Source organism: Chloroflexaceae bacterium (assembly GCA_025057155.1).
Lineage (GTDB): Bacteria > Chloroflexota > Chloroflexia > Chloroflexales > Chloroflexaceae > JACAEO01.
This window is the reverse complement of sequence record JANWYD010000014.1, coordinates 1-57,671: the sequence shown is the minus strand read 5'-3', so window position 1 is coordinate 57,671 and position 57,671 is coordinate 1. Positions and strand designations below refer to the sequence as shown.

The 57,671-nt window shown below is 65.8% G+C and carries 45 protein-coding genes (1 of these 45 running past the window's edge); 31 read left to right on the top strand and 14 right to left on the bottom strand.

Annotated elements, in window-relative coordinates; all coding sequences use genetic code 11:
- Positions 1-2,439: the start of a GAF domain-containing protein gene (locus NZU74_13825; protein MCS6882407.1), read on the bottom strand. 2,529 nt of this gene lie to the left of the window's left edge; 2,439 of the gene's 4,968 nt are visible here — the first part of the coding sequence; it begins with the start codon at positions 2,437-2,439; its stop codon lies off the left edge, out of view.
- 282 nt (positions 2,440-2,721) lie between these two features.
- On the opposite strand from NZU74_13825, the gene NZU74_13820 reads away from it, so the two are divergent.
- Positions 2,722-3,654 carry a cation diffusion facilitator family transporter gene (locus NZU74_13820; GenBank protein MCS6882406.1) on the top strand — a complete coding sequence of 311 codons (933 nt, stop codon included), beginning with the start codon at positions 2,722-2,724 and terminating at the stop codon, positions 3,652-3,654.
- A 52-nt stretch (positions 3,655-3,706) separates the two neighbouring features.
- Here NZU74_13820 and NZU74_13815 read toward each other — a convergent pair whose 3' ends face one another.
- A complete protein-coding gene (locus NZU74_13815) occupies positions 3,707-5,407 on the bottom strand; it encodes a M3 family oligoendopeptidase (protein ID MCS6882405.1) in 1,701 nt (566 codons plus the stop codon).
- A gap of 540 nt (positions 5,408-5,947) precedes the next feature.
- Between NZU74_13815 and NZU74_13810 the strand changes: the two genes are divergently transcribed.
- The 12 genes from NZU74_13810 (at position 5,948) to NZU74_13755 (ending at position 17,521) form a co-directional block, all read left to right on the top strand.
- A complete protein-coding gene (locus NZU74_13810) occupies positions 5,948-6,556 on the top strand; it encodes a hypothetical protein (GenBank protein ID MCS6882404.1) in 609 nt (202 codons plus the stop codon).
- Positions 6,553-7,518: a hypothetical protein gene (locus NZU74_13805; protein ID MCS6882403.1), complete on the top strand. Its 966-nt coding sequence runs from the start codon at positions 6,553-6,555 to the stop codon at positions 7,516-7,518. Before NZU74_13810 ends, NZU74_13805 begins: the two co-directional genes overlap by 4 nt.
- A 393-nt stretch (positions 7,519-7,911) precedes the next feature.
- Positions 7,912-8,355 (top strand): peptide-methionine (R)-S-oxide reductase MsrB, encoded by a 444-nt coding sequence (msrB, locus tag NZU74_13800; protein MCS6882402.1) that lies wholly within the window; start codon positions 7,912-7,914, stop codon positions 8,353-8,355.
- 141 nt (positions 8,356-8,496) lie between these two features.
- Positions 8,497-9,612 (top strand): hypothetical protein, encoded by a 1,116-nt coding sequence (locus NZU74_13795; protein ID MCS6882401.1) that lies wholly within the window; start codon positions 8,497-8,499, stop codon positions 9,610-9,612.
- Between the two features lie 191 nt (positions 9,613-9,803).
- On the top strand, positions 9,804-10,487 hold the full coding sequence (locus NZU74_13790) for an MBL fold metallo-hydrolase (GenBank protein ID MCS6882400.1): 684 nt from the start codon (positions 9,804-9,806) through the stop codon (positions 10,485-10,487).
- Between the two features lie 89 nt (positions 10,488-10,576).
- Positions 10,577-12,130 carry a cryptochrome/photolyase family protein gene (locus tag NZU74_13785; protein ID MCS6882399.1) on the top strand — a complete coding sequence of 518 codons (1,554 nt, stop codon included), beginning with the start codon at positions 10,577-10,579 and terminating at the stop codon, positions 12,128-12,130.
- The gene (locus NZU74_13780; GenBank protein MCS6882398.1) at positions 12,118-12,285 is read left to right on the top strand and encodes a DUF2256 domain-containing protein; all 168 of its coding nucleotides are present in this window, start codon (positions 12,118-12,120) and stop codon (positions 12,283-12,285) included. Before NZU74_13785 ends, NZU74_13780 begins: the two co-directional genes overlap by 13 nt.
- Before the next feature lie 3 nt (positions 12,286-12,288).
- Complete coding sequence (locus NZU74_13775; GenBank protein ID MCS6882397.1) at positions 12,289-13,116, top strand: deoxyribodipyrimidine photo-lyase; 828 nt, start codon at positions 12,289-12,291, stop codon at positions 13,114-13,116.
- The gene (locus tag NZU74_13770) at positions 13,116-13,559 is read left to right on the top strand and encodes a hypothetical protein (GenBank protein ID MCS6882396.1); all 444 of its coding nucleotides are present in this window, start codon (positions 13,116-13,118) and stop codon (positions 13,557-13,559) included. The genes NZU74_13775 and NZU74_13770 overlap by 1 nt, the downstream gene beginning before the upstream one ends.
- Positions 13,560-13,996: 437 nt before the next feature.
- Entirely contained in the window at positions 13,997-15,154 is a 1,158-nt protein-coding gene (locus NZU74_13765) for an ATP-dependent 6-phosphofructokinase (protein MCS6882395.1), read from the top strand.
- 18 nt (positions 15,155-15,172) lie between these two features.
- Positions 15,173-16,234, top strand: coding sequence for a tagatose 1,6-diphosphate aldolase (locus NZU74_13760; GenBank protein MCS6882394.1), 1,062 nt, complete (start codon positions 15,173-15,175; stop codon positions 16,232-16,234).
- A 288-nt stretch (positions 16,235-16,522) separates the two neighbouring features.
- The gene (locus NZU74_13755) at positions 16,523-17,521 is read left to right on the top strand and encodes an aldehyde dehydrogenase (protein ID MCS6882393.1); all 999 of its coding nucleotides are present in this window, start codon (positions 16,523-16,525) and stop codon (positions 17,519-17,521) included.
- Between the two features lie 81 nt (positions 17,522-17,602).
- On the opposite strand, the gene NZU74_13750 is transcribed toward NZU74_13755, so the two are convergent.
- Positions 17,603-18,721 carry an ATP-dependent 6-phosphofructokinase gene (locus tag NZU74_13750; protein ID MCS6882392.1) on the bottom strand — a complete coding sequence of 373 codons (1,119 nt, stop codon included), beginning with the start codon at positions 18,719-18,721 and terminating at the stop codon, positions 17,603-17,605.
- Between the two features lie 275 nt (positions 18,722-18,996).
- Positions 18,997-19,746: a class F sortase gene (locus NZU74_13745; protein ID MCS6882391.1), complete on the bottom strand. Its 750-nt coding sequence runs from the start codon at positions 19,744-19,746 to the stop codon at positions 18,997-18,999.
- 205 nt (positions 19,747-19,951) lie between these two features.
- Here NZU74_13745 and NZU74_13740 point away from each other — a divergent pair, with 205 nt between their 5' ends.
- A complete protein-coding gene (locus NZU74_13740; GenBank protein ID MCS6882390.1) occupies positions 19,952-20,671 on the top strand; it encodes an SDR family oxidoreductase in 720 nt (239 codons plus the stop codon).
- Positions 20,672-20,679: 8 nt separating this feature from the next.
- A complete protein-coding gene (locus NZU74_13735) occupies positions 20,680-20,985 on the top strand; it encodes a hypothetical protein (protein ID MCS6882389.1) in 306 nt (101 codons plus the stop codon).
- 230 nt (positions 20,986-21,215) lie between these two features.
- On the opposite strand, the gene NZU74_13730 is transcribed toward NZU74_13735, so the two are convergent.
- A complete protein-coding gene (locus tag NZU74_13730; GenBank protein ID MCS6882388.1) occupies positions 21,216-22,163 on the bottom strand; it encodes a hexose kinase in 948 nt (315 codons plus the stop codon).
- A gap of 304 nt (positions 22,164-22,467) precedes the next feature.
- On the opposite strand from NZU74_13730, the gene NZU74_13725 reads away from it, so the two are divergent.
- Positions 22,468-24,396, top strand: coding sequence for a PhoX family phosphatase (locus NZU74_13725; protein ID MCS6882387.1), 1,929 nt, complete (start codon positions 22,468-22,470; stop codon positions 24,394-24,396).
- Positions 24,397-24,499: 103 nt separating this feature from the next.
- Here NZU74_13725 and NZU74_13720 read toward each other — a convergent pair whose 3' ends face one another.
- Positions 24,500-25,906, bottom strand: a complete 1,407-nt coding sequence (locus NZU74_13720) for a DUF4397 domain-containing protein (GenBank protein ID MCS6882386.1) — start codon at positions 25,904-25,906, stop codon at positions 24,500-24,502.
- Between the two features lie 443 nt (positions 25,907-26,349).
- Here NZU74_13720 and NZU74_13715 point away from each other — a divergent pair, with 443 nt between their 5' ends.
- Positions 26,350-27,105 (top strand): DsbA family protein, encoded by a 756-nt coding sequence (locus tag NZU74_13715; protein ID MCS6882385.1) that lies wholly within the window; start codon positions 26,350-26,352, stop codon positions 27,103-27,105.
- A 270-nt stretch (positions 27,106-27,375) separates the two neighbouring features.
- On the opposite strand, the gene NZU74_13710 is transcribed toward NZU74_13715, so the two are convergent.
- On the bottom strand, positions 27,376-27,747 hold the full coding sequence (locus NZU74_13710; GenBank protein ID MCS6882384.1) for a (2Fe-2S)-binding protein: 372 nt from the start codon (positions 27,745-27,747) through the stop codon (positions 27,376-27,378).
- Between the two features lie 930 nt (positions 27,748-28,677).
- Between NZU74_13710 and NZU74_13705 the strand changes: the two genes are divergently transcribed.
- Positions 28,678-29,643, top strand: a complete 966-nt coding sequence (locus tag NZU74_13705; protein MCS6882383.1) for a tyrosine-type recombinase/integrase — start codon at positions 28,678-28,680, stop codon at positions 29,641-29,643.
- Between the two features lie 114 nt (positions 29,644-29,757).
- Here the strand turns inward: NZU74_13705 and NZU74_13700 are convergent, their stop codons facing one another.
- From NZU74_13700 to tatA, 4 genes are all read right to left on the bottom strand, one after another.
- The gene (locus NZU74_13700) at positions 29,758-30,576 is read right to left on the bottom strand and encodes an alpha/beta hydrolase (GenBank protein MCS6882382.1); all 819 of its coding nucleotides are present in this window, start codon (positions 30,574-30,576) and stop codon (positions 29,758-29,760) included.
- Positions 30,577-30,934: 358 nt separating this feature from the next.
- On the bottom strand, positions 30,935-32,653 hold the full coding sequence (locus tag NZU74_13695) for a DUF87 domain-containing protein (GenBank protein MCS6882381.1): 1,719 nt from the start codon (positions 32,651-32,653) through the stop codon (positions 30,935-30,937).
- Between the two features lie 451 nt (positions 32,654-33,104).
- Complete coding sequence (obgE, locus tag NZU74_13690; protein MCS6882380.1) at positions 33,105-34,415, bottom strand: GTPase ObgE; 1,311 nt, start codon at positions 34,413-34,415, stop codon at positions 33,105-33,107.
- Positions 34,416-34,795: 380 nt separating this feature from the next.
- On the bottom strand, positions 34,796-34,987 hold the full coding sequence (gene tatA / locus NZU74_13685) for a twin-arginine translocase TatA/TatE family subunit (GenBank protein MCS6882379.1): 192 nt from the start codon (positions 34,985-34,987) through the stop codon (positions 34,796-34,798).
- A gap of 455 nt (positions 34,988-35,442) precedes the next feature.
- Here tatA and NZU74_13680 point away from each other — a divergent pair, with 455 nt between their 5' ends.
- The 10 genes from NZU74_13680 (at position 35,443) to NZU74_13635 (ending at position 49,465) form a co-directional block, all read left to right on the top strand.
- Complete coding sequence (locus tag NZU74_13680; protein ID MCS6882378.1) at positions 35,443-36,378, top strand: aspartyl protease family protein; 936 nt, start codon at positions 35,443-35,445, stop codon at positions 36,376-36,378.
- A 126-nt stretch (positions 36,379-36,504) separates the two neighbouring features.
- Positions 36,505-38,196 (top strand): collagenase, encoded by a 1,692-nt coding sequence (locus tag NZU74_13675; protein MCS6882377.1) that lies wholly within the window; start codon positions 36,505-36,507, stop codon positions 38,194-38,196.
- A 62-nt stretch (positions 38,197-38,258) separates the two neighbouring features.
- On the top strand, positions 38,259-39,611 hold the full coding sequence (locus NZU74_13670) for an SAF domain-containing protein (GenBank protein ID MCS6882376.1): 1,353 nt from the start codon (positions 38,259-38,261) through the stop codon (positions 39,609-39,611).
- Positions 39,608-40,519 (top strand): NAD(P)-dependent oxidoreductase, encoded by a 912-nt coding sequence (locus tag NZU74_13665; GenBank protein ID MCS6882375.1) that lies wholly within the window; start codon positions 39,608-39,610, stop codon positions 40,517-40,519. Before NZU74_13670 ends, NZU74_13665 begins: the two co-directional genes overlap by 4 nt.
- Positions 40,516-41,586 (top strand): homoserine dehydrogenase, encoded by a 1,071-nt coding sequence (locus NZU74_13660; protein ID MCS6882374.1) that lies wholly within the window; start codon positions 40,516-40,518, stop codon positions 41,584-41,586. Before NZU74_13665 ends, NZU74_13660 begins: the two co-directional genes overlap by 4 nt.
- Before the next feature lie 168 nt (positions 41,587-41,754).
- Positions 41,755-42,966, top strand: a complete 1,212-nt coding sequence (locus tag NZU74_13655) for a DUF5010 domain-containing protein (protein ID MCS6882373.1) — start codon at positions 41,755-41,757, stop codon at positions 42,964-42,966.
- A 273-nt stretch (positions 42,967-43,239) separates the two neighbouring features.
- Positions 43,240-44,790, top strand: a complete 1,551-nt coding sequence (locus NZU74_13650; protein MCS6882372.1) for an aldehyde dehydrogenase family protein — start codon at positions 43,240-43,242, stop codon at positions 44,788-44,790.
- 425 nt (positions 44,791-45,215) lie between these two features.
- A complete protein-coding gene (locus NZU74_13645; GenBank protein MCS6882371.1) occupies positions 45,216-46,922 on the top strand; it encodes an AMP-binding protein in 1,707 nt (568 codons plus the stop codon).
- A 175-nt stretch (positions 46,923-47,097) separates the two neighbouring features.
- Positions 47,098-48,024 carry a TerB family tellurite resistance protein gene (locus NZU74_13640; protein ID MCS6882370.1) on the top strand — a complete coding sequence of 309 codons (927 nt, stop codon included), beginning with the start codon at positions 47,098-47,100 and terminating at the stop codon, positions 48,022-48,024.
- Positions 48,025-48,082: 58 nt separating this feature from the next.
- Positions 48,083-49,465, top strand: coding sequence for a M14 family metallopeptidase (locus tag NZU74_13635; protein ID MCS6882369.1), 1,383 nt, complete (start codon positions 48,083-48,085; stop codon positions 49,463-49,465).
- 146 nt (positions 49,466-49,611) lie between these two features.
- Here the strand turns inward: NZU74_13635 and NZU74_13630 are convergent, their stop codons facing one another.
- The 3 genes from NZU74_13630 to NZU74_13620 form a co-directional block, all read right to left on the bottom strand.
- Positions 49,612-51,246, bottom strand: a complete 1,635-nt coding sequence (locus NZU74_13630) for a VWA domain-containing protein (protein MCS6882368.1) — start codon at positions 51,244-51,246, stop codon at positions 49,612-49,614.
- 258 nt (positions 51,247-51,504) lie between these two features.
- Complete coding sequence (locus NZU74_13625; GenBank protein ID MCS6882367.1) at positions 51,505-52,833, bottom strand: nucleotide sugar dehydrogenase; 1,329 nt, start codon at positions 52,831-52,833, stop codon at positions 51,505-51,507.
- Positions 52,834-53,258: 425 nt separating this feature from the next.
- Complete coding sequence (locus NZU74_13620) at positions 53,259-53,906, bottom strand: CBS and ACT domain-containing protein (protein MCS6882366.1); 648 nt, start codon at positions 53,904-53,906, stop codon at positions 53,259-53,261.
- A gap of 271 nt (positions 53,907-54,177) precedes the next feature.
- On the opposite strand from NZU74_13620, the gene NZU74_13615 reads away from it, so the two are divergent.
- From NZU74_13615 to NZU74_13605, 3 genes are all read left to right on the top strand, one after another.
- Entirely contained in the window at positions 54,178-55,359 is a 1,182-nt protein-coding gene (locus NZU74_13615; protein MCS6882365.1) for an acetyl-CoA C-acetyltransferase, read from the top strand.
- A gap of 74 nt (positions 55,360-55,433) precedes the next feature.
- Positions 55,434-56,300: a biotin--[acetyl-CoA-carboxylase] ligase gene (locus NZU74_13610; GenBank protein MCS6882364.1), complete on the top strand. Its 867-nt coding sequence runs from the start codon at positions 55,434-55,436 to the stop codon at positions 56,298-56,300.
- Positions 56,301-56,400: 100 nt separating this feature from the next.
- On the top strand, positions 56,401-57,516 hold the full coding sequence (locus NZU74_13605; protein ID MCS6882363.1) for an LCP family protein: 1,116 nt from the start codon (positions 56,401-56,403) through the stop codon (positions 57,514-57,516).
- The last annotated feature ends 155 nt before the right edge of the window (positions 57,517-57,671 follow it).

Sequence of the window (57,671 nt, the reverse complement as noted above, 5' to 3'; positions counted from 1 at the left end):
GGCCACGAAACCCGGTTCGGGATCATCGGGAGCGCTCCAGGGCGGTTCGCCAGCGTTTTCGACAGCAAGCAAGTCGGAGGCTTCGAGGATCTGGACGATCAGCGGCTCCGGACCGGGAGACCAGGGGGAGCGCAGCAAGGCTGGCTCGCGGAGGCCGTCACCGGCGGCATGCCTGGCGGCGAAGCGCGGCCGGCGGAGGGACGATCCCGGCTCCAGAGGGAGGATCGCCGCGCAACTGGCGCTCATCAATACCCGCGCCGAACGGCTCAGTTCCTCTAACGTCTCGTGCAACGGGCGATCCGCCGCGCGCGCCAGGACGGCGCGGCTGACTGCGGCCAGTTGTTCGCCAGCGCGCCGCTGACGCCGCGTCTCGACGATCAGCGCCACCTGGGCCAGCCAGGTGGTCAACAGATCGCGGGGCATTTCATCGAGGGGGCGGCGCAGATGGGGATTGGCGACGATCACGACGCCAAAGCGCCGGCGCCCGATCGCCACAGGCGCCACCTCGTAGTCCGCCGGGGGCAGGCAGGCGGCGAGCCGGGGCGGAAAGCGCTGCGCCAGTTCGCTCTGAGGCACGCGCACGCAGGCCAGGTTGAGCACCGCCTCGCCGAGGGCCCCGGTCGCATCGTGAAGGGGAATCTCCAGATCGCGCAGCAGGCCATGGAGCACGGTGGGCGGGATGGCGTCCTGACGCAACTGCTCCAGATAACGCTCAAAGGTGAGGCCGCGCTCCTCGTCGGCGGCCCAGGCCCGCCGGGCCTGGGTCAGGGTGACCTGCCCGATCGCCAGGCGCCCGCGCAGCAGGGTGCGTCCCCGGTGGAGCGAAAAGTAGGCCGCCAGGTTGTAGCACAGGCCGTAGCCGGCGGTAATTACGGTCAGCGCGGCGTGCCAGAGCCGATCGTCATCCTGGGGATCGTCGCCCATGACCATCAACTCCGCCGCGGCCTTTTGCATCAGAATCAACCGGCGGTTGGTCAACTCCGCGGCCTCGCGCAGGCGCCGGTTGTGCAACGGCCCGGCGATCTGCGCCGCCACTGCCTCCAGGAAACGCTGGTCGCTCTCACCGAACCATTCGGCATGCCGGGTGCTGAAGACCACCAGCGCCCCGACCGCGCGCCCGGCGACAAGCAGGGGCACTCCCAGCCAGCTCTGCGCGGCCATGCGCCGTTCCAGCCGCACTACGCCGTGCTGCCGGCGAAAGGCGCGGATCTCCTGCGGCGTTCGCAGGAGCACGGGCCGGCCCTGTACCAGATGCTGGTGGATCATGCCCCGCCCCGGCGGCAGGGAGCGGCGCTCGCCATGCGTCCCTTCGCTCACATCCAGCAGCAACTCGATCCAGCCCGAAGTTTCGCTGCGCATGGCCACGATGAAGTTCTCGACGTCGATCCGCGGGCTGAGGGCCTGACGCACCGCTTCGAGCAAGGCTTCGTCGCTGCGCTCGGCCGGATCGGCCCCCGCCAGGCGCCCGATCTGGCTGAGGATCTCGGTTTCGGTCTGCAGCGCAGTGCGCTCAAGCGCGGCGCCAACCTGCCGGGCGAAGAGGATCAACGCCTGTTGCAGCAATTGATCCTGCCGCAGCGGGGTCGCCCGGCGCCGGTCAAGCATCAAAGCTCCCCGAAACACCTCGCCGGCCCAGAGAGGCAGGCCAACCCACTCGCCCACCGGAGGCGCGTATCCCCGGCCCGGGCGCTGCTGCATGAACCAGGTCTTGCCGTGCTCCAGCTCGTGGAAGATCACCGGCGCGCGGCTGCGTGTTACTCGCATCAGGTAGGGCGACTCAGACGCGCGCAGGCGCAGGCCGCGAAACCGCTCCGGTGCTTCGCGCCCGGCGCAGGCGGCGGCGACGAGCGTCTGTCCGCCATCAGAACTGACCCACAACCGCGCCCGGTCGAAGCCCAGTTCCAGCCCGCGCTGCACAATCACTCGCTCAAGAGCCTCGGCGGCGTAGAGGTGTTGCGCGTCCTCGGCGAAGCGGTTAATCACCTCGAACCACGTTAACTGATCGCGCGTCTGACGCCAGGCGCTCAGATTGACGAGCAGGTGCAGGAGCGCCTCGGCGCTGAAGGGTCGGGAAAGGCAGCCATAGGCGCCGGCCGCCCGCGCGCGTCGCTCAGCCTCATCGTCACCCGCGTTGGTAAAGACAACCGCGCTGCTCCCGGGGCTGAGACGCAATAGTTGCGGCAGAATGGCAATGCCATCGGTAGCGGGCGCCAGGTGCTGATCAATCAGCAGCACATCCACTGGCGCGAGCGCCTGCTCGAGCGCGACTACGGCCTCATCCACCGCGGCGCATAATGTCCACCGGAAAACCTGTCCCTCGCCCCGTCCCAGGCTCGCCGCCAGACGCACCCGCCGCTCAGAATCAGCATCGAGGATCAATACATGCAGGGGACGCCGCAAAACCGGCGTCCCTGGCTGGTCAGTGGCGTGATCGATCATAGGCCGCCCTTTCGCGTGATGCGCCCCAGGGCATTGTATGTCATGGCCGGCCCGCCATGCAGGCATCTGAATGGCGCGAGGCAGGCAACAGCTCCGCAAGAAGCTGGCGTTTCTGGTGGGTACGGGGAAACCGGGTTTCCCCATCCTCTTGCCGAGGAGAGCACTGGCGTGCAACCCTCAGGGCAGCAACCTGTGGAGGCGATCCTCCGAGTTGACCCTGGCAAGCCCTGGCAATCTATGGTAGGATCAGCGCCAATCACGAGCGATAGCAGGAGCGCCTCCATGCCCCGCCAGCACCACCACCACCACCACGATCATCACGGGCGCCATCATCACCACCTGCCCGCCCGCTTTGATCGCGCCTTCGCCATCGGCATCGGTCTGAACTTTGGCTTCGTGATAGTCGAGTTTACCATCGGGGTGCTGGCTGGCTCCCTGGCCCTGGTGGCCGATGCCGGCCACAACCTGAGCGACGTGCTGGGCCTGCTGATGGCCTGGGGAGCCACCCTGCTCGCGCGGCGTCCCTCGACCGCGCGCCGCACCTACGGGATGCGCCGCGCCACGATCCTGGCGGCCCTGGCTAACGCCGCGCTACTCTTCATCGCCATCGGCGGCATTGCATGGGAAGCCGGGCAACGCCTCTTCACTCCCATCGAGGTGCCCGGCCTGACCCTGATCGCCGTGGCCGGCGTGGGCGTGGCGATCAACGCCTTCACCGCCTGGCTCTTCGCCAGGGGCCGGGCGGATGACCTTAACATCCGCGGCGCCTTTCTGCACATGGCCGCTGACGCGGTTATCTCCCTGGGGGTGATTGTCGCCGGCGCGATCATCCTGCTCACCGGCTGGGGCTGGATTGACCCGCTCCTCAGTCTGGTGATCGTTGCCGTGATCGGCTGGGGCGCCTGGGACCTGGCGCGCGAGTCGATTGACCTGGCCCTCGATGCCGTGCCTGCCGCGGTTGATCCGCTGGCCGTGCGAGCCTACCTGAGCGACCTGCCGAGCGTGCGCGAGGTTCACGATCTGCACATCTGGGCGCTCAGCACCACCGAGCCGGCCCTGACCACCCATCTGGTGCTGGCCACCCTGGAAGGATGCGACGCGCTGCTGGCCCAGGTGCGCGCCGAATTGCACCAGCGCTTCGGGATCGAACACGTGACCGTGCAACTCGAACAGGGTGACCCCCGCTACCCCTGCGGCGGCTGCCGGGAAAGGTAACCCGCAGACGTCCCGGGTTAGATCGCAGTGCATTACCCGCCAGGTCCAGGGGTCATACGTGCTGCGCCAACCTCGCAATCTCCTCTTCGATCAACTCCACGGCCTCCCGCAGCGCATCGGAGTCGAAGACAAAGCGCGCCCCTGCCGTCTCGAAGAGATCGGGCAACGTGGCGACGCCGCCACGGGCCAGGGCGCGGCGATAGGCCGCCACTGCACCGGCCTGATCGCTCAGGGCGTTGCGCCACACCTGCACCGCCCCTAGCTGGGCCAGCCCGTACTCCACATAGTAGAATGGGTAGCGATAGATGTGCTGCTTGCGATGCCAGCCGGTTATTCGTTCGGCGTCGAGACCGCTCCAGTCCACTCCGTCCATGAACCGCGCCCAGAGCTGATCCCAGGCCGCGTCGCAGGCGGCGGGGTTATCGGCGGCTTCGGGATTGGTGTAGGCCCAGTGCTGGAAACCATCTACCACGGCCATGTAGGGCCAGAACGTGAGTATGCCCTCGAGATGCTCGATCCGCGCGCGGGCGTATTCGGCTTGATCATAATACCCGCCATCGGCGCGGCGGAGATAGGGCGCGGCAAGCAACTCCATGGCCATCGAGGCGACCTCGGCGAACTCGATGGGAACCTCGCGCTGCTGGTGGTAAGGCAGATGGGCCATCTCGAAGTCGTGGAAGGCATGCCCGGCTTCGTGCAGCAGCGTTCGCACATCACCGGGCATACCCACGGCGTTCATAAAAATGAAGGGCCGACGCGCGACGGGGAAGTAGACGCAGTAGCCGCCGGGCGCCTTGCCCTTGCGATTGTCGAGGTCGAGAAACCCCTCCTGGCGCATGATGGCGAAATAGCCCCCCAGTTCCGGATCCACCCGCGTGAGCACCGCCTCGCCCCGCTCAGCCAGCTCGACCCCATCGCGAAAGGGCCGCAGTGGCGCTTCGCCCGAAGCACGGGCGTGCGTGTCCCAGGGACGCAGGCGATCAAGACCGAGGCGCGCGGCGCGCCGGGCATAGACCCGCCGGGCCGCCGGGACGGCGACGGCCTCGATGGCCTCGTGGAACCGCAGGCAATCGTCGGGAGTGTAATCGAAGCGCTGCCGCAGACGCCAGGCGTAGGCCCGGTAGTCAGGCAGACCGGCATTGGCCGCCAGTTGCCGCCGCAGGGCCAGCAGTTGCCGCCAGATCTGGTTGATCGCCTCGCGGTCGGCCAGTTGCCGGGCGGCGGCCCGCCGCCATACCTCCTCGCGCACGGCGCGATCGGGTTCTTCGAGCAACGGCTCGGTCTGCGGGATAGTCAGTTCCCGGCCCGCCCATTCGATCGTCTGCGCGCCGATGATGCGGTTGTACTCGTTCCCCAGGCGGCGCTCCTCGGTCAGCAACGGCAGGTTGGCCTCGCGAAACAATTCAACTTCGGCCCGCAGGTTGCGCAACGGCACGGCAAATCCCTCCGGTTCAAATCCCGCATCGAGGAACTTGCGCTTCAACGCCTGGTCGGCGGCCATGGCGCGGGGGTACACATCGCCAAGAAAGGCGCGGAAGCGCGCCTCGGCGGCAGCGTCGGCGGTATCACAGGTTGTTGCTACCGAGAGGCGCGTGTAGGTCTCGGCGAGCAAATCGGCTAGCCGCGACCAGGCCGCGAGCCAGGCGGCAGGCTCGACGATCGGGGCCGCCTCCAGCTCGGCGTAGAAGGGCTGCCAGTGTTCCCAGGACCAGTCGAGGGTCGTTTGCGCGGATGTGGGGAGGTCACGAAGCATGGAGGCTCCTTTCGTTCCTTAGAGCACTGACCGAAATGCTTGATCCACTGAGGGCACTGAGCGGTGTAGCTCGCTGCGCCCGCACCGCCATCGTTACGGGTCAACCTTTTCGAGAAACGCTATAAGGCAGGAGTGTAGACGTACAGGTGAAACCGCTTTCCCTGCGCCCGCCGGCGATTGGCGGGGCGCGGATCCTCACCCTCCCCCGTCTCGCGGCGCTCGACGCCCCCTCCCTCTTCTCAGGTGCAGGGTTTTTCGAGCGAGCAGGGGTTTTCGGCATTCCAATGCGCTTACGGTCCTCACCCCCCGCCCCCCTCTCCCGCGAGCGGGAGAGGGGGATCTGGGCGTCCCAATGCCCCGGATGGCGCATGCTCGCGTCGCATGCGCCGGAAAACCCTACACCTGAGAACCCCCTCCCTCTCCCTCCGAGGTGGAAAGGGAGGGGGTTGGGAGGCGGTGAGGACGGAACCGCCTGCGACCATACGTCGCGCGCGCCGCCGTAGGTTATAATACCCCGTGAAGGACGCAAGGAGAAGGGCGATGACACTCCCTATCGAGTGGCTGAGTATCCTGCTCTCGCCCCAGGCCGTCGCCGCAGCCACCCTGCTGATCTTCCTCGCCGGGCTTTCCGAAGGCATCGGCACCCAGGGGGTGACGCTGCTGATGAGCCGCATCACGCCCCTGCGCTTCGTGCTGGGCCTGCTGGCCTCGGCCCTGTTGTCCGTACTGAGCGCCGTCATCTGGATGTGGGCGCTGTGGCTGGCCATGCGCGTCATGTTCGGCGTCGAAGTGCCTCTGCGACTGTTCTTTGTCACCGTCAGCGCCGCCTACGGGCCGTTGCTGCTGGGCGCCCTGGCGCTGCTCCCGCTGGTGGGCCCGGCCATTCGCTGGGGGCTGCGACTGTGGAGCTTCGGCATAGCTCTGGCATCAATCGTGGCCGTAACCGGGCTGGCACACTGGCAGGCCGCCGTGGGCGCGCTGGCGGGCACCCTGCTGATAGAGGGCGCCCGCTGGTTGTTGAGCGAACCTGCCGAGGCCGTGGCCCGTCGCATCTGGGCAATCACCACCGGCAAGCCGCACCTCGTCCGGCGCGAGGAACTCCCGCAGGTGATTCCCGGTTACGAGCCTGTGGTCAAAGGCGAGCCATGATAACTGTACTGACCTGGGTCGGTTGGGCCCTGCTGATCCTGTTCATCCTCTTCGCAATCGCCATTCCCACCTCGGTGCTGATCTGGTGGGCGGGCTGGCGCAAGGCTACTCCGCAAACCCGGTTGCACCCGCCCGGCCCGCCCGTCGCCGGGCCGTTCCTGGTTTACCTCTCAGGCGTTGATGACATCTCCGGCGAGTTCTCGACCCCCTATGAGGACGCGCTCCTCGACGCGATTGCCGACCGCATTCCCGGCCTGGTCATCGTTACTGATGTCTTCGCCTATTCGTTCGCCAATGTGGGCATAACCAGCGAGGGCAACCTGGCCTGGTTCTGGGCCTGGCTCAACGCGCTGCGGCTCAACAAGAAAAGCCCCCTGCGGCGCGTCGGGCGCCTGATCAACCTGCGCAACATGCTCCACGTCGCCGTTTCCGCCGACCGGCGCTACGGCCCGATGTACAACTATGGCGTGGCGGAAATGATTATCCAGGGGCTGTTGCGCCACGGCTACGTCCTCGGCAGCGGTTCGCAGGTCGCCCTCCTCGGCTACAGCGGCGGCGCCCAGATCGCCCTGGGCACGTCGGGTTACATTCAGGCCACCCTGCGCGCGCCCGTCCAGGTGATCTCTCTGGGCGGGATTATGAACTCCGACGAGAGCCTTAGCCGGATCAACGTCCTGATCCATCTCTATGGAACCAGGGACCGCTGGCACCGCCTGAGCGACGTGATTTTCCCCGCCCGCTGGCCGATTTTCCGCGGCAGCCAGTGGAACCGGGCCCTGGCGATGGGCAAGATTGAAAAGGTCTGCCTCGGCCCGATGTTCCACACCGGCCGCGGCAGCTACCTCGACGCAACGCGCCACGTTGAGGATGGGCGGAGTTATCTCGATGTGACCGCCGATACCATCGCCGAGCGGATCAGGCGCCTCACCCCCAGGGCTGCCGCAGCGTCTCTGGGAGCGTAGCCCCCCAAACCCTGCCGCCGGAGGCGGATGTGCAGCACCTCACCCCCAGGGTTGCTGCAAAGTCCTGGGACAGGCCCCAGACACCTGAAAGTATCGGGCGGCGTAGCCACTCCCCCCTCCCTCGCTGGAGGCGCACGCGCAGCGGCTCTGGCCTCACCCCGATACGCGCGGTACGTGTTCAGAGTTGGGGTAACCCCGCAGACCTGGGAGCGAGGGCGTCCCGCCCTCGTCAGGATACGAGGGCAAGATGCCCTCGCTCCCAGGAGAAGTGTGAACAGTTACACGCGAGCGGTGTAAGCGTACATCTGTTATGATGAGAAGAGATAAGAATACTGCGGTTGGGAGGGCTGCTCCCTCCCAACTTCTTCCATATGATAGTCAGGAAACCAGCGTATGCAACCCTTCAAGAAGCCATCAGACGACGAACTGCGCCGCAGGCTCACACCACTGCAGTATCAGGTGACCCAGCGCGAGGGCACCGAGCCGCCCTTCGCAAACGAGTTCTACAATAATAAGCGCGAAGGGATCTACGTGGACATCGTTTCGGGTGAGCCGCTCTTCAGTTCGCGCGATAAGTTTGACTCGGGCACAGGCTGGCCAAGTTTTACGCGTCCCCTGGCGCCCGAAAACATCGTTACCCGCGCCGATTACAAACTGGGGATGGAACGCATCGAGGTGCGCTCGAAGCACGCCGATTCGCATCTCGGCCACGTGTTCGACGATGGCCCCGCCCCTACCGGCCTGCGCTACTGCATCAACTCCGCCGCCTTGCGCTTCATCCCGGTCGAAGACCTCGAACGGGAGGGCTATGGCGAGTATCTGGCCCTCTTCCGCTGAGGCGATCTCTCCAAGCATCGCCCTGGAGTGAGCGGCACGGACGGGCCTTTCCGGCGCTGCACCCTGCGCCGGTAAGGGCCCACTGCCACCAGGGGCGTCATCCGTGCCCTTCTCGCCGTGCTCACCCAGAGGAGGCGCATCATGAGGCATATATTGCTGTTCGCTGTCGCGCTGCTTACCCTGTTGCCAGCGGCGCCAGCAGCCGCGCAGACAACGCGCCGCTGCTTCTCGGAGACCGGCTTCTGTATCGAGGGAGCGTTCCGCGCTTACTGGGAGCGCAACGGCGGGCTGCCGATCTTTGGTTATCCAATCGGCCCGGTGCAGGTCGAGGAGATTCGCGACGAGCAGGGCAAGCTGCTTTTCACCGGGCCGGTGCAGTGGTTCGAGCGCAGCCGGCTCGAGGACCACAGCGGCGCCGGTCTGGGCATCCTTGCCGGCCGGCTTGGCGCCGAACAACTCCGCGACTTCACCTTCCAGCCGCTGCTCACCCTCCCGCCTGCCGTTGACCCGCCGGCGGACCCTGGCTGCCGCTACTTCCCCCAGACCCGTCACAGCCTCTGCCCTCCCTACCTCCAGGTCTGGGAGCGCAGCGGCGGTCTTACGCGAATGGGCTACCCGATCAGTGAGCCGTTCCTCATGACGATGGGGCCCTGGAGCGGCGAAGTGCAGTACTTTGAACGACAGCGCATGGAGCGCCACGACGAACTGCCCGGCGCGCCCGTGCTCCTCGGCCTTCTCGGCCGCGAGCAGCGCCTGCGCATCCCCTCGGCCACCTGCGCCGTCGGGATGGACCCCGTCTTCGGCGACCGGGCCTGGCAAGGCTACGGGCTGGCGATGTATCTCGCCGGCTGCCCTGCAGTTGCCCAGCGTGACATCCCTCTGGCCGAGCAGTACTTCGAGCGTGGTGTAATGGTGTGGTCCGGATGGCGCTTCGACACCCGCGTGTACGCCATCCGCACCACACCGTTGCCCGTGATCTGGACGAGCTATCCCGATCGCTGGAGCGAGGGGCAGCCCGAGAGCGGCAACCTGCAGCCCCCACCCGGACTTCAAGAGCCAAAGCGCGGCTTCGGCAAGGTCTGGCGTGAGGCGCCAGGCGTGCGCGAGACGCTGGGCTGGGCGACAACGGCCGAGCGCGCCGACGTGGGCGTCGTACAACCTTACCAGAAGGGCGCGGCGATCTACATGCAGGGCGCCAACACCGTCTACCTGTTCGGGCCAAACGGCCAGACCTGGGCCTTTCCTCGTTATCCTTAAATATGTAGCGATCTCGCCAAACCCTACCCGAGGTCATACCGAAGGTCCCGGAGGACGCAGCCCCCCGACGCCAATTCCTGTTGCATACGCTGCAATCACATCAGGTCTGATCGCAATCCAAAATCCAAAATCTAAAATCCAAAATCCGAAAACCTCCCATTGTCGCCCGGCGCAGCCGCATAGGATCAAGGATGCACATCATCACCATTAAACTATCCCTCGCCAACGTCTTCCTGCTGCGCGGGGAACGCTGGATCGTCATAGACGGCGGCGCGCCCGGCGATGGCGCTCGCATCCTGCGCGCCGCCGCCCGCTACGGGATCGCGCCTGGTGACATCGGGCTAATCCTGCTTACCCACGGCCATCTTGACCACTTTGGCGGCGCCGCCGAGTTGCGCGCCAGCACCGGCGCGCCGATCGCCGTCCACCGCGCTGATCTGCTTCTGCTGCGCGAGGGCCGCAACCCCACCTCCCTGCGCAGCACCGATCTGGAAGGCCAGCTCTTGCGACCCTTTCTGCCCTGGCGCACCACGCCCCTGGAACCGGATATCACCTTTGAGGATTCCTTCGACCTCGCCCCGTTCGGCATCGAAACGCGCACCGTCCACACTCCCGGTCACAGCGCCGGGCACAGCGTGGTGCCGCTGCCAGACGGCAACCTCATCGCCGGCGATCTGTTGCGCGGCGGCTTCCTGGGCGGGCGGCTGCGCGGGCGCCTGCCCAACCCGCCGTACTTCGTCACCGACGCGGTGCAACAGTCGGCCAGTCTGCAACTGGCCCTGAGCCTGCCCGCCCACACCTGGCACATCGGTCACGGCGGGCCGCTCGCCGTCGAACGCATCCGCGCCCGCACGAAGCGCCTGGGGCTGGGGTGAGCGGAGGTGTTGTTCTAGCTCCACAGCTCCACAGCTCCACACCTCCACACCTCCACATCTCCACCCTTCTCCATGGTATGCTACAACAAATGACCCACGAACACCTCTCCCACTCCACAGCGCCCATCACCGTCTGGATACTCGGCGACCAGTTGCTCCGCGAGCACCCGGCCCTGCTTAGCGCCGAGGCCGCTGTCGGGCGGGCCGGGGTGCGCGTGCTGCTGATCGAAAGCGCCGCGCGCCTGCGCCAGCAGCCCTACCAGCGCAAGAAGCTGGTGCTGCTTCTCAGCGCCATGCGCCATTACGCCGCCAGGCTCACAGCCATGGGCTACCAGGTGGACTACCGCCAGGCCCCTGATTTTCTCAGCGGGCTGCGCGCGCACTGCACCGCCTACCGCACGGCTCAGGTGCTGACCATGGCCGCCGCTGAGGAACCCACCCGGCGCTTCCAGCAGGACGAAGCCGGCCCGGCCCTGGGCGCGCCGGTCGAAGTGCTGCCCAACACCCAGTTTCTGGTTGGCCGGTTCGACCCCTTTCCCGATGCCCCGCCGGAGCGCACGATCATCATGGCCACCTTCTACAAGGCCATGCGCCGCCGCTTCAACGTGCTGCTCGACGGCGACGGCGCGCCCGTGGGCGGGCGCTGGAGCTACGATGTCGAAAATCGCAAACCGTTGCCCCGCAGCGCGCAACCCCCGCCACCGCCGCGCTTCCCGCCCGACGCCATTACCCGCGCCGTGATGGAGGAGGTCGCGGCGCTGCCCACCGGCATCGGCAACGTCGAAGGCTTCGACCTGGCGGTCACCGCCGAAGAAGCCGACCTGGCCCTCGAGCGTTTCATCGTCGAACGGCTGCCCGATTTCGGCGCCTATGAGGACGCAATGACCCGCCGCTCGGCGCTGATCTACCACTCCGGCCTCTCGCCCTACCTCAACCTGGGGCTGCTCACCCCGATGCAACTGGTGCGCGCCGCCGAGGCCGCCTACGCCGCCGGTCGGGCGCCGCTCAACTCGGTGGAAGGCTTCGTGCGCCAGGTGCTCGGCTGGCGCGAGTACATCTACTGGCAGTACTGGCGGCGGCTGCCCATCCTGCGCAGCGCCAACCGCTGGAACGCCACCCGGCCCCTGCCGGCCTGGTTCTGGACCGGGGATACCGACATGGCCTGCCTGCGGCACGTGCTCCAGGGCGTCCTGAACACCGGCTACACTCACCACATCGAGCGGCTGATGGTGATCTGCAACTTCTGCCTGCTGGCGGGCATCGAGCCGCAGGCGGTCAACACCTGGTTCCTGGCCGCCTATGTGGACGCCTACGAGTGGGTCATGTTCCCCAATGTGATCGGCATGGGCCTCAATGCCGACGACGGGGTTGCCACCAAGCCCTATATCGCCTCGGCCAACTACATCAACGCCATGAGCGACTACTGCGGCGGATGCCGCTACCATCCCAGACAGCGCACCGGTCCGAACGCCTGCCCGTACAACCTGCTGTACTGGAACTTTCTGATCGAGCACGAAACCGCGTTGCGGGCCAACCCGCGCCTCGGGCCGGCAGTGCTGGGCCTGGGGCGCCTGGCGCCCAATGAACGGACGACGATCCGCCGTGAGGCAGCGGCCTTTCTGGAGCGCGTATGCGGGGAGTGAAAAAACAACATCTGCCTGAGAAAACCTGCGCCGCCTGCGGCCGGCCCTTTCGCTGGCGCAAGAGCCTGGCAAAGACCTGGGACGAGGTCAAGTATTGCAGTGACGCCTGCCGGCGCTACAGGGCCAGCGGCGGCAAGCCGTCCCGGAGGAGGTGACGCGTGCCCGGAGACTTGCGCCGAGACTTCACCGATCGCGACGACCTGATCGCCTACCTGGCGGCGGAGTTTCCCGCCGCCGCCGCGGAGAGCGACGCGGTGAGCGCCACCATCGGCGGGCGACGGGCGGCCGAGGCGCGCCTGGCCGCGATCCGCCCGGCGACCTATGCCGCTACGCGCAACTTCCTTGGCGGCTCGGTCAGCCGTCTGTCGGCCTATATTCGCCACGGGGTGTTGAGCCTGGCCGAGGTGCGCCGGGCGGCCCTGCGGGCCGTAGCGCGCCCCGATGAGGCGGCGAAACTGATTAACGAACTGGCCTGGCGCGACTACTGGCAGCGTGTGTACGCCGAGATCGGCGATGGCGTCTGGGAGGACCGCGAAGCCTACAAAACCGGCCTCAGCGCCGCCGACTACGCCCCTGATCTGCCCGCCGACATCGCGACGGGAACGACGGGTCTGGCCTGTATGGACGCCTTCAGCCGCGAACTGATCAGCACCGGCTACCTGCACAACCACGCGCGGATGTGGCTGGCGGCCTACATCGTCCACTGGCGGCGCGTCGCCTGGCAGTCCGGGGCACGCTGGTTCCTCAGCCATCTGCTCGATGGCGACCCGGCCAGCAATAATCTTTCGTGGCAGTGGGTCGCCAGCACCTTCAGTCACAAGCCCTACATCTTCAACCGCGAGAACCTGGAGCGCTACAGCGACGGCGTCTACTGCCGCGAATGCCCGCTGCGGAGCAACTGCCCCTTCGACGCAAGCTACGAGACGCTCCAGGCGCGCCTGTTTCCCAATACACCTCTGCAACCGGCGGCCCCCCGGAGGCGCTGATGAGCATGCAAAACCCGATCGTCTGGGTGCACGGTGATTGTCTGAGTCCTCGCCACCCGGCGCTGGCAGCTTATCCGGGCGCGCCGGCGATCTTCGTGTGGGACGAGGAACTGCTCGTCGAGCTGCGCGTCAGTCTGAAGCGGATCGTCTTCATCTACGAATGCCTGCTGGAACTGCCGGTCACCATTCGCCGCGGCGACGTAGCCGTCGAGGTGCTCGCCTTCGCCGAAGAGCGGGGCGCCGACGGCATTGTTACCAGCGACAGCCCTGGCCCGCGCTTCCGGCGCATCCGCGAGCGCCTGGAAGCCGCGCTGCCGGTGCGGGTCATTCCGGTCGAACCTTTCGTGCGCGCCCCCCGGCAGCTGGATCTAGCGCGCTTCTCCCGCTACTGGCGAGCGATTCAGGCTGAAGTCCTTTCCGATTCTGCCGATAATGCGCTATAATTGTGCGTGCAACCTTTCGCGCGCGCGGCCGCGGGCATCCGGCACACACGCAACCCGATGCATGGATATCCATCACAAGGAAACTTTTCTTAACCACGACTATTGACACGTGTCCTAGAATAAGGGCGTTAGCTTGCTGATTGCATATGGTGCCGATGGTGTCACCCATCCTTCGCTCCTGTCAGCGGTTGCGCACTCGCCTGATACAGGCGTGTAGCCTGGGCCTTGGCGCGTTATTCGGCGGGCGCCATAGCGCGTGCGCGCCTGAAGCGACATAATCCCGGACTGTGAGCCTCCTGCGCGTACTGGCGCGGGTCGCGGCCGGTCAAAACCATATCTGGAGCACCTCTCTCGAGGAACGCCGGGGGCGTGACAACGCGTAGGAGCGAACAGCGCCCCCAGGAGCAGCGCGTAGAAGCGTAGCGAAAGGAGTCACCATGCGTATCGGGATCCTCACCGGCGGCGGTGACGTACCCGGCCTGAACCCTGCCATCAAGGCGGTGGTCAACCGGGCAGCCGCCAATGGCTGGGAAGTCGTGGGTATCCGCAGAGGTTGGGCTGGCCTGCTCAACTACAACCCCGATGACCCGGAGGGCAGCGCGGAGTGGATCGAACCGCTCACTCCCGCGAGCGTGCGCACGATCGACCGCTATGGCGGCACCCACCTGCACACCTCCCGCACCAACCCGGCCAAGGTCAAGGAGTCGGCCATGCCCGAGTTCCTGAAGGGCCGGTTTGAGTTCAAGGGAGAGAAGAAGGTGGCCGATGCCACGCCCCACGTCTTGCGGGTGCTTGAGCACCTGCGTATTGACACGCTGATCCCCATCGGAGGCGACGACACCCTCAGCTACGGGGTGCGTATGCACCAGGAGGGCGTGCGGGTCATCGCCATTCCCAAGACGATGGACAACGACGTCTTCGGCACCGATTACTGCATCGGCTTCAGCACCGCCGTCACTCGCAGCGTCGAGTTCATCAATGCGCTGCGGACGCCGGCCGGCAGCCACGAGCGCATCGCGGTGGTCGAACTCTTCGGGCGCAACTCCGGCGAGACCGCGCTCATCTCCGCTTACCTCGCCGATGCGGACCGCGCGCTGATCAGCGAGGTGCCTTTCGATATCGAGAAGGTGGCCCGGCTCCTGGTCGAGGACCGCAAGAAGAACCCGAGCAACTACGCGGTGCTGGTGGTCTCCGAAGGGGCGAGCATGATCGGCGGCCAGGTGGTCGAGTACGGTCAGGAAGACGCCTACGGCCACCGCAAACTCGGGGGGATCGGGCAGATCGTTGGCGAAGCCATCAAGCAGATTACCGGCATCGAGATCGTCAACCAGCAACTCGCCTACCTGATGCGCGCTGGCGCGCCTGATTCGCTTGACCGTATGGTGGCCATCTCGTATGGCAACCTGGCCGTGCAACAGCTTGAGAAGGGTCACAACGGGGTGATGGTGGCGCTCCAGAATGGCGTCTACACCACCGTGCTGGTAGACACCTGCATCCAGGGCGTCAAGCGCGTGGATGTGCCCGAACTGTACGACGTCGACGAGTACAAGCCGCGCATCACCCACCTGGTCGGCAAACCGATGTTCCTGTATTAGGCAGAGAGGAGAACCGCTATGGCAAAGGTACGGTTGACCCGCGGCAAGTTCCAGGGCATTTCGGCATGCGCTGATGAGCGCGGGATCATCGCTGCCGCCGCGATGGACCAGCGGGGCTCGTTGAAGAAGGCGATTGCCAAGGCTCGCGGCGAGGGCGGGCAGGCTACCTTCGAGGATATGGTCGCGTTCAAGACCGCGGTCACCAAGATTCTCACCCGCTACGCCAGCGCCATCCTGATGGACCCCGAATACGGCCTCGAGGCGCTCAAGCACCGCGCGCCGGGCACGGGCGTGCTGATGGCCTACGAGAAGACCGGCTACGACGCCAGCGTCAAGGGCCGTCTGCCCGATCTGCTGTCGGAGTGGAGCGTGCGCCGCATCGTCGAGGCCGGAGCCGATGCGGTGAAGATCCTGCTCTACATCAATCCCTTCGACGACCCCAAGATCAACTCGATCAAGTACGCCTTCATCGAGCGCGTCGGCGCGGAGTGCGCCGCGCTGGACATCCCCTTCTTCCTCGAGCCGCTGGCCTACGATGACGACATCGGCGACGAGAAGAGCTTCGCCTTCGCCAAGGTGAAGCCAAAGTACGTCACCGCCTACATGGAGGAGTTCTCCAAGCCCCGCTACGGGGTTGACGTGCTCAAGGTCGAGGTGCCCGTGAACATGAAGTTCGTTTCGGGCACGCGCGCCTTCAGCGGCGAAGAGGCTTACACCCGCCAGGAGGCGATGCAACTCTTCCGCGAGGCCGCTGCCGCCGCCAGCAAGCCCTTCATCTACCTCAGCGCTGGCGTCACCGACGAGGTCTTCCGCGAGACGCTCGAACTGGCCGCCGAGGCCGGCACGCCCTTCGCCGGCGTGCTCTGCGGCCGCGCCACCTGGCAGGACGGCATCCCCGTCTATGCCCAGAATGGCGTCGAGGCCCTCGAGGCCTGGTTGAGCGACCGCGGCGTGCAGAACATCGAGGCCCTCAACCAGGTGCTTGCCAAGGGCGCCGTTCCATGGTGGACGGTCTACGGCGGCAAGGAGAACATTGAGGTGATTGACCTGCCGAGCTGGCAGTACCCGCCCGGGCGCTAGATCTTTCGCGTGGTCAGGGCGAACAATCTTTCGCCTCAACGGTCAGTAGTCTGTGAACTGCTTTTTCGGCAACCCTGCCCCCTCCCCAACCCTCCTCCGCTGGGGGAGGGAATCCGGCGCCTTCCCCCAACAGGGAGAGGTTGGGAGGGGGGCGGAAATGCCAGGAAACTTCGTTCACAGACTAGTCAGTCGGGGCGAAGAATCTCTCGCCCCAACGGTCAGGAGAGGGGGTTTTCGCCCCGACCCTGACCATCCGGGCATTCACTCGTAGGAAAGGAGTTTACCTATATGGGCAAGGTCGCCATCCATGGCTTCGGGCGCATCGGGCGTTCGCTGCTCCGCGTCGCGCTTCAGCAGAATCTCTGGTCGCCGGTCTCGATTTCGGATATCAAGGACCCCAAGACGCTCGCCGCTCTTTTTGAGGTGGATACCAACTACGGGCGCTGGCACGAGCCGGTGTCGGCCACCGAATCGGGAATGACCATTGGCGGGCGCGAGGTGTTGTTCTTCAACTCGAAGAACGAACTGCCCGACTGGAAAGCCCTTGGCGTGGATCTGGTCATTGATTGCACCGGGCGCGCCACACGCCGCCCCGGCGCCCAGGCGCACCTCGACCGCGGCGCGAAGCGCGTGCTCATCTCCGCCCCCAGCAAGTCGCGCGAGGACGCCGATGCTTTCTTGCTGCCCGGCATCAATATGGAGAGCTTCGATCCGGATAAGCACCGCATCATCAGCATGGCCTCCTGCACCACCAACGCCCTCGCGCCCGTGGTCAAGGTCGTGCTGGAGAACTTCGGCATCAAGTATGGCCTCTTCTCGACCGTCCACGCCTACACCAACACCCAGTCGCTCACCGACCAGCCTATGGACGATCGGCGCGACTCCTGGGCCGCTGCCGAGAACCTGATCCCCTCCTCTTCCGGCGCGGCCAAGGCGCTGGGCTTCATCTGGAACGGCCTGAAGATCACCGGCAAGGCTTACCGCGTACCCGTAAGCACCGGCTCGATTGTGGAACTGAACGTGCTCACCGAGAAGCCGGTGACCGTCGAGGCGGTGAACGACGCCTTCCGCAAGGCCGCCAGCGAAGCCCCGCTGAAGGGGATCATGGACGTGCTGGAGGACGAGTGGGCCTCGTCGCGCATCGTTGGCGACTCGCACTCCTCGATCGTTGACCTGCCCCTCACCCAGATGCAGGGCGACCTGCTCTCCGTCGCCGCCTGGTACGACAACGAGTGGGGGTACTCCGCGCGCCTGGCCGAAATGGCGGCGTTCCTCAGCCAGCATTAGCTCGCTGTTCGCTGGTTGTGGCGGCACAGCCGCCACAACCAGCCCGGAGTCCGGGGCCTGCCCTGGAATCAGCACGCCTGTTTATTCATCCCCAAAGCAGATCCCCATATCGCGGGCCGTCAGGATGGTGTCACAATCGAGCGGCACCGTCTTCATGCGGCTCGTCGCCACCTCCAGGGGCACATACTTCACCGTTGGGGGATCGAGAGCCACCATGATCCCCGACTGGCCCTCGGCGATGGCCCGCACCGCCGCGGCGCCAAAGCGCAGCGCCAGCAGGCGATCAAAGGTCGTCGGCGAGCCTCCGCGCAACAGATGCCCCAGCACCACCAGCCGCGTCTCGCGACCGGTCAGTTCCTCCAGGGCATGGGCAACCTTTTCGCCCACGCCGCCAAGCCGATCGGCCCGTCCCGGTTCGCGCGCCACCACCGAGAAATCCCCGCCAACAGGGCGAGCGCCTTCGGCAACGACGACAATCGAGAAGTAACGCCCGGCTTCCTCGCGCTGGCGGATTTTCTCGGCCACCAGTTCCAGATTGTAGGGAATCTCTGGAATGAGAATGACATGCGCCGATCCGGCGATCCCGGCATGGAGGGCGATCCAGCCCGCGTAGCGCCCCATCACTTCCACCACCAGCACCCGCTGGTGGGCCTGGGCCGTAGCGGTCACGCGATCCAGACATTCCGTGGCGAAGGATACGGCTGTATCGAAGCCGAAGGTTGACACGGTCCCGTCGAGGTCGTTGTCAATCGTCTTGGGCACCCCGATCACCCGCACGCCCTTGCGGGCCAGCGCCGCCGCGATTTCCATCGAGCCGTCGCCGCCGATGGAGATCAGGGCGTCAATCCCGTAGGCCGCCAGGCCGTTGACCAGTTCATCAGTGCGATCGCGCTCGTAGATGGTGCCGTCGGGCCGCAGGGTGGGGTAGCGCATCGGATGCCCGCGGTTGGTGGTGCCGATAATCGTGCCGCCCAGACTGGTGATCCCACGCACACTGTCACGGGTAAGCGGGATCACCCCGCCCTGGGGGTACTCCTTCGGTGAAAGAATACCTGCAAACCCGTCACGGATGCCGTAACATTCCCAGCCTCGATGCAGCGCCGAGAGCACCGCGGCGCGAATCACGGCGTTGAGTCCCGGCGCATCACCGCCGCCGGTGCTCAACGCAATACGAAAGGGTGCAGCATGCGAGTGTGCCATGGTTCCTCTCTCCCCTCGGTCCAGGCGTCTATCGGCAGGCTCGATCTGCTCGTGATCGTGGCGCCAGATCGCGCCGGACGCCGTGGATAGACGCACTCTCCTTCTGTCTCTCCGCCAGTGTAGCAGGGCGGCGCGGCTGTCACCGTTGCCGTTGCGTATCGCGCCGTGACAGTCCGTACACCCCGGCAGCTCCTCCGGTACGTTCTTAGACCGGAAGACGAGGGAGGACCGCCTCCTGAAACGAAATCGGATAACCTGGACGGATGGAAAGGCTCTTAGCGTGGCTCAGCGATGGTAATCAGTCGGTGGGTCATATCAACGGTAGCGCCGTTAACGATAACCTTGTCGCCGATACACGACACCAGGGTCACCTGCTCCCGGCCGACAGGCAAGATGTACTCAACCTGATCGGGCGTTGCCCAGACTTTCCTGGTGATTACATAGTGGTGAGCGGCGCCATCGGCGCTGTAGAGGATGAGCTGCGCGCCGACGGGCGCCTCGTTCAGGCGCGCGAAGGGCGCCGGGATGTGCGGCGCGTCGTGGAAGCGCAGCACGTGGCCCCAGAGCACCACGTTCTCCATCTGACCGGGCGCGGCGCTCAGGTTGTACCATCCAACATCGTGCTTCGGCACAATGGGTATACGATTGCGGTCCAGCCCGACAGGCGCCACCTTCTGGTCAAGCTCGATTGCCGGGATCACCAGCCGCACCGGCGGCCCGCCGTCACGCCGCGCCAGTGGCGCGGGCGTGGCCGTCGCAGCCCTGGGAGTGGCCGTCACCGGCGCGGGAGTGGCCGTCACTGGCCTGGGAATGGCCGTCGCAGCCCCGGGGGTGGCCGTCACTGGCCTGGAGGTGGCCGTCGCAGCCCTGGGGGTGGCCGTCATTGGCGCGGGGCTTGCGGTCTCGAGCACGCGGGTGGCCGTCGCTGGCGCAGGGAAGGTTGCGGCGGATTGTATCAGCGTGGCTGGAGGAACCGAACCACACCCGGCCAGCAGCGCCACCAGGATGAGGACGAAGAGGCGCATAGCACACATGCTCCGGGAGTGCTTGATGTGCCGCAGATGTATTGGCGCCGCAACAATCCGCCATCGTCACTATACCATATTCCTGGCACGACGGCATTGCAACCGACCCCGGCGAGTTAGGCTATAATCTGCCGCAACAGCCGGTTGAGGGGGGCAGGGGCGTTCGTGTACCCCAGGAGTTTGAGGGTCCATCGTCGAGGAAGCCATGAAGCTCAAAGGACGCGTCGCTATTATTACCGGGGCCTCCAGCGGCGTTGGTTATGCCACCGCGCGCCTGTTCGCGCGCGAGGGCGCAACGGTCGTCGCAGCGGCCCGCCGCCGGGACCTGCTGGAGCACTTGATTGCCGAAATCGCCTATGAGGGCCATCAGGGTCTAAGCATTCCCGCCGATGTGACCGACGCAGCCCAGGTGCAGCATCTTGCCGACCAGACCGTCGCGCTCCTCGGGCGGATCGACATTCTGATCAACTGCGCTGGCGGGGTCATGAAGATCTCGCCGGTGGAGCAGTTCAGCGATTCCGAGTGGCGCGCGATCATTGACACTAACCTGACCGGGGTCTTCTACGCGACCCGCGCCGTCGTGCCGTATATGAAGCGCCAGCATAGCGGCACTATCGTGAACCTCGGCTCGCGCGTGGGCAAAATGGGGATCGCCAATATCAGCCCCTTCAGCGCCGCGAAGTTTGCCCTGGCCGGCTTTTCGCAGTCGCTGGCCCAGGAGTTGCGCCCCTACAACATCTTTGTGACCAATGTGGTCGCGGGCATGATCAACGCCGACCTCGCGCCCCTCAACCCCGACGAGTCGCTGCGCCGGCGTCTGCTTACCACCGAAGACGTGGCCCACGCGCTGCTCTGGGTCTGCACCCTGCCGCCCAGTCTCCGAGTGGATGAACTGCCGATCATGCCTCGCCATGTAGATCTATGACCCTGTCCATGGAAACCATCATCATTGGAGACTATGAAATAACCTATACTCCCGACGGCGAACCGGCCCTGGTCATTCACCACGTGGTGCGCGGCTACGATGCCGCCGTCCTCGATGCGGCAGCAGTGGCGACGCTGCGTGACCTGCTTTCCATACAGCAAAAACGCATCCGCAACCTGGGCAAGTATCAAGCCATCTTCGGATCTGGCGGCGATATGGCGCTCTATACGGCCGCCGGTCAACGCTCCGTCTACCTCAATGCGGATCAGACCGTCCGGCTTGCAGCGCTGCTCGCAGCCAATCAACAGAGTTAATCAACTTCTGGATGTATGCCTGCATCTGCGCGTCGTTTCTGGTTGCGGCGAGGCGCCTTGCTCACACGCGCAGCCGGCGGGTATGCCTTGCTGGCGGCGCTCCTCACCTGACCAACGGCGGCTCATCTGACAACCCACGTCGCCACAGGCAATGGCTGGCGCCTCGGGTGCTCCGGCTTCAATGACGCCATCCTGAATACCACGCCCAATCCAAAATCCAAAATCCCAAATCAAAAATCCGCAATCCCCCTGGCCTCCACATGCACCGCCACCCGCAGGTTCTCCACCTCGCGCAGGTCAAACCGGCCCCCGCCGATGGTCAGGGCATCGGCGGCGCCGCAGGCCACCCCCAGGCGCAGGGCCTCAGGCAGGTTCATGCCACGCAGCAGACCGGTAGCCAGGCCCGCCAGCAGCGAGTCGCCGCTGCCCACGCTGCTCACGATGCGCATGCGGGGCGGGCGGGCCCACCAGGCGCCGCTTGCATCGGCCGCAACGCAGCCCAGCGCACCCAGACTGACCGCCGCCAGGCTGACGCCCTGCGCGCGGAGCGTCGCCAGGGCCGCCAGCGCCGCTGGAACATCGCTCACCGGGCGACCAAGCGCCGCCCCGGCCTCGTGCCCATTCACCTTTACCCCCCAGGGCTGCGTCGCCAGGGCCGCCTCCAGCGCCGGCCCGCTAGTATCCACTATCACCTGCAAGCCGCGCGAGGCCAGATCGACCAGCAACGCGCCCAGGTCTGCCGGCGCGACTCCGCGGGGCAGGCTGCCAGAGACCACGGCAAGCGCGGACCCGGAGGCCGCCGCCAGCACATCGCCGGCAAAGGCATGCCAGTCGGCGGGGGCAAAGATTGGTCCGGACTCGTTCAGCGCAGTGGCATCGCTGGCCTCGCGGTCAACCACCAGCACGCAGGTGCGCGTCTCCCCCGCCTGGTGGCGTGTCCAGCGGCCCGCCAATCCCTCGGCGGCGGCCAGGCGAGCCACCATATCGCCAGTCAGCCCGCCGAGGGGGGCGCAGACCAGCGCCGGCTGGCCCAGGGTGCGCGCCGCGCGGGCCACGTTCAACCCTTTGCCCCCTGCTGCGACGATGACCTCATCGGTGCGGAAGACTCCGCCGAGGCGCAGGCCCTGGAACACCATCGTGCGATCTAGAGCCGGATTGGGCGTGATGATAAGCAGCACGGGCTTTCTCCTCATATGAACCGGGAAAACCTGATTTCCCCAGGTCTCTGTCGGCAGGTGGGGAGCAAACCAGAGGTTTACTCTACCAGCACAGATGAAGATTAAGTCATTCCTTAATCATTCCCTAAAAAATTAATAACACTTATTTTACTTTCGCCCCTTATCATCGTCACGTCCATTGTACTAGCGCATGGACAACAGATGGCCGTGTTGCCAGAACTGTAAGGCATTGCTGGCCACAGGCCAGCAGCGCTGTTTTGTGCGTCCTACGGAGCAAGACAGACACTAGAAGGAGACCCAGGTCATGGGCGGTCACGACGAGAAGGACAAATGGATCGTCCGCTCTGAGGAGGGGATTGGCGAAACCTTCGGCACGATTCTTGAGCGCCGCTTGAGCCGCCGCGAGGTGCTGAAGAGCGCCACCATCGCCTCGTCGGTGGCGATCATCGGCTCGGCGGCCCTTGGCGCCGGGACTGCCGCCGCGCAGCGTGTTACCACTCCGCAATTTGCCCGCGTCGAACCGACGCCTCCAGACTTTGACGATGTCAGGGTGCCTGAGGGGTACTACGCCCGCACCCTGATCCGCTGGGGTGAGCCGCTGTCGGCCACTGCCCCCGTGCACAATGTCTGGGAGCAGACCGCCGAGGCTCAGAGCCAGCAATTTGGCTACAACTGCGACTTCGTGGGGTATTTCCCGCTGCCGCTCGGCTCCAACTCCTCAACCCGCGGCCTCCTCGTGGTGAATCATGAGTACACCAACGAGGAGTTGATGTTCCCCAACTACGACCCAAAGAAGCCCACACGCACCCAGGTTGATGTGGGCATCGCCGCTCACGGTCTGTCGGTGGTGGAGATCCAGCGCGCCCCCGACGGCACCTGGAGCTACGTGCGCAACTCGCCCTTCAACCGCCGCATCACCGGCGAGACGCGGATGCGCATCAGCGGCCCCGCCGCCGGCCATCCACTGATGCAGACCAGCGAGGATCCCACCGGCACCGTGGTGCGCGGCACGCTGAACAACTGCGCTGGCGGCAAGACGCCCTGGGGCACCGTGCTGACCGCCGAGGAGAATTTCCACCAGTACTTCGGCAATCTCAGCAAGTTCGACAGGAACGACCCGCGCTTCGCCATTCACCGCCGCTACGGCATGCCCGCCGAACAGAGCGAGCGCGGCTGGGAGCTGTATCACAGCCGCTTCGATGTGGCCAAGGAGCCGAATGAGGCCTTCCGCCACGGCTGGATGGTTGAGGTTGACCCCTACGACCCGAACATGACCCCCGTGAAGCGCACCGCCCTGGGCCGCTTCCGCCACGAGGCGGCGACCATCGGCATCGCCCCCGATGGGCGCGTGGTGGCCTATATGGGTGACGATGCCGTCTTCGAGTATGTCTATAAGTTCGTCACCCGGGGCAAGTACAATCCCAATGACCGGGCCGCGAATATGAACCTGCTCGATGACGGCACCCTCTACGTGGCCCGCTTCAACGATGACGGCACCGGCGAGTGGCTGCCCCTGGTCTTCGGGCAGGGTCCGCTGACCCCGGCGAACGGCTTTAACTCGCAGGCCGATGTGGTGATCAACGCCCGCCGTGCTGGCGACCTCCTGGGCGCCACCAAGATGGACCGCCCTGAGGACGTGGAGCCGAACCCGGTCACCAAGAAGATCTACGTGGTGCTGACCAACAACACCCGCCGCGGCGCTGAGGGCCAGCCGGGCCCCGACAAGGCCAATCCTCGCGCCAAGAACGAGGCCGGTCACATCATTGAGATCACCGAGACCAACAACGACTACGCCAGCACCACCTTCCGCTGGGAGATGTTCATCATCGCCGGCCTGCCCAGCGATCCCACCACCTATTTTGCCGGCTACGACAAGAGCAAGGTCAGCCCGATAGGAGCTCCCGACAACGTGACCTTCGACAATGCCGGCAACCTGTGGATTGCCACCGACGGGGCTGCTCGCGCCATCAAGTACAATGACGGCCTCTTCGCGGTGCCGGTGCAGGGTCCGCAGCGGGGCAACCTCCAGCAGTTCTTCTCCTCCGTCGCCGGCTCGGAGGTCTGCGGCCCTGAGTTCACGCCCGACAACCGCACGCTCTTCCTGGCCATCCAGCACCCCGGCGAGGGCGGCACCTTCGAGAAGCCGATCAGCACCTGGCCGGATCGTGTGGGCCTGCCCCGGCCGAGCGTGATCACCATCCAGGCGTTCGACAACCGCCCAATTGGGACCTGAGTCCGCACCCTCTCCCTGCCCCCCTCTCCACCTGCGGTGGAGAGGGGGGAAAGCGCCGCACAGGGAAAAGGGCATGGGGCAACTACGTTTCCCCACCCCCGCGCTACTTCAGCACCAGCGGAAGATAGACCCGCTGGCCGAATAGTTCTGGCGCCACCAGAGTATTGAAGGGCTGATTAACGCCGTCGCCAGCGACGAAAAGGGTTGTGCCGCGCCCAGCAGGAAGAACGAGCAGCGGCGCATGAATGACCGGCTCGCCTCCGCCACGTCCTGTAAAGCGCAGCCGGTACACGCCGCTGTCAACGGTCAACAGCGCCTCACTGCCGAAGGGCATCTCCGCCTGCCCCCCGAAGATGAAGTTGCGCTCGTCGCGCAGATCGAGTTGCCCGCGAACGCCGGGCGCAAACGGCGCCGCGTGCAGCACGCGCAATCGCGCGCCGTAGGGCGGAGTCTCGGCAAGGTCGGGGAGCAAGACCAGCCGTAGCGGAGCGCCATTGGCGCCGCCAATCGCCGCGACAGTGTAACCGCGCCCTCGCTCCAGCTCCACTTCAAGACCGGCCAGTTCCGCTGGCGGCGTCCCCGGACGATCAACGGCCAGCCGGTAGCTGCCTTCTTCCAGGGGCAGTTCGGCGCTCAGGGCGAAGTACGCCAGGTTCTCCAGCACCCGCGTATCGTTCACCCGCACATGCACCGGCGCCGTCCCGCTGGCGAAGGGTGCCAGGTGCAGGACACGCACACGCGCCGGCACACGCCGTTCGCGGGGAATCTCGATGACACGCAGCGGTTGCCCGCCGGCGCCCCCGATCACCGCCAGTACCACCTCCTCACCTGCGGCAAACACCCGTGGCGGCAGATCGAGGAGCGGCGGTGCGGCGGGCCGGCCCGTCGGCACGATCTTCACATCTAGCGCCTGGCCCACTGGCACGGAGAGCGGCCCCGGCGCCTGCCCGAAGGCGATGTTCAGCAACCCCGGAAAAGCCTGCCCATTCTCATACACCACATCAACCGTCGCCGCCGCGCCGGGGGCGAACGGCGCAGCATGCAGCATGCGCAGGGTCGCCGTTCCGGGCGCAGGGGGAACGGCGCTGTCGGTGACGGTGAAGACGGCAAGGGGAAAGCCATTGGCCCCGCCGCCGATTACCAGGGTATGATCCCTGGCGGCTTGCAGGGTGGCGGCGCCGCTCAGCACCGGCGTGGCGCCGGGCAGTTGCTCCTGGGTCAACGCTCCAGGGAAGACCAGTACGGGGTAGACTCCGGCGGGCAACTCGCGGTACGGCAACCGTTCAGCGAATTGCAGGCCGCTGCCAATCATGGTGTCAATCCCGCCGATCCGCAGCGCGACGGTGACCGGGGCGGCGCCACCCAGCGGGGCGGCGTGCAGCACGGCGACGCGCGCCGGAGCTGCCGCCAGCGGCGCTGCGCGCACTGCGGGCAGCGCACCCGCCAGCGCCAGCAGGACCGCCAGGCGCCCGATGAGGCCAAGAAAGCGGCGAAGGGATGTCAGAGGCATACGCTGCTCCTTTGCTGCCAGACCGGCGCGCGAGACAGGCGCGACCATGGCGCCTGGCCCTGCTCGTGCCTGGAGGCGAGTCACGTGGCGTTCTATGGTACGATCAGGAGCGCGTTCTGTCGAGTGGGGGGCTACCGGGTTGGCCGGTGGCCCCTGGGTCTCTGGTTGTCCGGCGGCCCTGGTTTACTCCATAGTCAAGCCCTGTCACCAGTGGCGGGCCGCCGGTGGTGGAGATGATAGGCGCCTGGTTGCCCTCGACGGTAGGCGCAAAGGGCGCAGCGTGGACGATGCGGAGTCGCGCCTGGCTCTGCGGAGGTCGCATCGGGTCATCGGGGCGCAACTGCAGAGCCTCTGCAACAGCCCTGGAAGCCGTCCCGATGAGCCATCTATGGCACAGCGATCTGTTATAATACCCGCAACGCCGTATTCTAAAGGAGCTACGTGTGCGCCTGCTCACCCGCGTCCTGCTCGTCGCCATCGGGCTGCTCCTCGCCGCCTGCGGCGCCTATGCGCCGCCAACGCCTACCCGTTCAGCGTTGGAGGAGATGCAAACCAGCGTCGCCCTCCAGGCGCGGCCTACCCTGGCCCCAATCGATCCGGGGCTGCTGCCCACACCCGCGCCCACCTCTCCGCCCCCCGCTATTGCCGAGGTCCTGCAATTGCGCCCCGATGACCCGCGCGCCCTCGGCAATCCCGACGCGCCGGTGCTGATCATCGAGTTCACCGACTACGAGTGCCCGTTTTGCCAGCGGTTCTTCCGCGAAACGCGCCCGCAGATTATCGAAACCTACGTGCAAACCGGCGCGGCCCGCTTCGTCGCGCGCGACTTCCCCCTGGCCGACATCCACCCCTCGGCCACTCTGGCGGCCGCGGCGGGCCAGTGCGCCGCCGCTCAGGGGCAGTTCTGGCCTATGTATGAACGCCTCTTTGAAACCCATCAAGAAGAGTGGGGCGGCGTGCCCAGACGCGACCGCGACGTGTTCATCGAGTTTGCCGGCGAACTGGGACTTGACGGCGCCGCCTTTGGCGCCTGCCTCGATGATCCGGCAACGCTGCGGCAAATTGAGAACGAACAGGCCGCCGCCACGCGCTTCGGCGTCAACTCCACGCCCAACTTCCTGGTTAACGGCCAGTTGCTGCGTGGCGCTATGCCATTCCGGGTGTTTGAGGAGCTAATCCAGCAGGAACTACAGCGCTAGTGCAACGCTGCGCGTTCCGGCCAAAAAACACCTATGCCTTGCCCACATGTCACGGCGCTTCATACACGCTGTTCCGCTGGCGTCGGCAGAGCGGTGGGCGTGTCCGAGTAAACCGGCAGGGGCGACCGGCCGGTGGTCCCTGACAGTCTAGACAGGCAGACAGGTCGGGAGCTGAACGCCCCCTTCCAACTTGTGCGTAATGCATGGGCCAAAAACATCGGGAGGGCAAAGCCTTCCCAGAAGCACGCTCGGCGCGAAGCGCTCTGCCGCTCAGGACTTTAACTCTTCAACAGGGTAAAACACTGCCTCGGGCGTCACCGTGGCCTCGGGCGCAGGACCGGTGTCGGTCCAGCCCTGGTTCTCCCGCGTCATGCTCACTTCGGCAATAGCCATGTCGTGGTCGCAGACAATCTGGCAGGCCAGGCGGTACTGGCCAAACAATTCGCGCTCGGTGAGTTTCTCGTATTCGGCGCGGGTCATCGTGGCCGGTTCACCTTCCGCAAACACCACCCGGCAGGTCGTGCAACGAGCATAGCCTCCGCAACGGTGCCCGATCTCCACTCCCGCTTCCTCGATCGCCAGCACCAGACGCTTTCCGACCGGCACCTCGAGCGTCTTTCCTTCCACGGTCAGCTTCGGCATAACTGCAACTCCATCGCATCCAGAACGACACAAGTAATAAAGGCGACTGGAGGGGTATGGGGAAACCAGGTTTTCCCACGACCCTGCCGGGGCAGCCCACCTCTCAGGTGTAGGGCTTTTCGAGCGAGCAGGGGTTTTCGGCATTCTAATGCGCTTGCGATCCTCACCCCCCGCCCCCCTCTCCCGCTCGCGGGAGAGGGGGGAGCTGGGCGTCCCAATGCCCCAGATGGCGAATGCGACGCGAGCATGCGCCGGAAAAACCCTACACTTGAGAAGGGCAACCCATCCCTCCGAACTGTGGCAGGTAGCGGCGCCCCCTTCCTTTTCACCGTAACACAAAGGCCGCGACGCGTCAATTCGGGCGAGTTGTCAGGTACGATTGGGAATGCAGGAAGCAATCGAGACCCCCGCTCCTATTGACACCAGGTTCGCGCGGACACATGCGGCATGAATTTCGGCGGAAGCGCCTATGAAACCGTCGTGCCGCTCTTCTATTCGCCAGCGTCCACGAGAAGCTGCTCTTGCGAGGATCTCCCCCAGCCCAACCCCAGGGGTTGCACCCAGGGGGTCGCCAATAATCCGGCGCCCGGCAGATGGATGAAGTCTAAATATTCACAACTTAGAACTAGAAATGTGTCGTAGTTTTTGCTATAATGCAAAACAGGGTCAGCACTTGCGCTAGAACAACGCGGCTGCGCACCTCCACTGCGGTTGATGACCGCTGCGGAACCGAAGCTCGCGCTCGCCGCACTGCCGATGGGCATCGTTCCACGCACGGGCGGCATCCTTCGCCAGCCTGATCGTACCGACGCACTCCGGAACGTGCGCCAGGCAGATGCCGATCAGTTTCAGGAGCAAGCCTTGTTACGGCAGCGGCGCCGTGCGAATACAGAGGAAAGCTAGCATCCGCGGTGCTAAAGGAGGGCGACCATGTCCAACAGCGATAGCCCGAGCGAGCCCGGGTCGCGCACGATCGCCAGTGAACTGGAAACGTTCCTGAGCGATATTCAGCGCGAACATGGGCTGAGTGCCAACACGATCACATCGTACCGGTGTGATCTGCGCACGGCTGCGGCGACGCTCACCATGCCGCTGGAGGAGATCGCTACCAGCGACATCAAGGCGTTTCTGGAAAGTCGGAACGAACAACCGGGCACCACGAACCGGCGCATTGCCAGTCTGGGCCGCTTTTTCCGCTGGGCGCTGAGCCAGGGATATGTGACCAGCAACCCGGTTGAACGCGTGGGGGTGCGCTACCACGCCGAGCATCGCCCGCAACCAATTGCCAGCGAAGCCGAACGGCGAGCGCTTGACGCCGCGATTAACGCCAGCCCGCAACCCTACCGTCTGATCTTCACCCTGCTGCGCGAGATTGGCGTTCGTACCGATGAGGTGCTGAACCTCAACGTCGGCGACGTGATCCTCGAACCAGGGCGCGAAGTGCTGCTGGTGCAGGACAGCAAGAGCGGCACCAAGCGCATGGTGGTGCTCACGCCAGACGCCATGCCCCGCAGTCTGCGCGGCCTGCGGAGCTGGCTGCGCGAGTTAGGCGATGATGTGTCGCCCGATACGCCGCTGTTCCAGTCGTCGCGCGGCAATCGCGCTTCCTATGACACGCTCCATCGCCGCTGGGTGCAGGTATGCAAGCAGGCGCGCCTGGTGGACGTGGTGGACGGCAAGGAGGTGCCCCGCTATACGCTGCACCATCTGCGCCACACCGCCGCTGCCGAGCTGATCGCCTTCTATCCTGAACAGGTGGTCCGGCGCATCCTTGGCCATCGCGATCCGCGCAGCACCCGCCGCTACGCCGAAATCGTGCGCGGCAACGGCTACAAAGCCAACAACACGAACGCCGGTAATCAGCTTGGCCAGCGACGCGAGCAGCAGGCATCCTGATGAGTTCTGAGCGAGTGCCGGCCGGACGCCAGGTTGCCTGACGCCACGGCCCGCGCACCCGCTGACGGCCCTATAGGACCGCGCTCGTCCAACCCGCTGGCAGCACCGCCTGTTTCATGCATGCAACCAGGCCAGGAGGGTTGCCATTGTCGCGGCATAGCCGGAGCCGCGAAACATATTATGGTTGGTTCCCGGCACCTCTATGACTCGCCCTCTGCCGTCGCGCAGGCGAGTCTGCAGTTCCTCCAGCACCGGCGCTGACACCACGCTAAAGGCGGGTTCGCACACCAGCACCAGCAACGGCGCCTCGACGTATGCCACCCGCTCCACCAGGCGCCATCCCTCCCGTGGCAGGAAGAAGCCCTCCACCTGGGCGCGCCGGCACTGCTCCAGAGCGATGCTCTTCCAGTACACGTCGCCTTCGTCCCAGGCAGGATTATTCGCGCGCACCTGCGGGCGCACGACCTCAGCCGGCGCCCCTACTCCCGCCAGGAACTCTGCCAGCCGGGCCGCACCCCACTCCGGCGTGAGCTCCAGCGCCGGGTCCACCAGCGCCACGCGCGCCAGCGCGGCGCGCGCCGCGTGGGCGCCGCTGGCCAGCACCAGGGCTGTGGCTCCGCCCCAGGAGTGGCCGATCAGCCGCACCTCGCGCAACTCAAGGTGCATGATTGCCTCGCCAACCAGTCCGGCAATCGTATCCAGATCGTGGGCCTGGCTCACATCGCTCTCGCCGTGACCGGGCATATCCAGGGCGAGCACACGGTAGCCCACAGCCCGCAGTGCCGGGGCCACCCGCCAGAACGTCGCGGCGCTGCTGGTAATCCCATGCAAGAGAACCACCGGCGGTCCGGTCCCGCCCCAATCCAGATAACTCAGCCGAATGTCCCCCAGGGTGAGATAGCCGCGCGTGGCGTCAAGCGTATAGTCCATCATCGCCTCGTTGCCTAACATTGCGGATCAGCCAGGGTCATGCGGGTTGTGGCGACGCTTAACCCGATTACGGGACGCCGATCCTCACCCTCCCCCGCCTCGCTGCGCTCGGCGCCCCCTCCCTCTCCACCTGTGGCAGAGAGGGCAGGTGAAGGGTTTTTTGGCCCATCCTCGCGTCGCATGCGCCATCCGGGGCATTGGGACGCCAGACTCCTCCTCTCCCGCTCACGGGGGAGGGGCAGGGGGGGTTAGGATTGTAAGCGCAGTGGAATGCCAAAAACCCCTTCACGCTTGAAAAACCCTGCACCTGAGAAGAGCAGGCTGAGGGGCGGGTGAGGACCGCAAACTGCCTGCTTTTACCTCAGCGTAGCTGAAAACAATGCGGATTGGCGCGCATCAGGTCATCGGCGCTGCGAAAGCCCTGCAGCACCAGCGGCGTGCCCAGGCTGCCCAGAGCCACGATCGGGCCGGTGATCATAAACGTATAGCGCCCGGTGCGTTTTGGATCGGGCAACGAACAGTAGCGCGCAAAACCTTCCTTGCCCAGTTCTGTTTCCACATATTCACGATCAGCCCCCAGCTTGAAGCCCTGGCCAAAACACTTGACCTGGAGTTGTCGCAGGATGATTTTATCGAAATCGTGGAGGGTCTGGGTGATGAACATCCAGCCCACGCCGTACTTGCCGGTCATGCGCACGCTCTGGGCCAGCAAGGCGCGGGTGCGGGCCCCGTCGCTGCTTTCGGCGGCGTGCTCCCCGGCAAAGAGGTGCGCCTCGTCGAGCACCACCAGCGCGTTGGACTGCTGCCCGTGGTTGAAGCTGCGGTGGATCACCTGGCGCAGGCGGGTGAGAATCTCGTTGAGCAGGAAGTAGGGCACGGCATCGTGTCCGCCTTCCTGGGCAAAGGAGAGCACCACGACCTCGCGATCGGCGAGCACGCGCTGGATGAGCTGCGAGAGGGGCACGCGGCCCGTGTCGGTGCGGAAGGCCGCCAGCGCATTGGCCCAGATGCGCTTGAGCCGGGCCTCGTCGAGCTGGAAGCGCGCCAGCACGTCCTGGGCGCGCTGGCCCTCGCCGGGCGTCGTGCCAGGGCGACTGGCGTAGATCACATCGGCGAAGCGGGCCAGGTCCCGCACCAGCAGGGGCAGATCGGCTCCGCGCAGATCGCGCACGGGCCGGCGCCGGCCCTCGGCGTCGGTCAACTCAGCGATCAGGTTGGCGAGCCGCTCGCTGGCCTCGCGTTCCTTGCCGGCCCCTTTGAAGCCCAGACTCTCGAAGAACCCGGCCCGCCGCAACGTCTCGGTGAAGGCCTCGGGGCCTTCGAGGGCCACCTCGTCGGTGCTGACGACGTTGACGGCGCGGCTGACACGCAGGCTGCCCAGCAAACGCCTGATGCTAAAATCCACCCGGTGGTCGCCGGCAGCGAAGCGGTCGCGCCCGAACTCGCCCTGCGGGTCGAGCACCAGCAGGCCCATCTGCGGATTGCTGGCAAACCCGGCGAGCAGTTGCGCGGCGAAAATGGACTTGCCGCTGCGGGTCTGGCCGAAGATGCCTATCATGACCGCTTCGCCGAAGCCGCCCGCCTCGGTCGGCCCAAAATGGCGCAGGGTCAGCGGCACGGGCAGGCCGTCGCCGGGGGAAGCGCCGGCATAGAAGATGCCCGGCTCGGTATCCACCAGGGCCTGGAGGACCTCGGCGGTGGCCGGATACACGGGAGTGCCGCTGGGCGGCGGGGTGGAGAGGGTCGTGCGGCGCCGCACCCGCCCGTCGTCCTCAAGCAAGAATACTCCCAGGGCCGTCAACTGGGCGCTGGTCAGGTCGCTCTCGCCGGAGAGGGCTGGCAGGGCGCCCTGATGCTTGATCACCGCGCGGATGATCGGGTCTTCATGCCAGCGGTTACGGGTAACAATGCCGCCAAGCTGGCAGAGGGCCCGCTTGCGATAGGCCCGGCCATTGAAGCGTTCCACCACCTCAAAGGTCACCCAGGCGTGATCCAGCGCCCGGTCGCGGGCGGTTTCGAGGATGTCCACGGTGAAGGTGGTGGTGCTGTTCGGCGAACCGATGATCGCAATTGGCTGCATGAACGTCTGTGCGGCACAAAAATGCTAAACACCCGTTCTGATTATAGCAGCCGCCGGTGATATGTCAATTGCCGGGCTGTTAAGGGTTTTAGAGCACCGACCGAAATGCTTGATCCACTGAGGACACTGAGCGGTGTAGCTCGCTGCGCCTGCGCCGCCATCGTTACGGGTCAACCGTTTCGAGAAACGCTATAGAGCGTATTGGAGGATTGAGGGGAAACCGGGTTTCCCCTTACCCCTGCCGGACGGAAGGGCGAAGACCTCTTAGAACCTCCCACCATACGAAGTAGTCCGTGAACGAAGTTTCCTTGCATTTCCGCACCCCCTCCCAGCCTCCCCCCGTTGGGGGAGGAGTCAGACTCCCTCCCCCCGCGGGGGAGGGTTGGGGAGGGGGAGGGTTGGGGAGGGGGCGGAGGTACCGAAAAACTCAGTTCACAGAGTAAGGGACCAATCACTCAAACCGCAGGCTATCCCACTCCAGCTCGGCGTCGGCGATGTAGACCGTATCACCCTCCTTCAGGCCCGCCTCGATCAGGGCCTGGCTGATGCCGCTGGCTTCGAGCACGCGCTGCACGCGGTCAAGCGCCTCGGGCTGGGCGAAGTTGGTCATCTTGATCAAGCGCTCGATGCGGACGCCGCGCACGCGCCAGCCCTTGCCTTCGCGAGAGATAGTAAAGGCGTTCTCGTCCACCGGCGGAACGGGCCAGGTCAGTGGCGGCTCTTTGGGATCAACCGGTTCGCGGGCCGGCGCGGGGAGGGTGCGCAGCACGTCGGCGACCCGACGCATCAGCGCGTCAACCCCTTCGCCGGTGGCGGCGGCAATAGGGAACAGGTTCTCGGGCGCGACAGGGAGTTCGGCGCGCAGACGCGGCAGGTTCTCGCGGGCCGCGGGCAGGTCCATCTTGTTCAGCGCTACGATCTGGGGGCGCTCCGCCAGCGCCGGCTGGTACAGGCGCAGTTCGGCATTGATAGCGTGGTAATCGGCCACCGGGTCGCGGAAATCAACCCCGGCCGCGTCAATGATATGGATCAGCACGCGGGTGCGTTCGATGTGGCGCAAAAAATCGTGGCCCAGCCCGACGCCAGCATGAGCGCCCTCGATCAGTCCGGGAATGTCGGCGACGACAAAGCGATCCCGGACGCTGACCTCGACGATGCCCAGATTGGGCTGCAAGGTGGTGAAGGGGTAGTCGGCAATCTTCGGGCGCGCGGCGCTGATCACCGAGAGCAGGGTTGACTTGCCGGCGTTGGGAAAACCGACCAGGCCCACATCGGCAAGCAGCTTCAACTCGAGCTGCAGCTCCAGTTCCTGACCCGGCTCGCCCAGCTCGGCGATGCGCGGGGCCTGGCGCGTCGGGGTGGCGAAGTGGACATTGCCCAGCCCGCCCTTGCCCCCGCGGGCAGCGAGCAGGCGCTGCCCGGGGCGCGCCAGGTCAACTTCGCAGGTCACCCCGTCGATGGTCGTGCGCACGATCGTGCCGGGGGGCACGCGGATCACCAGATCCTTGCCCTGACGCCCGTGCATGTTGTTCTTTTGCCCGTGACCGCCGTCTTCGGCGACAAATTTGCGCTCGTAGCGGAAGTGGAGCAGGGTGTTGAGGTTCGGATCGGCCACCAGGTAGACATGGCCGCCGCGCCCGCCATCGCCGCCGTTGGGGCCGCCGCGGGGCACGTACTTCTCGCGGCGGAAGGTGGCGGCGCCATTCCCGCCGGCCCCTGAACGCACCACAATTGTCGCCCGGTCGTAGTAATCTTCAGCCATACCAACTACAGCATCACTCACATACCTTGAACTGAGACCTGATCCCTCGTGACTGCCGGGACGCGATGGCGCAAAGGCCCGGCATTACTGCCACGAACACGTTGCGCCTTCGCGTCGTTGCGTCAAGCTTTCTGAGCAATGCTTGAAAACAATAACTTAGGGTTGCTCATACCCTGGAGAAACACCGCGCCGCCCCTGGACGCCCGGCTACGCAAAAGAGGGGCGGAAGATTTTCCGCCCCTGACCTTCACGGCGCGCTTCAACCTGCGGCAAGACAGGCGCCCTACAGCTCTCCTGAGCGTCTGGGATGAGGAATAATACGAATGGGCCACCTTAAGGCGGCCTGCTCGCGCTGGAAGGCTCGCATTCCGACGCGCCGCCTACGCCTTGGTCCCGTCTTCAGCCTTCGGCTCAGTCTTGACCGCAGGCGTATCATCCTCCTTGACCGCCTTCTTGAACTCGCGGATGCTGCTGCCCAGAGCGCCGCCGATGCCAGCCAGGCGCCCGGCGCCGAAAATGGCAATCACGATTATCAAAATGATCAGCAACTCACCCCAGCCGAGGCCAAACATACGCCTGTCTCCTTCCATCTCGCCGCGCAGCGCGTGGGGGGACGCGGATCAAAACGCCGTTGATATGGCTTCATTATACCTCAGGCAGGGGGCATGTCAAACCAGATGGGCGGATAGTGGTCCTCACCCTCTCCCCGGCTCTTCTCAGGTGTAGGGTTTTTCGAGCGAGAAGAGGTTTTCGGCATTCCGCTGCGCTTGCGATCCTCACCCCCCTGCCCCCCTCTCCCTGAGCGGGAGAGGGGGAAGCTGGGCGTCCCAATGCCCCGGATGGCCCATGCGACGCGAGGATGTGCTGGAAAACCCTATACCTGAGAAAGGGGGCGCCGAGCGCAGCGAGGAGGGGGATGGTGAGGACCAGGCGGCCTCCTACTGGACGCGGAGCGCAGGGAAACGCGGTCTCCCCCGCCCCCGCGGAAGCAAGCATACACCTTCCGCACCCGTGGTATCATGTCGGCATGCTTGATGATCGGACCAGGCTCGACTTTCCTCCAAGCGGCGTCGCCGACATACCCCTGCGCTTCAGCCCGCAGGTGCTGCGTTGCAGCGCGGCGGGGCCGGGCGGTCGCCCGCTTACGGTGCTGATTGATACCGGTACTGACCCCTCGGCAATTGACCTGGGGCTGGCCCGGCGTCTCGGCCTGCGCATCGGCGATTTTGCTCTCGGCTCCGACGCCACCAGCGATGGCGTGCCGTTCACCGAAACGGTGCTGCCCTGGTTGCGGCTGGGGGAGTTGTGCCTGCGCGATCTTTACGCGCTGGCGGTGGATCTGCGCCATGCTCCCTTTGAGGTGGACGTGGTGCTGGGCTATAACGTGCTCAGCAACCTGTCTCTCGACATTCTCTATGCAGAACGGCGCCTGCGCCTGTACCATCCCGATCTGGCGCCGCCCGACCCTGGTGAGACGGGCGCTGTCCTGCCGTTGCATTTCTTCGACCATTTTCCGGCCCTGGCCAACGCCAGCCTGCTGGCCCCCGCAGGCGACCCGGCCGCACTCCGGCATTGCCTGGAGCTGCCCCTGCTGACGATTGACACCGGCTCCAATGGCGCGCTCACGCTAAGCGCCGATCTTGCCGACCTCGCGGGGTTAAGCCACGACAGCGCCAGCGGCGAGGGCCACAGCTTCGCCAGCGGTTGCGCCGTGCGCCGTGGCATGGCCGCCGGGCTGCGCATCGGGCCATTTGAGGTGCGTGACGTAGCCCTCGATGCCCCCGAGGGCGGTCACGGCGACCTGGGTCGCGCCGGGCGCGCCAATCTGGGCAACGGTGTCCTTGCGCGCTTCAACCGGGTTGCCCTTGACTACCGCCGCGCCCTCTGCGTGCTGGAGCCGGGCCGTATCGGGCAGGCGGGGGTGTTCGTGTGGCAGCGTCAGGGTCTGGTCAGGTCATCGTAGCGCAACCTTGCAAGGTTGCGCTACGATATGCCACCTTCCGGTTGCGTGGAATGGGCGCCGCAACATTTCCGCCCCTGTGAGGGCCGCGCCTTTCCGAGGACCCTGGCGTGCCAGGCGTTTTTTCACATGGCGACAAAACGCCTTGTTCTTCTCATCTGCCTTACGTTGCTGCTGGCTAGCCCGGCCTCGGCCCTACCCCTGGCGGTTGCGCCAGGCGCGCCGCCTATCCGCACCCCCAACTGTCCCGCGGTGGCCTACCCCGACGCCGGAGCGCTGATGCAGGCCCTCCCCGGCGCCGGGTATGCCTGCGCCGAAGAACTCGCCGTCGCCCTGCGCCCTCGCGCCGACCCGGCCCTCACCGACGCGCTGCTTGACCTGGCCGCGAATGGCTCCCACGCCCGCGCGCGCCGCAACGCCCTGCGAGTGCTGGGGCGCTTCGCCGAGGCCCCACCGGGCAGCCGCGCCTATGAACTGGTGACGCGCGCTCGCGCCGCTGCCCTGCGCGCCACCCTCGCCGACATTCTTGCCGCCGAACGCGATGCCCTGGTGCTGGCGGACGCGATCTGGATCGCCGACACCTTCCTTTACCCAGACTTCGGCGCCGCCCCGGCCCTGGAGCGGCTGGCCGCCAGCGCCGCGCTTGCGCCGACTCTGCGCTACCGGGCCGCCCGCGCGCGCGCCCGCCTGATCCATGCTCGACCGGGCCCGCTCGCCGACGCCGACCGGCGCTTCATCCTGGCCGGGCTGCGCTCCGACGATCCCGGCGTGCGCGCTGCCGCCGCGACGGCTGTGGCCCACCTGCGGAACGCGCAGCTTGACCCGGACGCGCGAGCGACGCTCGGCGCAGCCCTGGCCGCAGCGTGGAGCGCTGAGCCGCCCCCCGGCCTGGCCCCCGATGACCCGCCGCCCGCCGGCCCCGGCACAAACGAGGGCCACCCTACCAGCCTGACAGCCCTGGCCGCCATCGCCCGCGGGCGGGATCGCCTGGCCGGAGGAACGGCCCATCTGCACCGTCTGCGCGCCGACTACGAGGCTCTGGCCCTGCCCCAGGGTCTTTCTAGCGGCGATGTGACCATCCGCTCCGGTTTGCCCGCCGAGCGCCTTGCGCCTCTCCTGGCCGAGATCGAACAGACGCGGCGGCGCTTCTTTGCCATCGTCGGGCCTGAGCTGGATGAGCCGATCCCCGGTGAGGACGCTGCAACCCTCACAGTGCTGATCTTCTCCCGCCAGGGCATTTACCGCGACTATCTGCGTGCCTTCACCGCTTTCAGCGCAGAGGTGGACGGCGTGTATGACGAGACCACTGCCACGCTGTACACCTACGCCCGCACGCCCGAGCAGAGCGCCAACAGCCTGGAGGAGACCCTGCGGCACGAACTGAGCCACCACCTGGCAGGAGCATACCTCTTCCCCGGCAACTGGCACACGCCGGGCTACCACCGCGAACCTGGGGGCTGGGCCGACGAAGGGCTGGCCGAGTTGCTCGCCGGAAGCGGTCCCGCTGGACCGGCGCCGCGACGGGCGCAACTCCAGCGCCTGTGCGCGCGAGCGGCGCTCCCGGCCCTCGCGGAACTGCTGGCGCGTCGCGAGGGGTACGACCGCTACGGTGAGTTCGACTACGATGCCGCCTGGGCCCTCAGCTACTACCTGTTCACCGAACGGCCCGCGGCCCTGCGGCGCATCTATCGGGCCTACCGCGAGAGCAGCTACCGCCTCCGCGACTGGCCGCGCCTGGCTGGAGCGCCTCTGACCGCCATCGAGCGCGACTGGCACGCGGCCATCGCCCGCTGGTGCACGGGAAAACCGATCCGCCCTTGAAGCATCGGCGACACTATGGGATAATCAGGATAACCACGCAAGCTACGCAATGGGAGCAACCTATGTCCGGCGATCTGCTCTCGCTGCTCGCGGCCCGCGCCGAGGCGGGCCGGCCCTTGCGCGTCGGGTTGATCGGCGCCGGGAAGTTCGGCACGATGTTCCTGGCCCAGGCCCGCCGCGTGCCTGGCCTGCACGTGCTGGGTGTCGCGGACCTGGCCCCCGAGCGCGCTCGCGGCGCCTTGCTGCGGGCCGGCTGGCCCGAGGAGCGCTTTGCCGCCGCCAGTCTGGCCGAGGCCCTGGCCACCGGCGCCACCCACGTTGGCGATGATGCGGCAGCGTTGATTGCCGCTGCGGGCCTGGATGTGATTGTTGAGGCCACGGGCGTGCCCGCGGCAGGGATCGCCCACTGCCTGCTGGCGATTGATTACCATCGCCATATCGTCATGGCTAACGTCGAGGCCGATGCCCTCGCCGGCCCTATCCTGGCCCGCCGCGCCGCTGAGGCCGGCGTGGTCTACTCCCTGGCCTATGGCGATCAGCCCGCCCTGATCGCCGAACTGGTGGAATGGGCCCGTGTTTCGGGCTTCGAGGTGATCTGCGCTGGCAAGGGCGCCCGCTACCTGCCGGCCTACCACTTCTCCACCCCCGAAACGGTCTGGGAACATTACGGCCTGGCGCCCGAACGGGTGGCCCGGGGCAGCTTCAATCCGAAGATGTTCAACTCGTTCCTCGATGGCACCAAATCGGCGATTGAGATGGCCGCCGTCGCCAACGCCTGCGGGCTTACCCCCCAGCCTGATGGACTGCGCTTCCCTCCCTGCGGCGTGGACGACCTGCCCCACATCTGCCGCCCGGAGGCGGACGGCGGCCAGCTCGCCCACCCCGGCACCGTCGAGGTGGTCAGCAGCCTGGAGCGCGATGGCCGCCCGGTGTATCGCGATCTGCGCTGGGGGGTGTTCGTTACCTTTGTCGCTCCCGATGATTATGTCAAACAATGCTTCGCCGAATACGGCCTGGTTACTGATGCCAGCGGACGCTACACCGCCCTTTACCGGCCCTATCATCTGATCGGTCTGGAGCTGGCGGTGAGCGTGCTGCGCGTGGGACTGCGCGGCGAGGCCACCGGACGCCCCACTGCGTTCCGCGGCGACGTGGTGGCGGTGGCCAAGCGCGACCTGGCGGCGGGCGAGCGCCTCGATGGCGAGGGAGGCTATACCGTCTACGGGAAGTTGCTGCCCGCGGCCACCTCGCTGGAGCGTGGCCTGCTGCCCATCGGCCTGGCCCATGACCTCGCCCTGCGCCACTCTGTCCCCGCCGGTCAGGCCCTGCAGTGGGAGGATGTCCAATATGAGCCGAACAATCCTGCTGTGCGCATGCGGAAGCTGATGGAACGCACGTTCGGAGGCGCCGGATGAGCGAGTCGATCAGCCTGCTCGGGCTGGGCCTGATGGGCCGTCCGATGGCGCGCACCCTGCTCCGCGCCGGCCATCGGGTATGCGGATGGAACCGCTCGCCCCTGGCCCCGGAACTGGTGGCCGGGCTGCCCCTGTGCGCGAGTCTGGCCGAAGCCGCCGCTGCTGACATCTGCATCTTCATGCTTGCCGATTCGCCCGCCGTGGACGCCGTGCTGGAGGGCCTGGCGCCATACCTGCCGCCGGGGCGTCTGGTTATTGACATGGGCAGTTCCGACCCCGCGCGCTCACGCGTCCACGCTGCGCGCCTGGCAAGCCGCGGCATCGGCTGGGTAGACGCGCCGGTGTCGGGCGGCCCGGAAGGGGCCGCAGACGGGACGCTGGCGATTATGGCCGGCGGTAACGAGGCCGATGTAGCGCGCGCCCGTCCTGTGCTGGAGGCCCTGGGCCGTGTAACCCATCTGGGCGGGCCCGGCGCCGGTCATACCGCCAAAGTGATCAACCAGTTGCTCGTCGGCCTGACCATCGAAGCCGTGGCCGAGGCCACTCTGCTGGCCGAAGCCAGCGGCCTGGACCCGTCGCGGCTGCGGCAGGCGCTCGCCGGCGGCTTCGCCGACTCGAAGGTGTTGCAGATCCATGGCGCGCGTATGGCCGCGCGGGCCTACACGCCGGGAGGGCGGGTCAGCACCCAGCTCAAGGATCTCCGGCTGGCCCGAAACCTTGCCGATGCCGCGGGCCTGCACCTCCCGCACCTCGACGATACCCTGGAACGCTACGAACGGCTGGCGGCCCGCGGCTACGGCGAACTCGACCACTCCGCTCTGCACCGCTTGCTCCTGGAGGAACAACGCTCAGACGGCCAGCCTGTCTCCGCGACGATTGTGCCGCAGCATACCACTGAGAAGCCATGAAACGTATTCAGCTCGTCCAGATCGGCCTGGGCAGCGTGGGCCGCGAACTGGCGCGGCAAATCCTGGCCCAGCACGATGCTATCATCGGGCGCTACGGCTTTTCGATTGACTATCTGGCGATTGCCGACAGCACCGGCATGTTCTTCTCCGGCGCTCCGCTACCCAGAGAGACGGTGCTGGAGATCCTGGAGGCCAAAACCGCCGGGCGCACCCTGGCCGACCAGGGCGCGCCCCGCCGCGGCAGCCTGGGGGTGCTGCCCATCTCCGCTCCAGGCATCGCCGTGGACGTCTCGGCGTATGGCGGCACGACAGTGATCCTGGCCGATGCGGTGCGCTTCGGCCACCGCGTGGTAACCGCCAACAAACAGCCCCTCTGCGCCTCATATCACGATTTCCGCACCCTGACCGAGAACGGCGCGACGCGCTACGAGGCTACGGTGGGCGCCGGGCTGCCCGTCATCGGCACCCTCCAGAGTCTGCTCGACACCGGCGACGAAGTGCAACGCATCGAGGCGGTGATGAGCGGCACCCTGGGCTACCTCTGTACGGAACTGGAAGCCGGCAAGCCCCTGTCGGTCGCCCTGCGCGAGGCCCACTCCCTGGGCTACACCGAGCCTGATCCCCGCGACGACCTGAGCGGCCTGGACGTGGCGCGCAAGGCCCTCATTCTGGGGCGCACCTGCGGCCAGCCCTGGACCATCGAGCGGATCCCCCCGGAGCCGTGGTATCCGCCCGAGTTTGCCCAGCTCGAACTGCACGAGTTCATGGCCCGCCTGGAAGAACTCGACGCGCCGATGGCCGAACGCGTCGCCGCAGCGCGCGCCGCTGGCGGCGCCTTGCGCTATGTTGCCAGCATCACGCCTGAAGGCGCCAGTGTGGGCTTTCAGGTCGTGCCCGCCGGCCATCCCCTCGCCGACCTGCGTGGTCCTGACAATCTCTTCAGCTTTACCACTGCGCGCTACGCCGAACGCCCGCTGATCATTCGCGGGCCGGGCGCCGGCGTCGCCGTAACCGCCGCTGCCGTCCTGGCGGATATCATCGCCACCGGGAGGGAGATGCACGCCTGATGCGATTTTGAATTGTGGATTTTGGATTTTGGATTTGTAGTCTGTGAACGAAGTTTCCTTGCCTTTCCACCGCCTCCCAGCACCCCGTCGGCGGGAGGAGCCGGACGCCCTCCCCCGCCGGGGGAGGGTTGGGGAGGGGGTGAGTTTAGCAAAGAACTTCATTAGTCCATGGTTACCACCACGCGCTACGTAATCCTCGTCATCCTGGCAATCCTCGCGCTCGCCGCCTGTGCTGCTCCACCCGCGCCGCCACCGGCGACGGTGACGGCCCCGGCGAGCGTCACGCCTGCACCGAACACGCCCGTGGCGCCACGAGCCACCCCTGCGGCCCCGGTACGCCGGCCCCCGCTCGGCGCCTTCTTCTTCTACTGGTACAACTGTCCTGAACAGGAATGTGATCCGACCCAGACGCCTTTTCTGCCGCCGGGCTGGATCACTCCCCTGCCCGATGACCCCGATCTGCGCGATGGGGCGAGCTATTCCTCCTACAACTACGACTGGTATGAGCGAGAGCTTCGCACTATGGCCGCTACCGGGATTGACATCGTCTTCCCCGTGAGTTGGGGCGACCACCCGCATCCGTGGTTTCGGCAGGATCGCATCAATCTGCTGGTTCAGGCGAACGGCGTTCTGGAGCGCCCTATGCGAATCGGGATGTTTCTCGACACCACCGCTCAGCAGGGCATGTTTCAGGACTATCTGGGAAACGGCTACCTGACAGGCCCGGACGCGCCGCGGATGCCGGTGAGCGATCCGCGCAGCGGCTACTTTTTCTACGACCGGCATATCCGCGACTTCTTCCGGCGGGTGCCGCGGGAGATGTGGGCGACGGTCAATGGCAGGCCAATCATCATTACTTACACCACCATTTGTTGCGATGAAATCGGGTATGGCGGCGAGTTGTGGAACAGTGTCAAGCGCGCCTTTGCCGCCGACTTCGGCGTGGAACCGTGGCTGATCCTGGAAGAGACATGGCTGAGCGCACCGCCGCCAGCCGGCCTTCCCGCCGCCGCTGAGGTGGCCGACGGCGTCTATCGCTGGGGCACGGCGCTCAACGGCCCCTACACCGGCGAGTTGCGCGGCTACCAGGTGAGCAGTGTTGGACCGGGCTTCGACAATTCGCGCATTCCGTGGGTCAGCGAGCCGCGCATCCAGCCGCGCGATCTGCCGCCCGGCGGCGGGCCTCGCGCGCCTGGCGCGTTCCTGCGCGCCAGCCTGGCGGCGGTGCCCGCAGACGCCGACCTGGTGCTGATCGAGACCTGGAACGAATGGCTGGAAGGCACCGCCGTCGCCCCGGCGGCCTACACCGACGCCGCCGGTCGCCCCCTGCCGGCCGATTTCTACCTGCGCATCATCCGCGCCTGGCGGCAGGGCCGGTAGGCGCGAATATGCGGGAGGGCTGCGCCCTTCCGGACCCTCCCCTCTGGCGGAGACAGTGCAGGGCTAAGGCGAACTCTTCGGGGCGTAGCCGCCAAAACCAACCCAAAATGACCGTATCGGACGGCTACGCCGCCCCAATCCCCCGTCTGAGGCGGACTGTGCATCAACCCTGGGCGACAGAGTCTGGCGCTTGCATCCTCTTGACGCAGCGTGTTATGATAACGCATAGCAGCATTTCCTGCCCATAACACGGATCGCCAAAGGAGCAAAGCGATGGCGCTTGAGACCCATGAGACCGATGTTCCGTACCACCAGTTGTTCATCAATGGCGAGTGGTGCGACGCGGAGGGCGGCGCGACCTTCGATGTGACCGAGCCGGCCACGGGCCGGCTGATCGCCCGGGTCGCCAGCGCCAGCACCGCGGATGTGGATCGGGCCGTGGCAGCAGCGCGCAATGCCTTCGACAACGGCCCCTGGCCGCACACCCCCCACTTCGAGCGCGCCCGCATCCTGCACAAGATCGCCGATGTGATGGAAGAGCGCGCTTTTGAACTGGCCGAGCTGGAGAGCCGCGACGTCGGCGTGCCCATCCGCAAGACCACCTACAACGACATCCCCCTCGGCCTGCACATGATGCGCGTCTTCGCCGAACTGGCCCGGCGCTCGCCCTACGAGCCGCTGCCCTGGAACGACTTCCCCACTCTCACCTGGAGCTTTGTCTGGCGCGATCCCTTCGGCGTCTGCGCGCAGATTATCCCCTGGAACTACCCCTTCTGCATGGCCGTGTGGAAGCTCGGCCCGGCCCTGGCCACCGGCAACACCGTGGTGTTCAAACCGGCAACCCAGGCTCCGCTCACTTCCATCGAGCTGGTCCGTATGATTGACGAGACCGGCCTGCTGCCCCGCGGCACGCTCAACATGATCACCGGCCCCGGCGGCAGCATCGGCGATTACCTGGTGGCGCATCCGAAAGTTGACAAAGTCGCCTTTACCGGCTCCACCGAGGTGGGCCGGCGCATTATGGCCCTCGCCGCGCCGCATATCAAGAAGGTCACCCTCGAACTGGGCGGCAAGTCGCCAACCATCCTGCTCCCCGACGCCGACCTCGACAAGGCGATTGACGGCGCGCTGTTCGCCATGTTTTACCACGCCGGGCAGCTCTGCGAGGCCGGCACGCGCTGCTTTGTCCACAGTTCAATGTACGACGAGGTGGTCGAGCGCATGGTCGCCCGCACGCGCCAGTTGCGCATCGGCGATCCACTGGAACTCGATACCGACATTGGACCGCTGATCAGCTTTGCCCACCGCGAACGGGTGGAAAATTACATCCGCATCGGACGCGAAGAGGGCGCACGCCTGGCCATCGGCGGCGGGCGACCCGTTGGCGAGCTGTTCGAAAAGGGGCCGTACCTCGAACCGACCATCTTTACCCACGTGGACAACCGCTCGCGCCTGGCCCAGGAGGAGATCTTCGGCCCCGTGCTGGCCGTGATTCGCTATGATGAGATCGGCGACGCTATTACCATGGCCAACGATACGATGTACGGCCTGGCCGCCTCGGTCTGGTCGCGCGACGTGCAGCAGGCCATCGAGGTCGCCAGGCGCCTGCGCGCCGGCACTATCTGGATCAATGACCACCACATGCTCAACCCCTACGCGCCCTTTGGCGGCTTCAAGGAGAGCGGCATCGGGCGCGAGATGGGCGTGGCGGGCATGCTCGAATACACCGAACCCAAACATATCCACGTGGATTTCCAGCAGAAACGCTCCGGCAAAATCTGGTGGGACGCCCTGCTGCCCCCCGAACACGAGGATCATGCATAGGGCCTGGAGACGCGGGGCAACCGGGTTGCCCCGCGTCTCCGGGCTCGCGGGAGGATCTGGGAGGACGCGGTCCTCCCAGGAACATCGCTTTTCCTTTTGTGACCCGTGATCCTCACCCTCCCCCGGCCCCTCCCTCTCCACTCCGGCTGGAGAAGGAGGGGGCGCCGAGCGCAGCGAGGCGGGGAAGGGTGAGGACGTATACCAGGTTCGTGCGGACGCTCGCGGAACGAGTCTCGGCGGAAGCGCCTGTGAAGCCGTCGCGCCGCCCTTCAATTCGCAAGCGTCTACGCGAGCCTGGTATTGCTCCGCCCCCCGCTCATGCCTCAACACACTGGCATAACCCTCCGAGATGCGGTACACTACCTGCACCCACATCGCATCGCACCCATATCCGTGGCGAAGAAGCCACGCGGAGGAGCGTCAGTATGGAGACTACGCGCTGGAGCTACGTGAGCGGAACGAGCGACGTGCCCCTGCTGGGCATCACCATCGGCGATTGTTTCGACGCCATTGTCGCCCGCTTCCCCGACAACGAGGCCCTTGTGGTGCGCCAGCAGGGCCTGTGCTACACCTACGCCGATCTGAAGACCGAAGTGGATCGCTGCGCCCGCGGGCTGATGGCCCTGGGGATCGCCAGGGGCGAGCGGGTGGGCATCTGGGCGCCCAACCGCGCCGAATGGCTCATCACCCAGCTTGCCACCAGCAAGATCGGCGCCATCCTGGTCAATATCAACCCGGCCTACCGCCTCCACGAACTCGAGTATGCCCTGCACCAGTCTGGCTGTAGCGCCCTGGTCTTCGCCCCCCAGTTCCGCGGCGCCGACTACAGCGCGATGCTCTACGAGCTGCTGCCCGAGTTGCGGCAGGCCCAACCGGGGCGCCTGGCAGCGGCGCGCCTGCCCGAGCTGCGTACCGTCGTCCGCCTTGGCGACGAACCGGCCCCCGGTATGTTCACCTGGAACGACGTGCTCGCCGTCGCCGAACAGGTCAGCCCCGCCGACCTTGCCGCGCGCCAGGCCGAACAGCAGTTCGACGACCCGATCAACATCCAGTACACCTCCGGCACGACCGGCTATCCCAAAGGCGCGACGCTCAGCCATCACAACATCCTCAACAATGGCTACTTCGTCGCTCGACTGATGCGCTTCACCGACAAGGATCGCCTGGTGATCCCCGTGCCGCTGTACCACTGCTTCGGCATGGTGATGGGCAACCTCGGCTGCATCACCCACGGCGCGACGATCATCTACCCCTCCGAGGGCTTCGATCCCCTGGCTGTGCTCCAGGCCGTGCAGGAGGAGCGCGCCACCGCCCTCTTCGGCGTGCCAACCATGTTCATCGCCGAACTCGACCATCCTGAGTTCAGCCGCTTCGACCTCAGCAGCCTGCGCACCGGGGTGATGGCCGGCGCGCCCTGCCCGGTCGAGGTGATGCGCAAGGTCCATTCGCTGATGAACATGCGCGAAGTGGAGATCTGCTACGGCATGACCGAGACCAGCCCGGTCAGCACCCAGACCCGCATCGGCGCGCCGTTGGAGAAGCAGGTTGGCACGGTCGGCCAGGTGCATCCTCATGTCGAGATCAAGATCATTGACCCGGTTACCGGCAGGGTGCTGCCCCGCGGCCAGACCGGCGAGCTGTGCACACGGGGCTATTCGGTGATGCTTGGCTACTGGAACAACGAGGAAGCCACGCGCAAGGCGATTGACGCCGCAGGCTGGATGCACACCGGCGATCTGGCAGTGATGGATGAGGAGGGCTACATCAACATCGTCGGGCGGATCAAGGATATGATCATCCGCGGCGGAGAAAATGTCTATCCCCGCGAGATCGAAGAGTTCCTCTACACCCATCCCAAGATCAGCGACGTGCAGGTGATCGGCGTGCCTGATGAACGCTACGGCGAGGAGATCATGGCCTGGATCAAGCTCAAGCCGGGCGAAACCGCCGACGAGGAGGAGATCCGCGAGTTCTGCCGCGGGCGGATCGCCCACTTCAAGATCCCCCGCTACATCAAGTTTGTGGACAGCTTTCCGATGACCGTCACCGGCAAGGTGCAGAAGTTCCGTATGCGCGAGCAGAGCATCGAGGAGCTGAACCTGCGCGCCGCCGCCTCGATGCGCACAGCCTGAGGCGCGGCCAGCAGACACGTCCTGGCTGCGCCACAGCGCCCCCACGCCGCGAGCGGAACCCGTGAGGCGCGGGAAGAGATAACCCTTCCTCGCGCCTCCCCAGACGAAAGCACCACACCCTGTACGGCAATCCAAAATCCAAAATCCAAAATCACCACCGGAGGAACAGGCCCCCATGCCCAAACATCTCCTCGCCATGGCCCTGGCCAAGGTCGTCATCGCTGCTGCCTGGGCCGATGGCCATCTCGCCCACGACGAAGTGAACAGCCTGAAGAACCTCCTCGCCGAAATGGGCCAGACGGTAGGCAGCGGCGAGATGGCCCTGACCATGCAGGACTGGGCCGAACTCGATATTTATCTCTACTCGCCAGTAGAAGCCGAAGAACGCCAGCGGCTGGTCGCCGAACTGGCTGCGCTGATGCGCGGCTCGCGCGACCGGGAGTTGGCGCTGCAGGCCCTTGACCGACTCTTTGCCGCCGATCGCGTGCGGCACGAGGCCGAACGCCAGGTGGCCGCCGAGATCAGCGCCGCTCTAGAACGGGCCGACCCGGGGCCGCTCGCGACTCTGGGCGGGTTCGTGCGCCGCGCCCTCGGTCTTCAGCCCGCCGGCCCCAACCGCGAGCAGTACCTGGACGAGTTTCTCAACAACCGGGTATACTACGCCGTGCGCGTGCGCCTGGGCAAGGCCCCCGAAGAAGATCTGGGCATCCCTGCTGGCGAGGCGCGCGCCCTGGCCCTCGCCGGCGGCATTCTCGCCAGCCTGGCCCATCTTGATGACCAGGTCACTGAGGAGGAGCGCGAGCGCATCATATCCGCTCTGCAGCAGGGCTGGGGCATCAGCCGCGACCGGGCGGTGCTGGTCGCCGAGGCGGCCATCGTCGAGAGTAAGGAGCACCTGGACCCGTTTGTCCTCACCAATGCCTTCGCTGACGGCACCAGCGTCGAGGAGCGTATCCGCTTCCTCGATGCGCTGTTTGCCGTTGCCGCCGCCGACCAGGGCGCGATTTCGAGCGAGGCCAGCGCGATGATCAGCCGTATCGCCAGCGCCATTCGCCTGGAACAACGCCATTTTATCGAGGCCAAACTCCGCGCCACGAGATGATACTATTTTGGATTTTAGATTTTGGATTTTGGATTGTCGTATTAGGAATTGGCGTAACATGGGGCGCCTGGCTTTCCCCACGCCCCTGCCGCCTATGAAGCCCTGCCTGCTCTGCCTCCTCGCCACCTTGCTGGCGCTGGCCGCCGGTTCGCCTGCCGCGCTCCCGCGCGCGGCGGCCAGCGATGCGCGCAGCTTCGTGCTCGGCTACTCCGCCCAGGGCCGCCCTATCGAGGTCGTGCAGTTCGGCGCCGGCCCGCGCAAACTGGTCGTTGTCGGCAACACCCACGGCGCCCCTGAGGCCAACACCTACCGCCTGACCCTCGAACTAATCGCCCACTTCCACGCCAATCCCGCCCTGGTCCCGGCAGGCGTGCGCCTCGCCTTCATCCCCTCGATCAACCCCGACGGCCTGGCCCTCGGCTGGCGCTTCGACGCCGCGGGCGTTGACCTGAACCGCAACATGAACACTAATCTGGACGCCTGCCCCGACAACGACTGGCGCGTGACGGTGCAGGGCGCCTACGGGATGATCTCCGACACCGGCGGCCCCTATCCTGACTCACAGCCCGAGGTGCGTCTGTTGCGCTCCTTCCTCTGGGACGCTGCCGGGGCCATCTTCCTGCATTCCAACGCCGGGCTGGTCTTCCCGGCAAGTTGCGAGCACGCCCCTTCGATTGCCATGGCCGAACGCTACGCCAGCGGCGCGGGCTACGCCTACAGCCGCTTCTGGCCCAACTACACCATTACCGGCGGCATGCACGACTGGGCCAGCAGCCTTGGCATCGCGGCCATCGTTCCCGAACTGATCTCCGGCGACCAGACCGAGTTCGCCCAGAATCTCGCCGGTCTCCAGGCCGTTCTGGCAGACGCCGAGACCCTGCTGCCCCTGCCCGAAGATGGGCTTGTGGTCGGGCTGCGCGTGCCCGCGCCGATCTACCGCTACTGGCGCGCCCTGGGCGCCGAGGAACGTTTCGGCCCGCCCCTCGAACCGGCCCGCGCCATGGCTGACGGCCTGCGCCAGACCTTCCGCAACGCCAGTATCGCCCTCCGGGAGGATCTGCGCGACACGCCCTACTATGTGCAACCCGAACCCCTCGGGGTTGCCGCGCTGCGCGACCTGGCCTACGGCGGCGCCGAGGCCCTGGCCGAGCCTGCCGGCGACGTTGCGGGCCGGCGTTTCCCTGAGACCGGACATACGCTGCAGGGCGCCTTTCTGGACTTCTGGGAACGCGGGGGCGGGCTGGAGGTGTTCGGGTTGCCACTGTCAGAGGAATTCAGCGCCATCGCCGCCGACGGCCAACCTCGCGTCGTGCAGTACCTTGAACGCGCCGTGCTGGCCTTCTACCCCGAAGATGGCGGTGTGCGCCTTGAACCCCTGGGGTCGCGGACGCTGGCCCTGGAGAACCTTCGGCAACCGGCAGCACCTTCAATGGTGCGTTGAAAATAATGCCAAATGTGAATTAACTCTACCTTGCGTTTCCGCCCCCCCCAGCCTCCCCCCCGTTGGAGGGAGACGCCAGACGCCCTCCAACGGCGAGGGGGGTCAGGGAGGGGGCGGGTTGAGCAAAGAACGCAGGTTACAGACCACTAAAAGTAGCGGCTGAGGTTCTCGAAGATCTGAGCGATATCTCCGGTATCACCCTTGACGACGATCGTGCGCGAGAAATCGGCGATCTGTTCGAGAATGGTCACATCGGCATCGGCGCCATAGGCTACAGGGAAGATACTGATGTCCGTCTCATCGAAGCGCTGGCGCAGATCCTCGATGCTGATCGTGCTGGCATTATCCGCGCCATCGGAAAGCAACACAATCGCCCGGATGCGATCATCTTCCGCTGGCGGCAGCGCCTCCAGTTCCGCGCGGGCAAGTTCGAGCGCGTCGAACACCGCCGTCTTGCCCCGGGCGCGCATCTCGCCGATGGCCTGTTGCAGCGGGATGCGATTCTCGCTCAGCGCGGCCATCGGCACGACCACGCGGGCGCTCGAGTCGAACGTGATCAAACCAAGCCGATCCTCGGGCAAAATACGCATCAGAAAGGTTTCCAGGCCGGCCTGAACCATGGTCAGCTTGTCGCCCTGCATCGAACCCGAGGTGTCAACCACCAGCATGATATCCGCCCGTTTGCGGTTGAGCGCCCAGGCGTTCTTAACGGCCACGATCACCTCGGCGCTGGGAAGCTCGAGAACCGTCTGCACCCCCTGGGGATCCACGCCATAGGCCGGGCTGATCGGGTCAGTCAGGGGCACGTTGACATTCGCCGGGCGGAAGCCATAGCTCATCGCCGCCTGCTGGGCCTCGGAGGTCAGCAGAAAGTCGTAGAAGGCCGTGGCGGCCTGCCGTTCCACATCGCTGGCGCTGCTGAGAATGATGAAGGGATTGTCGTGCCAGAAGGTGCCCTCGCGGGGATAGATCGCCACCAGCGGCGTGGGCGGCGGATCGAACTTGTTGAAGTCAATCAGGGTGATCTCCTCCATCGGAAAGGCCGAGATGTACGACATCCCGAACTTCTTCATGTTCGAAGAGAAGATCAGCGTGTTATAGCCATAATGCTTGATCCCCTGGCCCAGGTCGCGAATGAATTGCTGGGCCTCGGAACTCTGCACATCGGCGACGGTGAGACCGCGCTGCTTGCCGCTGGCGGCATAGAACTCGGCGATCAGCGTGCTCAGGGCTGTGGTGCTGACCTCCGGGTCGGTATGCCCCCAGGAGAACCTGCCCCATTCGGGGTGTCCGAACTTGCCCCACCCCTGCGGATCTTCAATCAGCGCCAGCATATCCGACCAGCCAATCGGCTGGTTGGGCCAGCCCATGGCCTCGGCCATGGGCCGCCACATCCCAATCACCACCGGCGTAAGCACCAGGGGCTTGCTGGACACGGCGATATTCGGGTTGCCGCTCTCCTGTTTCAGCACCTCGAGCCAGGTGGAAGCGGAGGGGCTCCAGACGGTAACGTTCAGCGTGCCGTTCTTGATCTCGGTGCGGGCGACGCCTGAGGACTTGTTAATGCCTTCCACGAAGACCGGGCGGCCTTCGATCAGCACCCGTTGCTGATTGAAGCGCGAGATCTGCTCGGTGAGCCACTTTTCCTTCTCCGGACTGTAGGCGATGGAAATGCGAATAGCGTTCGCTGGCGCGCCGTCGCCGCCCGTCGTCGAACCCGAGCCGGTGCAGGCGATGAGGAGAGCGAGCAATCCAACCACTGCAAGACGTACAACGCGCATAACGGCTCCTCGTCGGTAGATGGCTGCCGGGCAACCCATACATGTGGCTGCGTTCTCATCATAGCAAACGCCCGGTACCGGAGCCGAGATGAACATCGAAGGATTTGAGAGGGTATTTCTCTCCCTGATCGCTTCCCCGCCTGGAAGGAGGACCGGGGAGAGCTGTGCCTTCGCCCCTGCCACTCTCTGCATAACAATAAGCAGGGGCGGGTTCGGAACCCGCCCCCGCTGCATCCAGGGCAACAAAAGCGCATCGGTTCATAACCGCACCACCCGGGCCCGCAACTCCGCCGGCAGGCGCGCGGTGGCATTGCGCGTATCCACCACCACCGGCGCCAGTTCAACGATCTGCTGGTAGGGAAAGGCGCTGTGGGCGGTGATAATCGCCGCGCAGTCGCAGCACCGCAGCATCTCGTCCGTAAGGGGCGTGGTCTCGTAGTGCCGCCCGTCGTGGGTCTCGAAGCGCCGCACGTGGGGATCGCAGGTGATCACCACCGCTCCCTCGGCAACCAGCAGATCCATAATCTTGAGCGCTGGCGACTCCCGGTAGTCGTCCACATCCGGTTTGTAGGCGACCCCCAGCAGCACTACCACCGAGCCGTTAAGCGGTTTGCGCTGGCGGTTAAGCGCGCGCGCAATCAGATCGCGCACGTGGCGCGGCATCTGGGTATTGATCTCGCCGGCCAGTTCGACGAAGCGCGTGTTCATGTCGTAGGCGCGGGCCTTCCAGGTGAGATAGTAGGGATCAATCGGAATGCAGTGACCACCCAGTCCCGGTCCTGGCATAAACTTCATAAAGCCGTAGGGCTTGGTGGCCGCGGCCTCAACCACTTCCCAGACATCGAGACCCATGCGGTCGCAGAGCAGGGCCAGTTCGTTCACCAGCGCGATGTTCACCGCCCGAAAGATATTCTCGAAGAGTTTGGTCATTTCTGCCGCATCTGGCGACGAGACCAGCACCACCTTACTAGTGATATGGCTATAGAAGGCCCCTGCCAGTTCGGTGCAGGCTGGCGTGACGCCGCCGACCACCCTGGGAGTATTCTCGACACTATAACCCTTGCTGCTGGTCTGCCCCGGGTCAATTCGTTCGGGCGAGAAGGCCAGAAAGTAGTCCTGGCCCACCCGAAGGCCCCGCGCGTCGAGCCGCGGCTGCACCACTTCGCGGGTCGTGCCGGGATAGGTGGTGCTTTCGAGCACAATGAGCTGGCCCGGGCGCAGGCTGCGGGCAATTGCCGCAGCGGCGTTTTCGACGTGGCGCAGATCCGGGTCGCGCGTCTGGCTGAGCGGCGTCGGCACGCAGATGATCAGCAGATCGCAGGCGGCCATGCGCTCCACCTCGGTGGTGGCCTCAAGGCGACCGCTGGCCCGCAGATCGGCCAGGGCCGCCCCGGGTACGTCGCCCACATAGCTCTGTCCGGCGTTAATCTGAGCCACCCGTTCGGCGTTCACGTCGAAGCCCAGGACGCGGAAACCCTGGGCGCCAGCCCGCACCGCCAGCGGCATCCCGACATACCCCATTCCAATGACACCCACGACTGCGCTGCGCGCCGCAATCTTTCCCAGAAGTTCTTGCTGGTATGACATACACATCGCTCTCACCTGTAGCCAGGTGCAACCCGCGCCACACACGCTGCTGGCGCCGTATCACCAGCGCATTCTACCGCAGTTACGGAGGGTTGGAGACGGCGCCACCCTCCGCGCCGAGGTATCGGAACCCGGCTTTTCTCACAACGACGGGACGAACACCGAACGAGCGAAGCCATCCCGGAGATCGAAACGCCTACGCCACGCAACCCCTGGGGGTGAAAGGCGTAGGCGAAGCGACAAGACTCGGCTCAATACTGACCGTCACCAATGCCGTGAACGACGCTCTGACCCGCTTCAACGGCAGATACGCGGCCAGAATGAATCGAGTTTGCAACCCTCCGCGCCCTCTGCGGTAAATATCAGAAACCCGTGTTGCCAGACTACCCGGACGGGTGGGGAAAGCAGGCCGCCTCGCCAACCGGCTATGGATGCGTCACCCGAATGTCCACTACCCGCTCAACCACTGGAGTAATCAACCCCCGCACCTCGTCGGGCGTCAGACCGGAGACCTTGAACGTAACGGTGCTATGACCGGGGCTATCGCCAGCGAAGGTGCCAAGGGCGATGATATTGCCTCCGGCGCCGGCAAGAGTCTGGGTCAGGCGGGCAAGCTGGCCCGGCTCGTCGAGCACGCGCACCTCACAGCGCACCCCGACATCGCGCGCGCCCATTAACTCAAGAAAAATCTTGAAGAGATCGGTCTCAGTGATGATCCCTACCACTTCACCGCCGCGCATCACCGGCAACCCGCCGACGCGCCGATCAACCATGATCCGCGCTGCTTCCTCAATAGGCGTGTCTTCCGTGATCGTCACAACCTCACGGGTCATTATCTGTTCGACAGTGAGCTTGCTGAGCAAGTAGTTCAACTCCCAGACGCTCAGGGTCGTCGCCTGCGAGGGCGAGGCATTGAGGAGATCCTTCATTGAAACGATCCCCACCAGTTTGCCGTGGGAGACTACCGGCGCGCGCCGGATGCGCTCGGTGCGCATCAGGTGCAGAGCATCGTTCACCGTCGTCTGCGGTGTAACCGTAATGATTGGGCGCGACATCCGCTCGCCGACAAGCATGGCTACCTCCTTGTAGACCATCCGGCACTCTCGATACACGATAGACGGGCCGATTCGCGGCCCTCAGTCTACTATAGCATATTCCTCCGGCGTTGCCAGTGCGAACCCCGCAACCCGCAGGGGCTAGCGATGCATCGTTCCGCGCAGAGCGAAGTATAATGGTATCACTGTGCGCTGTATCTTGCACGTTCTTGAACGGCGAACGGCAACCTTCCAGGTTGCGCGCCGCAGACAGCCGGTTAACAGGCGCCAGGCCGTCAAGGAGGACAGCATGGAAGAGGTGGTGATCGTCGGTGCGGCTCGCACGCCGATTGGCAAGTTTAATGGCGCATACGCCAGTCTCAGCGCGACCGATCTGGGGGCCGCAGCGGTGCGCGCGGCCGTGAGCCGGGCGGGAATTGACCCCGCCAGCGTGGACGAGTGCATCATGGGCAACGTCGTGAGCGCGGGGCTGGGCCAGGCGCCGGCGCGCCAGGCGGCGATCAAGGGCGGCCTGCCCGACAGCGTGAGCGCCTTCGCCGTCAACAAGGTCTGCGGCAGCGGCCTCAAGGCGATCATGCTTGGCGCAGCGTTGATCCGCGCAGGCGAGGCCGAGGTGATCGTGGCGGGCGGTATGGAACATATGAGCAACACCCCCTACCTGCTGCCTGGCGCCCGCCACGGCTATCGTCTCGGCAACGGTGAACTGATTGACGCCATGGTCCACGACGGCCTGTGGTGCGCCTTTGAACATCAGCATATGGGCAATGCCGCCGAATGGATCGCCCGCAGCTTCAAGGTCACCCGCGAGCAGCAGGACACCTTCGCCCTCCAGTCACACGAACGGGCCATCGCCGCCATTGACGGCGGACGTTTCGCCGATGAGATCGTCCCCGTCACCGTACCCGACGCCAAAGGCCAGACGCTTACCGTAGACACCGACGAATGCCCGCGGCGGGACACCTCACTGCAGGCCCTGGCGCGGCTGCGCCCCGCCTTCGCAGAGAACGGCACCGTCACCGCGGGCAACGCCCCTGGCATTACCGACGGCGCAGCGGCGCTGGTGCTGATGAGCGGCGCCCGCGCCGCCCGTCTGGGCCTGACACCCCTGGCCCGCGTGGAACACGCCGCTCAGGCCGCCGTCCCCCCACGCGAGGTCTTCACCGCCCCCCCACTGGCCATCCAGCGTCTGATGGATCGCGCTGGCACCACCGTAGATGATTACGATCTGTTTGAATTGAACGAGGCCTTCGCGGCCCAGGTAGTAGCCAATATCCGCACCGCACACCTGGACGTGGATCGGGTCAATGTCAACGGCGGAGCCATCGCCCTCGGGCATCCGATCGGGGCCAGCGGCGCCCGTGTGCTGGTCACGCTGATCCACGCGCTGCGCCAGCGCGGCGGTCGGCGGGGCATCGCCTCTCTCTGTCTCGGCGGCGGCGAAGCCGTGGCCCTCGCGGTTGAGGTCTTCTGAACCTCCGTTTCTGGAACGGACGGCAGCGTAACCCTTCGGGTTGCGCGCAGGGGCAACACTGTGGAGGAACGGCGATGGATCGTCTCACACCAGAATTGATCCTGCGCGATCTGGGAACTGTGACCCTGCCGAGCAGCGTCCACTGCTACGACACAGTCGGCTCCACCATGGACCTGGCGCGCGAATGGCTGCGCCTGAATCCTGAAGACCTGGGGCCAGCCCTTATCATTGCCGAAGTGCAGACCAGCGGCCGCGGGCGCCTGGGTCGTCGCTGGGACGCCCCCCCCGGCACTGCCTTGCTGACCTCGCTGGCGCTGCGCCCTTCCTGGCTGGCCCCCGAACGGGTCGTCAGCCTGGTGTGGATGGTCGCCGTGGCCCTCTGTGAGGCCATTGAGACCGTCACCACCCTCCGCCCGGCCCTTAAATGGCCCAACGATGTGCTGCTGCCCATCGGCGCCGCGGTGACAACACCGGCGCCTCCGGGCGACAACCAGGATGCCCCGAAGGTGCAACTCGGCTGGGGCAAAACCGCCGGCATCTTGCTTGAAGTCAGTCTGGGCGCCCAGGGCCTCGATTGGGCGATTATCGGCTGCGGCGTCAACGTGAGCGCCGCGCCGCCGCCCGAAGCGTCGCGCTACCCCGCTACGAGCATCGCTGCCGCCGCTGGCGCGCCGGTGGCGCGCCTGGAGTTGCTGCGGGCCTTCCTGCGTCGCCTTGATCACTGGTACACTCGTCTTGGCGCCGGCGCCGCGAGCGCGCTCTTCGCAGCCTGGCGCGCCCGCCTGCTCACCCTCGGCCGGGAAGTGCGCGTCGAAACCCCCAGCGGCCTGATAACCGGTCGCGCTGAAGACGTTGACGAGACCGGCGCCCTGCATGTGCGCGATGGTACGGGGACCACGCACGTGATCACTACCGGCGACGTGGGGCTGCTGGGAACGTAGCTGGGGGCAACCCTCCGGGTTGCCCCCCCACACTGCTCCGTAACTATTCTGTGGTATAGTAGGGCCAATGCCTGTAACCTTGGTGTGGAGATCAGGAGGTATGCCCCTATTACCCCGGCGCCTCGTGTTTAGCGCCCTTCTGCTTATCAGCCTGATAGTGACAGCCACGATGCTGCGTCTCGCCCTGGAATGGCGACAGGCTCTCGCAGACATCGATTCCATGATCGTCACCCCTGCTGCCATCGCCTTCCCTGATACGCCGGTCAATCCGCTGGAATCTCAGGCATCCCCTCGCGATGCCGGGGCCGGCGACACTGGCCGGCTCGCCTCGGGGCCGGCACAAACGAACCTTCCGGGATCTGCCGTTTCCACAGAAGCCGCCGACAACGCCCTGCAACTCAGCCAGGAGACGCTGAACATCCTGCTCCTCGGCGCCGACGCCCGGCCAGGCGACACCACCCCGCCTCGCACCGACGCGCTCGTGCTCGTGCGCATCGAACGCGATAGCGGGCGCGTCAGTATGCTCTCCATCCCTCGTGACCTCTGGGTGACCTACCCCACCGGCGGCGAGGGCCGCATCAATGCGGCCTATGCTCGCGGCGAGGCCCGGTTCGGACCCGGCGGCGGAGCCAGTCTGGTCAAGGCCACCGTCAGCCGGCTGCTCGATGTCAGAGTTGACAACTTCGTGTTAATCAACTTCCAGGGCTTTGAAACTCTCATTGACCAGCTCGGCGGCATTACCGTGGACGTGCCCGAAGCGATCTACGATCCGGCCTACCCTACCGAAGATTACAGGACGATTGAGGTGCGCTTCCGGCCAGGGCGCCAGGTGTTCGACGGTAAACGCGCCCTGATCTATGCCCGAACACGCCACGCTGACAGCGACTTCGGTCGCAACCAGCGCCAGCAACTGGTGTTGATGGCCATTTTTGAACGTATTCGCGAGCGTGGGCTCCTGCAACAGCTTACCAGCCTCGATGACTACACCCGCGCCCTGCGCGGCTATGTCACGACTGATCTCAGCCGCTCGCAGATGTTGGAAATCGCCAGCTTCGCCCGTAATGTTGACAGCGACAACGTACTGCGTTATGCAATCGACTCGCGCACCGTGGTTGACTTGCGCGAGCCAGCCACCTTCGCTGCCGAGCCAGTCGCCCTCAGGCGGCTCGTCGGGCAGTTCACCGGGCAGGCGGTCTCTACCGCTGGAGGCCGATAGGCCCGACGCTACCCGATCGCTTCGGGAGGGCCGGGACCTCGTGATTTCCATGCAACACTCTATTAGTGGTCTGTGCACTAAGTTTCCCGGTGTTTGTCACCCCGAGCGGAGCGAGGGGTCTACCGCACCAGGAGGCGGAAGATGCTTCGCTTCGC

Coding starts and splice junctions, on each gene's coding strand:
- NZU74_13820 (MCS6882406.1), top strand. CDS start 2,722: ATGCCCCGCCAGCACCACCACCACCACCACGATCATCACGGGCGCCAT.
- NZU74_13815 (MCS6882405.1), bottom strand. CDS start 5,407: ATGCTTCGTGACCTCCCCACATCCGCGCAAACGACCCTCGACTGGTCC.
- NZU74_13810 (MCS6882404.1), top strand. CDS start 5,948: ATGACACTCCCTATCGAGTGGCTGAGTATCCTGCTCTCGCCCCAGGCC.
- NZU74_13805 (MCS6882403.1), top strand. CDS start 6,553: ATGATAACTGTACTGACCTGGGTCGGTTGGGCCCTGCTGATCCTGTTC.
- msrB (MCS6882402.1), top strand. CDS start 7,912: ATGCAACCCTTCAAGAAGCCATCAGACGACGAACTGCGCCGCAGGCTC.
- NZU74_13795 (MCS6882401.1), top strand. CDS start 8,497: ATGAGGCATATATTGCTGTTCGCTGTCGCGCTGCTTACCCTGTTGCCA.
- NZU74_13790 (MCS6882400.1), top strand. CDS start 9,804: ATGCACATCATCACCATTAAACTATCCCTCGCCAACGTCTTCCTGCTG.
- NZU74_13785 (MCS6882399.1), top strand. CDS start 10,577: ATGACCCACGAACACCTCTCCCACTCCACAGCGCCCATCACCGTCTGG.
- NZU74_13780 (MCS6882398.1), top strand. CDS start 12,118: ATGCGGGGAGTGAAAAAACAACATCTGCCTGAGAAAACCTGCGCCGCC.
- NZU74_13770 (MCS6882396.1), top strand. CDS start 13,116: ATGAGCATGCAAAACCCGATCGTCTGGGTGCACGGTGATTGTCTGAGT.
- NZU74_13765 (MCS6882395.1), top strand. CDS start 13,997: ATGCGTATCGGGATCCTCACCGGCGGCGGTGACGTACCCGGCCTGAAC.
- NZU74_13760 (MCS6882394.1), top strand. CDS start 15,173: ATGGCAAAGGTACGGTTGACCCGCGGCAAGTTCCAGGGCATTTCGGCA.
- NZU74_13755 (MCS6882393.1), top strand. CDS start 16,523: ATGGGCAAGGTCGCCATCCATGGCTTCGGGCGCATCGGGCGTTCGCTG.
- NZU74_13750 (MCS6882392.1), bottom strand. CDS start 18,721: ATGGCACACTCGCATGCTGCACCCTTTCGTATTGCGTTGAGCACCGGC.
- NZU74_13745 (MCS6882391.1), bottom strand. CDS start 19,746: ATGCGCCTCTTCGTCCTCATCCTGGTGGCGCTGCTGGCCGGGTGTGGT.
- NZU74_13740 (MCS6882390.1), top strand. CDS start 19,952: ATGAAGCTCAAAGGACGCGTCGCTATTATTACCGGGGCCTCCAGCGGC.
- NZU74_13735 (MCS6882389.1), top strand. CDS start 20,680: ATGGAAACCATCATCATTGGAGACTATGAAATAACCTATACTCCCGAC.
- NZU74_13725 (MCS6882387.1), top strand. CDS start 22,468: ATGGGCGGTCACGACGAGAAGGACAAATGGATCGTCCGCTCTGAGGAG.
- NZU74_13720 (MCS6882386.1), bottom strand. CDS start 25,906: ATGCCTCTGACATCCCTTCGCCGCTTTCTTGGCCTCATCGGGCGCCTG.
- NZU74_13710 (MCS6882384.1), bottom strand. CDS start 27,747: ATGCCGAAGCTGACCGTGGAAGGAAAGACGCTCGAGGTGCCGGTCGGA.
- NZU74_13705 (MCS6882383.1), top strand. CDS start 28,678: ATGTCCAACAGCGATAGCCCGAGCGAGCCCGGGTCGCGCACGATCGCC.
- NZU74_13700 (MCS6882382.1), bottom strand. CDS start 30,576: ATGATGGACTATACGCTTGACGCCACGCGCGGCTATCTCACCCTGGGG.
- NZU74_13695 (MCS6882381.1), bottom strand. CDS start 32,653: ATGCAGCCAATTGCGATCATCGGTTCGCCGAACAGCACCACCACCTTC.
- obgE (MCS6882380.1), bottom strand. CDS start 34,415: ATGGCTGAAGATTACTACGACCGGGCGACAATTGTGGTGCGTTCAGGG.
- tatA (MCS6882379.1), bottom strand. CDS start 34,987: ATGTTTGGCCTCGGCTGGGGTGAGTTGCTGATCATTTTGATAATCGTG.
- NZU74_13680 (MCS6882378.1), top strand. CDS start 35,443: ATGCTTGATGATCGGACCAGGCTCGACTTTCCTCCAAGCGGCGTCGCC.
- NZU74_13675 (MCS6882377.1), top strand. CDS start 36,505: ATGGCGACAAAACGCCTTGTTCTTCTCATCTGCCTTACGTTGCTGCTG.
- NZU74_13670 (MCS6882376.1), top strand. CDS start 38,259: ATGTCCGGCGATCTGCTCTCGCTGCTCGCGGCCCGCGCCGAGGCGGGC.
- NZU74_13665 (MCS6882375.1), top strand. CDS start 39,608: ATGAGCGAGTCGATCAGCCTGCTCGGGCTGGGCCTGATGGGCCGTCCG.
- NZU74_13660 (MCS6882374.1), top strand. CDS start 40,516: ATGAAACGTATTCAGCTCGTCCAGATCGGCCTGGGCAGCGTGGGCCGC.
- NZU74_13655 (MCS6882373.1), top strand. CDS start 41,755: ATGGTTACCACCACGCGCTACGTAATCCTCGTCATCCTGGCAATCCTC.
- NZU74_13650 (MCS6882372.1), top strand. CDS start 43,240: ATGGCGCTTGAGACCCATGAGACCGATGTTCCGTACCACCAGTTGTTC.
- NZU74_13645 (MCS6882371.1), top strand. CDS start 45,216: ATGGAGACTACGCGCTGGAGCTACGTGAGCGGAACGAGCGACGTGCCC.
- NZU74_13640 (MCS6882370.1), top strand. CDS start 47,098: ATGCCCAAACATCTCCTCGCCATGGCCCTGGCCAAGGTCGTCATCGCT.
- NZU74_13635 (MCS6882369.1), top strand. CDS start 48,083: ATGGGGCGCCTGGCTTTCCCCACGCCCCTGCCGCCTATGAAGCCCTGC.
- NZU74_13630 (MCS6882368.1), bottom strand. CDS start 51,246: ATGCGCGTTGTACGTCTTGCAGTGGTTGGATTGCTCGCTCTCCTCATC.
- NZU74_13625 (MCS6882367.1), bottom strand. CDS start 52,833: ATGTCATACCAGCAAGAACTTCTGGGAAAGATTGCGGCGCGCAGCGCA.
- NZU74_13620 (MCS6882366.1), bottom strand. CDS start 53,906: ATGCTTGTCGGCGAGCGGATGTCGCGCCCAATCATTACGGTTACACCG.
- NZU74_13615 (MCS6882365.1), top strand. CDS start 54,178: ATGGAAGAGGTGGTGATCGTCGGTGCGGCTCGCACGCCGATTGGCAAG.
- NZU74_13610 (MCS6882364.1), top strand. CDS start 55,434: ATGGATCGTCTCACACCAGAATTGATCCTGCGCGATCTGGGAACTGTG.
- NZU74_13605 (MCS6882363.1), top strand. CDS start 56,401: ATGCCCCTATTACCCCGGCGCCTCGTGTTTAGCGCCCTTCTGCTTATC.